This is a genomic window from Tenacibaculum agarivorans (assembly GCF_001936575.1).
Lineage (GTDB): Bacteria > Bacteroidota > Bacteroidia > Flavobacteriales > Flavobacteriaceae > Polaribacter > Polaribacter agarivorans.
Map to the genome: position 1 here is coordinate 57672 of NZ_MSMP01000003.1, position 57671 is coordinate 115342.

A 57671-nucleotide genomic window follows, 5' to 3' on the forward strand; every position below is an offset into this window, starting at 1 on the left:
CCCATATTCAAGAAGGAGTAATGTTGAAAGGGAGACGTGTAATGTTAGGAGAAAAAATAACTACAAAAATTACGACTCAAAAAACATTAAAGCCTTTACAAACATTGTCGATTTTATTATCAGATTCAGATAAAAAGAAAGAAGGTATTTATCTGAAAAATAAAAGTTTAGTAATGACAATGAAAGATAAAGGACTTCTTGGGTGTAATTGGGGTATTCAAAAGAAACATCTGATTGAAATTAATGGCTTTGATGAAGATTATGTTCGTGCTGCTGTGGGTGAAGATACTGATATAGAATGGCGATTGAAACGGATGGGTATTGGCAGTAAATCCATGAAAAATAAGGCAATTGTATATCATCTACACCATGAACGTGGTTATTCTACAGAAGGTGTTGATATGAATAGAGCCTTGTTAAAAGAAAAAATGGATAAAGATCTATATAAGTGTTTAAATGGATTAGAAAAACGATCGTAAATGAAGTTAGGTTTTGATGCTAAAAGAGCTTTTCACAATGGCACAGGTTTAGGGAATTATAGTAGAGATTTAATTCGAATCTTAGCAACATACTATCCAGATAATCAATATAATTTATATAATCCGAAGACAAAAAAGTTAGATAGATTACAACTTACAGATAACTTAATTGAAAAATTACCTAATTCATGGTTTTGGAAAAAGTTCTCTTCATTTTGGCGACAAGGACCGATTGTCAATCAACTTAAAAATGACGATATACATTTATATCATGGATTATCAGGAGAGATTCCAAGAGGTGTAGAAAAGTCAAAAATAAAAACAGTAGTCACGATCCATGATTTAATTTTTGTTCATTACCCTCATTTATATTCATTTTTTGATCGTAAAATTCATTTCAATAAGTTTAAATATGCTGCTCAGAAAGCGGATAAAGTTATTGCTATAAGTGAGCAAACTAAAAATGATATTATTGAAATTTTTAATATAGATGCATCAAAAATTGAGGTTGTATACCAAGGGTGTAACAACGTTTTTAAAGAAGTAGCTACTATATCAGAAAAAGAAAATTTAAAAGAAAAATATAACCTTCCTCAAAAATTTATTTTAAACGTTGGAACTATAGAAAAGAGAAAAAATCTATTAACTATAGTTAAATCGATTAAAGATATAGATGTTAATCTTGTTGCTGTAGGAAGAAAAACAGAGTATTATAAAGAGATTCAACATTATATAGGAAAACATAAACTAGAAAATAAGGTGTTTTTTTTAGAAAAATTGACACTAAAAGAATTATCGATACTATATCAATTAGCAGAGATTTTTGTTTATCCTAGTATTTACGAAGGTTTTGGAATCCCAATAATAGAAGCATTATATTCTAAAACGCCAGTTATAACAACTAAAGGTGGAGTTTTTCCTGAAGCAGGAGGACCAGATTCTATCTATGCACCAATACATGATAGTGAAGAATTAAGCAGAGAAATTACTACATTGCTTAATAATCCAGATTTAACAAGAGAAAAAGTTGAAAAAGGATATAAATTTGTACAAAAGTTTAACGATCAAGAAATAGCAGATCAGATTATGCGAGTTTATAAATCAATCTTACATGAACATTAAAAAAACAATTTGCTTTTTTAATTCTACTAAAACATGGGGTGGTGGTGAAAAATGGCATTATGAAATGTCTACTTATTTGTATTCTAAAGGATGTGATGTTTTAGTTATTGTGTCTCCTAATAGTGAACTAAGTAAAAAGTTAGAAAAGATTGGTATTCCACAAGAAAAAATTAAAGTTTCTAATTTTAGTTATATAAACTTTTCTAAAGTTAAACATGTTGCTGAGATTTATATAAAATATAATGTTTCAACCGTAGTGATGAATTCTTCTGAAGATATGAAGTTGGGAGGTTTAGCTGCTAAAAAGGCAAAATTGGATAGGGTTATTTACCGAAGAGGAAGTGCTATTCCAATAAAAAACTCTTTCATCAATCGTTATTTTTTTAAAAATATTCTTACTGAAGTATTAGCAAATTCTGAAGCTACAAAGAAAACGATTAATGAAAAGAATGAAAGTCTGTTTCCAAAAACTAAAATTACAGTCATTCCTAATGCTATAGATATCCAAAAATTTGATAATCTAAAGTATGAGAGTTTATATGAGCGACAAGATAAAGAGATTATTTTAGGAAATCTTGGAAGAATGGTGTACCAAAAAAATCAAGAGTTTTTGATAGGCGTTTCTAAAGAATTAACGAAAAGACAACTCAATTTTACGTTGTTGATTGGTGGAGATGGTAAACTCAAAGAAAAATTACAAAGTAGTATTGAAAAAAATGGTTTAAAACATAAGATTAAACTTTTAGGCTTTATTAATAACCCAAAAAGTTTTATGAATAGTATAGATATTTTTCTATTACCGTCTCGGTGGGAAGGTTTTGGTTATGTTCTTGCAGAAGCTATGCTATGTAATAAACCAACCATTGCTTTTGATATTAGTAGTAATTCTCAACTTATAAATGACAGTGAAAACGGATTCTTAATCCCTTTTGGAGATGTAAAACAATTTTGTGATCAAATAGAATTTTTCACTAAAAATTTAGAAAAACTTACAGAAATGGGAGGTAAAGGGAGAGAAAAGATAGAAAATGAATTTAGAAGTGAGTTAATTCAAGCTAAAGTGATGAATTATTTATTACGCTGATTTTTTCTTTTTCGTATTAATTTCAAATATTTTAATACACTGTATTCAGCAATATACTTACTCCAAATTAAACCTTCATAACCATTAAATATATTCCTTCTAATAATATATTCTTTGAAAAAAGCTAAAGGATATTTTAAAGAAAGTAACACGGCATTAATACGTTTATTCTCTTTTAAATATTCATCAGAAACCAAAGAAGCATATCTGTTTTTTTTCAGGTTAATTTGTGCTATTGAGTTGGCAGTGTAGTGATAAAAGAAATTTTTAAATCGTCCTTTCTTTCCGTCATATTCAACAGTTTCATGTACTTTTTTATTTGAAAATTGAGCAAAATTTCTATTAAAAAGTCTCAAAATAGGAGTGTTTTTTAAATATCCATACTTGAAAACTTTTCCTAAATACACATGTTTTCTATTTAAAAAATAGGCTTTAAAAGGTAGCTCTGGTTTAGAAAATTCAATTTTAATTTCATGAATAAGTTCATCAGTTAATACTTCATCAGCATCAATAGACAAAATCCAATCATGAGTACATTGAGAAACTAAATAATTTTTTTGTTCACCATATCCATTAAACTTTTTTGAATATACTTTAGCTCCAAAAGTTTTGCAAATCTCTACAGTTTTATCGTCACTAATAGAATCTACTATAACAATTTCATCACACCAGTCTAATTTTTTCAATGTTCTAGCAATGTTATCCTCTTCATTAAAAGTAATAAGTGCAGCGCTAATTTTATGTTTAAGCATTTATTATAGTTTTGCAATCACAAACATAACGTAAATTAGCGATTTTAAAGTATTATAATTTCCGGATAGTTAATTATAATTTATAAAAAGGAAACATTTAACAATAAGTGCTATTTAAATTTTATTTTAAATGACTTTATTAGAAGAAACTACAGATAAATTAAAAGAAGGTAAAACAATCTTATACCCTACAGATACCGTATGGGGATTAGGTTGTGATGCTAGTAATTCTTTAGCGGTTAAAGAAATTTATAAGATTAAGCATAGAGAAGAAAGTAAAAGCTTGATTGTTTTAGTAAGTTCTTTACATATGTTAAAAAAATATGTTTCAGTACCTCCTAAAGCTTTAGAATTAATTAAAAAAACAACAAAACCAACAACTATTATTTACAATAATCCTAAAGGAATAGCGTCTAATATTATAAATAAAGACGACAATACGCTTGCAATTCGTATTGTTCAAGACGATTTTTGTAGAAAGTTGATTAAACGTTTTGGTAAACCTATTGTATCTACTTCTGCCAATGTAAGTGGTAACCCAACACCAAAATCTTTTTTTCAGATAGAAAAAGCTGTTTTGGATAGCGTAGATTATATAGTAAATTTGCACCAAGAAAAAGTTGCTGAAAAATCATCAACAATAGTTAAAATAGAAGGAAAAGAAGTTAAAGTAATTAGAGAATAGCATTACATGCAAGAGAAGTATTATAAAGAAGCCATTTCAAATAAGATATTCAATTATATAACTCAAGCAACTGAAGAACTTGAATTGGAAAGTTATGTTATTGGTGGGTTTGTTCGTGATTATATTTTACAAAGAGGGTCTGTAAAAGATATAGATATTGTAACAGTGGGTAGTGGAATTGAACTAGCACAAAAAGTAGCAAGTTTATTACCAAATACTCCAAAAGTTCAAGTATTTAAAACTTACGGCACGGCTATGCTACGTTATCATGATATTGAAGTTGAGTTTGTTGGAGCTAGGAGAGAGTCTTACACAGAAAATAGTAGAAATCCTGAAGTGTCTGAAGGAAGCTTACAAGATGATCAAAATAGAAGAGATTTTACGATCAATGCTTTGGCTTTAAGTTTAAATAAAGCTTCTTATGGTAAATTACTAGATCCTTTTAATGGTGTCGCTGATTTAGAAAATAAAATTATAAAAACACCATTAGATCCAGGTATTACATATTCTGATGATCCGTTAAGAATGATGAGAGCCATCCGTTTTGCTACCCAACTTAATTTTTCAATAGAACAAAATTCGTTAGATGCAATTACTGAAAATGTTGAAAGAATAGCAATTATAACTAAGGAAAGAATAGTAGATGAATTGCATAAAATTATAGCTTCACCTAAACCCTCTTTAGGATTCTTGTTACTCGAAAAAACAGGGTTACTAAAAAAAATATTACCTGAATTAATTGCTTTAAAAGGAGTAGAGGAAGTAGAAGGTCAGTCGCATAAAGATAATTTCTATCATACTTTAGAAGTAGTAGATAATATTGCTAAGCATACAGATGATGTTTGGTTGCGTTGGGCTGCTTTATTACACGATATTGGTAAAGCACCAACTAAAAAGTTTGATAAAAAAGTAGGATGGACTTTTCATTCGCATGAATTTGTGGGCTCAAAAATGGTTTTTAAGCTTTTTAAACGTTTAAAAATGCCATTGAATAACAAAATGAAGTTTGTCCAAAAAATGGTATTATTAAGTTCACGTCCTATTGTTTTAGCTTCAGGAGTAACAGATTCTGCTGTTCGTAGATTAATTTTTGATACTGGAGATGATATTGATAGTTTAATGACCCTGTGTGAGGCAGATATTACTACTAAAAACCCTAAAAAATTCAAACGTTATCATAAGAACTTTGAATTAGTTCGTCAAAAAATCAAAGAAGTAGAAGAGCGTGATAGGGTTCGAAATTTTCAACCTCCAATTACTGGAGAAGAGATTATGGAAACTTTTAATTTAAAACCTTGTAGAGAAATAGGTCAAATCAAAGAAGCAATTAAAGAAGCTATACTTGAAGGAATTATTCCCAATGAATATGAAGCTTCTTATAATTTTATGCTTGAAAAAGCTACATCTTTAGGATTAAAAGCAAATATTAAAAGTTAAAGATGAAAATTGTTCATGTAATTGACCAACTAGGTTTAGGAGGAGCAGAAAGGGTATGTGTGAATCTTGTAAATCTTCTTCATAGAAATGGTAACAAGGTTAAACTAATTGTGTTAAATAATGCAGGTTCTCTTTTTGATTTAATTGATGATGGTGTTGAAGTGATTCGACTAGATAAAAAGGCTGGAAAATTCAGAGCTTATAAACAATTCAAGAAATTCGTACAAAACGATGATATAATTCATATTCATATGAGAGCGAATTATAGATTTGTAAGAAAAGCTTTTCTTTTTTTTGGAGGTAAAAAACCATTGATTTTACATGATCATTTTGGGAAAATAGAAGTAGATACTAGTATTAAAAAGTTCTATACTATTTTTAAACCAAATCTATATATAGGAGTTTCTAACCTTTTAACAAATTGGGCTACTACTAAAATGAAAATGAACAAAAACAAAGTTTTTTTAATGCATAATTTTGTTCATAAATATCTTCATAAAGAAGATGTAGTTATACCTGAAGAAAAAGAAGGGATTGTTTTAGTTGCAAGTTTAAAAGCGGTAAAAAACCACATTTTCGCTGTTCAATTGGCTAAAAGATTGAACTTACCATTAACAATTTACTGTCAAGAAAATAGATCAAGTGAATATTTTAAAAATTTAGAAAAAGATATAAAGAAAGAATATGATACAAATAAAGTAAGATTTATTTATAATCATAATAACGTACAGAGTGAGCTGTATAAGTATAATTTTGCTGTTTGTACTTCTAAATCAGAATCAGGTCCATTAGTACTATTAGAATTTTTAGCACAAGGAATTCCTTTTTTAACTTTTGAAACAGGTGAAGTTACAAGTTTTGTAAAATCGAAATTTCCTGATTTTGTTATCGATAATTTTGATTTGGAGAAATGGGAGCAAAGGAGTAAAACTCTTAATCAATATAACTCGAAAGAACTTTCAGAAGCTTTTAATAGTTATTTAGAAGATCAAAATTTTGTTGAAAAGTATTTAGAATTATACCAACTTATTATTAAGTAAAAACCTTTTCTAATCTTTTACTGAGAAACTTCTAAGAAAAGTTGATCAATTTTTTTAGAACAACTTTCCCATGAATATTCTATTGCTGTAGCTCTTATATCAGTATCTAACTCATCTGCATGTTGTATAAGTGCTATAACTTCATGATGATTAGCATTTGTTTCAAATAGGAAACCATTTTTGCCATGTTGAATAATATCTGGACAAAAACCTGTTTTAGACGTAATAGGTACACAATTTGATAGCATGGCTTCTAAAACAGGAACAGGACCACCTTCTAAGATAGAAGGAGAAATAAACGTGTCTATTTTTGAGTAAAGAGATGGATATTCATCATATTCCCGATTATTATGATAGGTAAAATTTGATAGCTTAGATAATTCTTCAAACTTTTCAAAGTTTTCCCAGTTTTTTCCAATCATATGAAAATGCTTTTCAGGCATGTTTTTGATAATTTGATACGTAAGTTCAGGGTTTTTTCTAGGTCCAAAGTTTGAACAAAAACCTACATCTCCAGAATTTCTAGTATGAGCATAAAAAAAGTTAGGATCGGAAGCAATATGAATCACCTCTAATTTTTCATGTTTAACCCCAATTGCAATTAAATCTTTTTTAACTTCAGAATTTAAACAGATGACTTTGTCAGCTAAATTTAAACACCATACAATATGAGTTTTAGAATATGACGTAGTGTAATGTGCATGAGTAAACATCACAATATTCCTTTTATTTAGTATTTTAGGATTGTGACGCATTGCTCTACAGAAATAATGAGGATAAATAAAGAAATATCCATCAGCATCTGGTAAGTTTCTAAGTTTAGCATGAAAATAAGGAGAAGCTTTTAAAGAAGAATACTTTGAAAGTCTTCTTACCTTTGCTCCAAAAATCCATTTTTTATCAGCTTCTCTGGCTACATAAATCAAATTTTCAATGCCATTATGACTAGCTTTTTTTAGAAACTTTGACTTCAGTATAGCCAACAAATATTTCCATTTGTATACAATATTGAATATCAAGTATTCTTTCATGTATCCATATTTTGCATTGAAACTAATTTATAGTAATCTCCTTTTTTGCTTAGTAATTCTTCGTGCTTTCCTTGTTCTACTATTTTACCTTTATTTAATACTACAATGTTATCTGCATTTTGAATTGTAGATAATCGATGAGCAATAACCATTGATGTTCTATTTTGCATCATATTCTCTAAGGCAGATTGAACTAGTTTTTCTGATTCAGTGTCTAAGGCAGATGTTGCCTCATCTAAAATCATAATTGGAGGATTTTTTAAGACAGCTCTAGCTATAGACAAACGTTGCTTTTGACCTCCAGAAAGCTTATTACCACTATCACCAATATTAGTGTCAAAATTCTGAGGGAGATCTTTTATAAACTCATAAGCATTTGCAATAGTAGATGCTTCTAATATTTGTTCATCACTAGCATTAGGATCTCCGATTTTAATATTTTCTTTTACTGTATCATTAAACAAAATCGAATCTTGAGTAACAATTCCCATGAGTTGTAATAATGACTTTTTTGTAAACTCTTTAATGTTTACTCCATCAATAAGAATTTCTCCTTTAGTGACATCGTAAAATCGTGTGATAAGATTAGCTAATGTAGATTTACCACTACCAGATTGACCAACTAAAGCTACTGATTTTCCTTTAGGAATTACGAGTGAAAAATCTTCTAAAACATAATCCTCTTGATACTTAAACCAAATATTTTTAAACTCTATTTGATGGTCAAAAGAAAGTTTATCCATCGCATTTGGTACGTCTTCCAATTCATCTTCTGTTTCTAAAATTTGTAGGATTCTTTCAGCTGCCGCATTTCCTTTTTTAATGGTATAACTAGCTTTAGAAATAGACTTTGCAGGGGTAATAATATTATATGCAAAACCTAAAAAAGTAAGTAAACCATCTCCACCTATAGTTTTATCAATTAATACAATTTTTCCACCATACCATATTAAAACACAAAAAACAGTTACACCAAGAATTTCACTTACAGGTCCTGCTAATTGCGTTCTAATCATTAATTTATTTAATAATTTTTCAAATCGATTTGTAGATGTTTGAAATTTAGAGTTGAAAATCTTTTCAGCAGTAAATCCTTTAATTACTCTTAATCCACTTAATGTTTCATCTAAAATAGATAGAAAAATGCCCTGTTCTCCTTGAACTTTATCAGAAGTCTTTTTTAAGTTTTTACCTATAACATTAATTATAAAGCCTGCTACAGGAATAAATATAAAAATGAAAATAGTGAGTTTTACACTAAATAATAACATCATTATTACAGAAATAATGATCATAATAGGGTCTCTAAAAATCAGTTCTAGAATGGATAAAAAAGAATAATGAACTTCTAAAACATCATTTCCAATTCTAGCCATGACATCTCCTTTCCTTTTTTCAGAAAAATAGGAGATAGGTAACGAAACAGTTTTTGCATAGAGATCATTACGTAGATCTTTTAAGACCCCATTTTTTAAGAAAGTAATATTATAAAAAGCTAAATAACTAAATATATTTTTAAAGATAAATGTAACAATTATTAGTCCAACTACTAGAAGTAATGCTGTTGATATATCTTCCTTTAAAAGCTGATCTGTATAGTAGCTTAAACTTTGATTAACATATGCATTAATAGAGTCAAATCCTTCGTATACTGGTTTGCTAATTTGTTTTGTTTTATTTTCTTCAAATAATACTTTTAATAAAGGCATTAATACAATGAAAGATAATGCTGAAAAGACAGCATATAAAATATTGAAAAACACATTTAAAAAGGCATACTTTTTATAAGGGTATGCATACTTAATTATTTTTTTGAAGTATTCCATTAAACTCCTAATTGTTTTATAATTCGTTGGATTTTATTATCCAATGACTGTTCTACATTAGTTATATCTTCTATTGAAGTGACAGTATCTTTTACACCAATATAAAATTTGATTTTAGGCTCAGTACCACTAGGACGACAAGCTACTCTGGTTCCTTTTTCAGTTTCATAAATTAAAACATTTGAAGTAGGAAGATCAATTGTAGATTCTTCTCCAGAAATTAGATTTTTTCTGATAGAAGTTTTGTAGTCGCTTACAAAAGCTACTTTTTCTCCATCAATTTCATGTAAAGGATTATTTCTTAAATCAATTAGCATTTGCTTGATTTCTTCAGCTCCTTCCATTCCTTTTTTAACTAGAGAAACTAAGTTCTCCTTATAAAATCCGTGTTTTATATAAATATGTAATAGCTCATTATAAAATGAACTTCCCTTAGCTTTTGCATTTGCCGCAATTTCACAAGCAAGTAGGGTAGAAGTAACAGCATCTTTATCACGAACAAAATCTCCAACCATAAAACCAAAACTTTCTTCTCCACCTCCAATAAAATCTAATTCAGGGTGGTCTTTGATCATTTTAGCAATCCATTTGAAACCAGTTAATACAACTTTTGTTTCAACTCCGTAACTGCTAGCTATTTCATTTACTAAATTTGTAGATACAATAGTAGATCCGATAAATTCTTTTCCATTTAAAAGACCTTTATTTTTCCATTGTTGTATTAAGAAATCTGTCATGACACTCATGGTTTGATTTCCGTTTAAAAGTTTCATTTTTCCTTCAGAATCTCTAACAGCAATACCCAATCGATCACAATCAGGATCAGTACCAATAACAATATCAGCATTTGTTTTATTAGCAATATCTATAGCCATTTGTAGTGCTTCAGGCTCTTCAGGATTTGGTGATTTTACTGTTGGGAAATCACCATTAGGTTCTGCTTGTTCTTCTACTACATGAACTTGTGTATATCCAGCTCTTTTTAATACTTCAGGAATTGACTTAATTGAAGTACCATGAAGTGACGTGAAAACTATTTTTAATTCTTCTCTTCCTTTAATATCAAAAGTTCCATTTTTAATTGATGCATTCCAAAAAGCTTCATCTACTTCGCTACCGATGTAAGAAATTAACTCTTCATTAGCGTTGAAATTAATGTCCTCAAAGTTTAAAGAATTCACACCTGATATAATTTCAGCATCTTGTGGGGGTACTATTTGTCCGCTATCTGTCCAGTATACTTTATAACCATTGTACTCAGGTGGATTGTGAGAAGCTGTTAATACAATACCAGCATGACAATTTAAATGATTCACTGCAAAAGATAATTCAGGTGTTGGGCGTAAGTCTTCAAAAACATAAGCATGTATATTATTAGCTGAAAGTATTTCTGCAACTAGCTTGGCAAATTTTTGACTATTGTGTCTACAATCATAAGCTATAACTACTTTAATACTTTCGTTTGCATATACTTTATTCAAATAGTTACTTAAACCTTGAGTAGCTTTTCCAAGTGTGTATTTATTGATTCTGTTTGTACCTGCACCCATTACACCACGCATACCTCCAGTACCAAATTCAGTATCTTTGTAAAACCTATCAGTTAAGTCTGAAGAGTTATTTTGTATAAGCCCAGAGATTTCATTTCTTGTTTCAATATCAAAAGTTTCTGATAACCAAAGTTTTGCTTTGTTAAGAATATCTTCCATAGTTTAGATTATATTTTAGTAGGTTTTATAGATTAATTTCTTCTTTTACTTTATAATGTTTTTGTTGCGGATTATTCTTGATAATTAATTCACCTAAAAATCCTGCTAAGAAAAGTAATGTACCTAATATCATTGAGGTGAGTGCTATATAAAACCAAGGGTTTTGTGTCACCAAAATTGTTTGAATTTTATGGTAAACTCGGTATAATTTACTAGCACCTATGTAAAATGCAGAGAAAAAACCGAATAAAAACATTAGCGTTCCTAATAACCCAAAGAAATGCATGGGTCTTTTTCCAAATTTAGATAAAAAAGAGATAGTAATTAAATCTAAAAGCCCATTAATAAACCTATCAATTCCAAATTTAGTTACTCCGTATTTTCTTGCTTGATGTTTCACAACTTTTTCACCGATACTAGAAAAGCCTTCATTTAAGGCTAATATTGGAATATATCTATGCATTTCGCCGCTAACTTTTATGGTTTTAATTACTTCATTTTTATATGCTTTTAAACCACAATTGAAATCATGAAGATGAAGACCTGAAGTTTTTCTTGCGGCCCAATTAAATAACTTAGAAGGTATATTTTTGGTTACAACATTATCGTAACGTTTTTTCTTCCATCCAGAAACTAAATCATAACCTTCTTGGGTTATCATATTATAAAGTTCTGGAATTTCGTCAGGATTGTCTTGTAAATCGGCGTCCATAGTTATCACTACTTCTCCTTGAGCTTTTGCAAAACCGGCATCTAATGCTTGGGATTTTCCGTAGTTACGTTGGAAGCGTATAGCTTTAACTTCTTGATGTTGTATTGATAACTTTTGAATTACTTTCCAAGAGTCATCTGTGCTTCCATCATCAACAAAGATAACTTCATATAAAAATTGATTGGATTGCATAACTTTTGCAATCCAATCAAATAACTCTGTAATAGATTCTTGTTCGTTTAACAGTGGTATTACTACCGATATATTCATAATGTATTTGATACCAATTTTAAAATGGTAAAGTTACAATAATATTGGTTTAAAACACATCTTCTTTTTTTTGCATTACCGCCCCAGCAATTGCTGATATTATAAACCCTATAAAGGCAGACATAACTATACCTACAGGAATAGTTATAGCTGGGCCATTAAATTTTTCTACCATCTCAGCGGAAGTTTCTATTTGATCATCGCTCATTCCAGACTCTAACCACTCTTGCTTTTGTAATTCCATTACTTGTTGTTGAAAATCTGGTTCAATCATATTAGTAAAAATCAAAGTGTAAATCACAGAAATGACTGCGCTAACTACAGCTATACCAACACCAACTTTTAATGCTTGACCAAATGATAAGAAACTATTATTAGATGTTTTGAATTTTTTTATACCTATTACTATAATGATTACTGTAGCAATTAGTCCTATAACACCTGTTAGCCAGCTATACTCGAGTAAGTTACCTGTAGCATAAAAAACAAGATGAATAAAAATACCTATTACACCTAATATTAGTCCATAATTAAGAATAATACCTTTACTGTCCGTTTGATTTTCCATTGATAATTAAATTTGATTAGTTAATGACTTATAAAAATACTTAAAACATCTGATTAGTATTCAATGTTTTAAAAATGTTACAAAAAAAGATGTATTTTTTTTGCTAATGATTAAAAAAATGGTTGTAAATTTGCAGCCGGCAAGTCCTACACAACTAGCTCCCTTTGAATCCCCCAGGGCGGGAACGCAGCAAGGGTATTAGGTCGTAGCAGTGTGATGTAGATAGCTTGCCTTTTTTTATTCTTCCTCTTCAGCAGTATCTTTTAAATTTCTAGGGTGAAAATTTTCAATTACTTTTTGTAAATGCGTTTTATCTAAATGCACATAAATCTCTGTTGTAGTAATACTTTCATGACCTAATAATTGTTGTATTGCTCTTAAGTCTGCACCGTTGGTTAACAATTCAGTCGCAAATGAGTGACGTAATGTATGAGGCCCTATCTTTTTATTCAACTTACTTTTTGCTGCCAATTCCTTTAAAATTATAAAAATCATTTGTCGAGTTAATCGTTTTCCTCTTCTATTAAGAAATAACGTATCTACATCTGCATTTTGAGGGGTCATATGATTTCTATAATGAAAAATATAATAATTTATGAATCTTATGGTAGTTGCATGTATAGGTACAAATCGGTACTTATTTCCTTTTCCTAAAACTCGAATATATCCTTCATTAAAAAACAAATCAGAAAGTTGTAAATTAATTAATTCACTTACGCGTAAACCACAACCATATATTGTTTCTATAATAGCTCTATTTCTCTCTCCTTGTGGGTGGCTTAAATCAATATGTGAAATTAATTTTTCAATTTCTTTATCATCTAAAACATCAGGAAGATTTCTAGATGTTTTTGGAGATTCTATTAAGTCTAATGGATTATCTTCTCTGTAATCCTCGAAGATCAGATAATCAAAAAAACTTCGTAAACCAGAAATAATTCTAGCTTGTGTTTTTGGGTTTACAACTTTTGCAATCTCATATATAAAGAGTTGTATCTCTTCTTTATCTATAGTAATAGGGGATTTTGCTATGTTAAATTCAAGAATGAAATAGTATAATTTTTTTACATCTCTAGTGTAGCTCTCTATTGAGTTAGCGGAAAGTCCTCTTTCAATTTTCAAAAAAATACAGTAATCCTCAATTTTTTGTTGCCAGTCCACTAAATGATGTTGTTTTGATTAAAGTTTAATTTTTTTTCTAAGGAAAAAATACATTTGCTGAACAAACATATAAATAATAATTATGAAAAAAATTTTTTTAGTCGTTGCTGTGTTTTTTTTAGGATTAACTGTAAAGGGACAAGAAGGTAGTTTTTCTGCAGGAGCTAATTTAGGTTTACCAATTGGAGATGCTAGTAATGTATATTCTTTTGTTCTTGGAGCTGAAATTAACTACTTATTTGAAATATCAGATGGGTTTAAAGTAGGACCTTCTGTAAGTTTTATTAATTTTTTTAGTAAAAGTGTTGAAGGTATCGAAATACCAAATGCAAATTTCTTACCTATAGCAGCTGCAGGGAGATTTAGTATTTCAGAAGAATTCACTTTAGGAGCTGATTTAGGCTATGGAATCGGCTTAAATACAGGAAATAATGGAGGCTTTTATTACAGACCTTTGATTGGATATAATATTGCAGAAAAAATGATGCTACAAGCTAGTTATTCTGGATTTAGTGCAAACGGAGGATCTATTTCTAATATCGGTTTAGGAGTAATGTTTGCATTATAAAGGAGATTTAATTTTTTAAATAAAACAAAGGAGCGTGTAAGCTCCTTTTTTATTTAATAGCTTTTGAAGATAAGATATTTACCTACTAAAAATAGCTTTGAAACTGGTGTTTTCATAAACTTAGGTATAAGCAATAGTTCAATATTTTCTTTTTTTATTGAGAAATAAGTTTACTTTTGTCAAACAAACATTTAATTTATATTAAAAATTTAAAAATTATGAAAAAATTACTTTTAACTATTGCTGTGATTGCTTTAGGATTTACTGCAAACGCACAGAAAGCTGGTTTTAACGTTGGAGCTAACTTAGGATTACCTATTGGAGATGCTAGTGATTTATCGTCTTTTGTTTTAGGTGTAGAAGCTAATTATTTATTTGAAGCTTCTGAGGAATTTTTAGTAGGACCTTCTTTAAGTTTTGTAAACTACTTTGGTAAAGATGTTGAAATATTAGGAGTATCAGTTAGTTCAGATGCTAATTTCTTACCTATTGCCGCAGCTGCACGTTACATGCTTTCAGAAGAGTTTTCATTAGGTGCTGACTTAGGTTATGCAATTGGTTTAAACACTGGTAATGAAGGAGGTTTTTATTACAGACCAATGGTAGGATATAACATCTCTGAAAAAGTTATGTTACAAGCTACTTACTCTGGTGTTAGTGCTGATGGAGGATCTCTTTCTAACATTGGTTTAGGAGTTATGTTTGGATTATAATTCAAAAAAACATATTTAATTTAAAGGGGAGCATATGCTCCCTTTTTTTATATTCGCATAAAATCAATCAAATGAAAAAAATTATATCTATAATCACATTATTACTCTGTCTTCATAGTTTTTCTCAAGAAAATGAGCTAAATGTTGGCGTAAATGGAGGTGTAACAGTAGGTAACTTGGAAGCTGTGTCTTCAATAGCTTTTGGGGTAGAAGGTAATTATTTATTTGATATTTTTGATGGTATAAGTGTTGGTCCATCTTTAAACTTTTTGTACTTTGTAAGTAAAGAAAATACAGTTGACTCTAATATATATATACCTATTGGAGGAGCTGTTCGTTTTAATTCTTTTGAAGAGCAATTTTATGTAGGATTAGATCTAGGTTATGCAATTGGTATTTCCCCAGAAGGTGATGATGGAGGCGTGTTTTTTAAACCATTGTTAGGATATGAAGTTACAGATGCTTTTAAAATCAATTTATTTTATTCCGCTGTTAAAAAAAATTCACCTACATATAGTTATGTTGGACTAGGTGTTACTTATGATGTATTTAGTAATAGATATAATAATTTTTAATAATGAAGTTAATTATAATCAACGGACCTAATTTAAATCTTTTAGGTAAAAGAGAACCAGAAATTTACGGAAGTGCTTCTTTTGAAGATTTTTATATGTCCTTAAAAAAAGAATATTCTCAAATTGAATTGCTGTATTTTCAATCTAATATAGAAGGAGAAATTATTAATAAGTTACATGAAGTTGGTTTTGACTTTGATGGAATTGTATTAAATGCAGCTGCATATACACATACATCAGTAGGTATTGGAGATGCTGTAAAAGCAATTTCAACACCTGTAGTTGAAGTTCATATTTCAAATGTACATGCTAGAGAAGAGTTTAGACATAAAAGTTATATTGCAAAAAATGCTAAAGGAGTAATTTCGGGGTTTGGTTTAGGTAGCTATAAACTAGCGTTAGAAAGTTTTCTTACTTAACTATATAAAATGAAATTCATGAGAAAATTACAATTAAGTTTTTTGCTGTTAATTGTTGCTGCATTTACTTTAAATGCTCAACGAAAAGGGAATCTTTATTTAGGTTTTAATATTGCTACTACTCTTGAGGATTCTTTTGCTGATTCATCCTATTTATTAGCTGCAGAAGTCAATTATTTATTTAATGTATCTGAAGAGTTTAAAATTGGACCAGGAGTATCTTTAGTTAATTATTTTAGAAGCCCTACTGATTTTGCTCAATTATTTATAGTTCCCAAATTAGATGTGTTTGAAAAAATTGCGGTTGGTTTAGATGTTGGTTACGCCATTGGAATTAGAGAAAATAATAGAAATGGATTTTTTTTAAGACCATCTATTGGTTATAATGTAGATGACAAAACACTATTAAAACTTTACTATTCGAATATTTCTAACGGTGGTTCATCTATTTCCAATATAGGAGTAGCAGGGATTTTTCAACTATGGTAAGTTATATGCACCTATTTAATATACCATTTAATTAAATACAGATATCTTATACTTATTAGTAATAAAATTGGATAGAAAGGATACGTGAATTTTTGTATTCCAATTAAAGAAATTACAGGTATTACTATGAGAAATAGTAACAATACAATCAGGTAATATTTTACCCAATTGTTAAAGCTACTTTTTAGCATAACGAAAGCAATAACTAAATTTGGAGCCAACGCCCATAAAAAATTGAAATTATTTGGAGCTGTGGAATGATTTGTAAAAAACCATAAAAATACAATTAATACACCTAATAGTCCGGAAATAAAAAAGATTGAAAAATCTAAAGCTTTAGTTCTTTTGTTTCGCTTAATATCGAAAAAAGTTATTAAACAAGTTAATACGAGTAATAAAGAGAATATCAAAAACGGACTGAGAACATCACTTTTAGGTAGTTTGGGTTCAAATTTTAATAATTCATTGGTTTTTGAAATCAATGGTAGTTCTTTACCTTCTTTATTTATTTTCGATGAAGAAAAAATGGTGTATAAATACTCTGGTAAATACATATATTCTTCAATACTAGAAATTTTATCCAATCTACTTCCTAAAGCAAGATTAATTCCAAAACTCCCCCAAGTGTTAGGATGTATTTTTTCATTCATTAATGTTCTTAACGATTTAGGAGTTTTTAATATGCTATCATTGAAAATTATTTTATTTTTTAATACTTCTTTTTTGATAATATCTTTTGGTCTTGTAGCACAGTTATCAAAAAAGGGATCGTAGAAATAGCTTGCATTTTTAGGTTGTGCATTAATCTCTAGAAACATGAAAAACGCATTTCTTTCATCTACGGTTAAATTTAAAACTTGTTCCTTAACCCAACGCTCGTCTTGATTTGCGCTCTTTAAAGAATAATGAAAAGGATATCTAGCTAATTTATATTTCATGAATCCTTTTACAAAATTCACATAAAAATTAGGATCATTAAAATCAAAGATTCCATAATTATAGAGTAAGTCTAAGTTTAAAACGGGATCTTTTATTCGTATGGCTGTGTGCCCAAATTTTTCATATAAATTGTCTCCTGGGCCTGAAGTAATAATACTAATTTGAGAAAAATTAGATAGTTTTACATTTTGAGAAAAACCAAAAAATAGAGATGTTATGAAAACTATAAAAGATAACTTTTTAATCATGATTTATCGGTAAAAACTATAATCAAATTTTATTGAAAAAATATTAGAAAATAAGGCATTTCCAACACTTCCTATATTAGTTAATGCATAATCTATTTGAATTCCTTTAAATGTAAACCCTAGTCCGAAGTTTGGTTGTACTGAAAGAGAATTATCTCCATTAAATTCTATTGTATTTTGAAAATTTCCTGCACCTAGTCGTAGAAAAACAAATTGTTTGTAATCTAACTGAAACCCAAAAGCAGGATCTATACTTACAAAAGAAGAGGATATAATATCATTAGTTTCAGCAAATCTCATGTTTAAATCAATTTCAGAGAGTAAGTTAAAGTTACTACCTAATTTAAAGCTTCTAGCGACACCTAATTGCAATTTAGGTTTAGTAATTTCAGTTGTTTCAGGCAATTCTTGATTTTGGCCTGGAACAGCTTTTCTTATTTTCTCAAATTCAGTTTCGTTTATAGCCCAAGTATTAAAAGTAGTAGTAATATCTCTTGCCATGGCACCAAATCTCCAACCATTTTTTTGGTATTGAATACCTAGGTCAAAACCAAAGCCCCAAGAGGTTGCGAAATCACCAATAATCCTACGAATAATTTTAGCATTTCCGCCAATTGAAAGCCCTTCAGCAGGAAGCTTTCTGGCATAACTTACTGTAAAGGCATAATCAGCAGCTGAGAATAAGTTAATTCTATTAAAATCAATATTTCCATCCCCATCAATAAGTTCTGTAGTATTTAATATATCATCTACTCCAAATCTAATAATGGATAAACCTACAGCACTGTCATCATCTATAGGCATGGCAAAACCTCCATAGTTATAGGTAGCTATACCAGCAAAATAAGAAGCATGCATTAAAGTACCTTGATAATCTTTAACAGCTACCAAACCAGCAGGGTTCCAGTATGAAGCATTTACATCATTAGAAGTTGCTACTACAGATTTACTCATTCCAAGAGCAGCAGCATCTACACCAATATTTAAAAATTCATTGGAAAAATTTCTAAACTGAGCTTGTACAAAGACCGTAAAGAAAAGAAACAGGTAAAAGAATTTAGTTTTCAAATTTTTACTTTAATATGAACAAATATCCTAATTCCTTAGTAAATAACACTAGTTTTTTATAGTTATTGTTTGTTAAGAATAGATATTGAGTTTATTTTGAATAAAATCAACTAATTGTTTTTCCATCCAGTACGATTGATCATTAAATGAAGCTACAAAACCTACATGACCTCCATATTTTGGGGTAGCGAGATAAAAATTATCTGAGTTTTCAGCAATTTCGTATGGATAACAAGCTATCGATAAAAAGGAATCATCTTTAGCATTTATGAGTAATGTTTTATGCTTTATTTTAGATAAATAGGGCTTACTACTCGCTTTATTCCAATAATCTTCAGGGCTATCAAAGCCAAATACAGGAGCTGTATAGAGTTCTTCAAAATCTTTAAAACTCGATGCTTTTGCTATTAATTTTTTATCAGGATTATATTCAGGAAACTTTTCAGATTTGGCAATGACTTTAGTTTTTAATGTCCTAAGAAATTCTTGCATATAAATTTTATTCTTCAATTTGTTTAGTTCTTCTTGAGCACTTACCAAATCTATTGGAACGGAAACAGCAATACCTCCTTTGATAACTTCTGGAATTTTATTTTCATATTCTCCTAAATATTTAAGGATCATATTTCCTCCTAAACTAAAACCAGCTAAAATGATATTTTTATAATTATAATTTTCAATTAAATATTTAATTATAAAATCTACATCATCAGTTTTACCTGCATGATAGGTCTGTAAAATATTATTGTCTTCACCACTACAACCTCTTAAGTTTACACAAACAACATCATATCCTAATTTCTGTAAATATTGAGAAGTGGAGCGCATATAACTAGAGTGAGAATTTCCTTCTAAACCATGAATCAACATTACCAAAGAGAATGAATCAGAAGTAAGGAAGTCCAAATCAATAAAATCATGATCCCAAGTATCTATTCTTACCCGATGATAAGAGGGGGTATATTTTGAGCTAAAGAATTTATAGATTGTGTTAATGTGAGGGTTTTTAAACGGAAAAGAAGTTTCAAGTTGGCTTTTAAGTAATGGCATTCTAAAACAATTTATTAAAAATAATTAAAAAATCTATCAATTTCATATTTTCGTAAAAATGTTGAAAAAATTATGAATATCAAAAAACACATCCCAAATATTATCACTTTAGGAAACTTATTGTGCGGTACAATTGCAATTATTCTGGCTGTTAGAGGCCTTTTTTATGCTACAGCCATTTTTGTAGGTATTGGTATTATACTTGATTTTTTAGATGGTTTTGTAGCCAGATTATTAAATGTACAAGGAGAACTAGGAAAACAATTAGATAGTTTAGCAGATTTAGTGACCAGTGGTGTAGTACCTGGAATTGTAATGCTACAATTTATGGTACACAGTTCATACTATAGAGAATTTGGTTTTTCTTCTTGGGATGCCGCTTTAGATATAGGTTTAAGTCTTGATAATTTATTTTCTATTGAATTGATTGGCTTATTACTCACTCTTTTTGCAGGATACAGATTAGCAAAATTTAATATAGACACAAGACAAACGGATAGCTTTATTGGTTTACCAACACCAGCGATGAATCTATTTGTAGTCTCATTGCCTATGATAGCAGGTTATAGTAAAAATCAAGTAGTTTTAAATTGTATTCACAATGAAATATTTTTGGTTACTGTTACTATTGTATTATCAATTTTGATGGTTTCTGAGCTTCCTTTATTTTCATTAAAATTTAAAAACTATTCATTGAAAGATAATGCACTAAAATATTTATTTTTAATAGCATCTATAGTTTTACTTATCCTTCTAAAATTCTTGGCTATACCAATTATAATTATCATTTATATTCTATTTTCAATACTGAATAACATATTTATGAAAAAAGCTTCCTAGTGGAGCTTTTTTTATTATGTTCAACTTAAAAGGTATTAACAATAATGCTAAAATAATTATCAAAGTGTTGGATAGCAAAAGTTAGAGTAAGTGTGAATACACAGGAAATTAAGGTTAGTTGAATAATTTTGGTTTATGAATCAATACTGTAATTATACTAAAGGCAGGGGTAATAATTAGTGTAGCAACTAAAAATGCTAAAGGAATATCAACGGCACTGATAAGATTTATTAAAGCTTTTTCATTTTTAAAAAAAGGACGCGTTAAAAATCCGTTTGCATCATATTTTGTTAACAGAATAAAAAAAGTGACAACAATAAAGAGAAGAGTGACAGAGAATACTTTGAACTTTAGTGCTTTTTTATATAGTTTCCATTCTAAAAGATCTATAGATTGATAAAGTGTTCCATTAAAAACAAGTATAATTGAAAGAAAGCCATAAATATCCGAATATCTAGCTAGTACATGTCTAAAAAGAATTTTTCTATCAATAGTATTTTGTTCGGTAATACCTTGTTCAAAAATATTTCCAGTGGCATTATGAAAAAAGGCTAAACAAGATGATAATATAGCGAGTATAAAGAAAATATGATAAATTTTAAAACGGCTACGTTTGCGTATACGCATTTAGAACTTTTTCTTTTTCAACTCAAAATCTTTTCCTAAATATACTTTTCTAACAGTTTCATCGGCTGCTAATTCCTCGGGAGTTCCTTCTTTTAAAATACTTCCATTATACATTAAGTATGTTCTGTCAGTAATAGCTAAAGTTTCCTGTACGTTATGATCGGTAATTAAGATACCTATATTTTTATTTTTTAAGTGAGCTACAATACTTTGAATATCTTCAACAGCAATAGGATCTACTCCTGCAAAAGGTTCATCTAGTAAAATAAATTTAGGATCTGAAGCTAGACATCTAGCTATTTCTGTTCTTCTTCGTTCTCCACCAGAAAGTAAATCACCTCTATTTTTTCGAACGTGTCCTAAACTGAATTCTTCTATTAGTTCTTCTAACCTGTCTTTTCTTTCTTGCTTTGTTCTATCTGTAAATTCCAAAACAGATAAAATGTTATCTTCTACAGAAAGTTTTCTAAATACAGAGGCTTCCTGAGCTAAATATCCGATACCTTTTTGAGCTCTCTTATACATAGCATCTTCGGTAATTTCTTCAGTATCTAAAAAGATTTGTCCGAGATTAGGTTTAACCATTCCAACAATCATGTAGAATGACGTGGTTTTACCAGCCCCATTAGGACCAAGCAAACCAATAATTTCACCTTGTTCTACTTGTAAAGAAATACCTTTCACCACTTTACGGCTACCATATATCTTTTGTATGTTATCAGCTTTTAATATCATAAATTAGTTACTATTTGTATTGTAAATAGTTTTAAATTAATTGTTAAGATATATATTATTCAGAAGACTCTAATGCTTCCCAAAACTCAACAGCACGACGTAAATGAGGTATCACTATTGTTCCACCTACTAAAGTAGCTATAGACATTGTTTCCATCATTTCTTCTTTAGTAACCCCGTTTTTATATGCTGTTTCTAAATGGTAAGCAATACAATCATCACATCTTAAAACAGCAGAAGCAACTAAACCTAGTAATTCTTTTGTTTTTACAGATAAGTGCCCCTCAGCATATGCATTGGTATCTAAATTAAAAATTCTTTTGATAACCTTATTATCTGCACTTAAAATTTTTTCGTTCATTTTAGAACGATATTCATTAAACTCTTGGACTTTTTTCGACATTTTTTTGTTCTTTTTTAATTACAAATTTTGAAATATGGATACCAATCTCATATAAAAACATAATGGGAACAGCTACAATAACTTGACTAGCTATATCCGGTGGTGTAATAATGGCTGATAGTATTAAAACTAACACTAAGGCATGCTTTCGATATTTCTTTAAAAATTCAGGAGATAGTAAACCAATTTTAGATAAAAAGTAAATTAAAATTGGGAGTTCAAAGAAAAGAGCAACACCAATTAAAGTATTTGTAACAAGACTTATATACGCTTCTAATTTAAAATTATTTTGAATAGTTTCTGCTATAGAAAAGTTATAGAAAAAATAAACAGACATAGGAATGATAACATAATAACTAAATAAAATTCCTAAAAAGAAAAGGAGCGAGGCGATAAAAATAAAACCTCTTGACTTTTTTCGCTCATTTTCTAATAATCCAGGAGCAATAAATCTCCAAATTTCCCATAAAACGTATGGAAAAGCAACAACAAATCCTAAAATTAATGACGACCAAATTGCGGTCATAAGTTGTTGTGTTGGATTTAAAGCTTGTAAGGTTTGTTTAAATTCTACTGTACAGAAATCTGTGTCTATTCCTATAGAAGAAAAGGCTTTACAGAAAAAGCGATATGTTAAAAAGTCAGGTTTTAGATGGGCTAATAACACCTCATTAAAAACCACATTTATGAATATGAAAATAAGTATAGCAACAAAAAAAATTGCTAAAAAACTTCGTATTAGATGCCATCTTAATTCTTCAAGATGCTCTAAAAAAGACATTTCTTTCTCAGCCATTAAAAAATTCCTTCTTTTATTAAATCATGTAAATGTACAACACCTAAATAATCCTTGTTTTCGTTTGAAACTAAAATTTGTGTAATACTGTTTTTCTCTAATTTTTCTAAAGCTTCAATAGCCATAGCGTCAACGTTAATTGTTTTAGGAGAAGGGCTCATTATATCTGTGGCCACTAACTCATCAATCTTCGTTGTTTTACTTAACATCCTTCTTACATCACCATCTGTTATAATCCCTTTAATTGTATTGTCTGAATCAACTACAGCAGTAACTCCAAGTCTTTTTTCAGAAATTTCAACAATTACTTTAGAAACGTTATCTGTAGGTAAAACTTTTGGAAGTTCGTTATTTTTAATTAAGTCAGAGACTCTTAAATATAATCGTTTACCTAATGCTCCACCAGGATGGTATTTTGCAAAATCACGATCTGTAAAACCTCTTAAATCTAATAAGCACACAGCTAAAGCATCACCTAACACTAATTGTGCAGTTGTACTTGTTGTTGGTGCTAAATTATTAGGATCAGCCTCTTTTTCTACGTAAGAATTTAATACAAAATCTGCATTTTTTCCTAAAAAAGAATCAGCATTACCAGTTATAGCTATGATTTTATTTTTAGAGTTTCTAATTAAGGGGACTAAAACCTTAATCTCAGGAGTATTACCACTTTTAGAAATACAAATCACAACATCATTAACTTGAATATTCCCTAAATCACCATGAATAGCATCAGCAGCATGCATAAAAACCGCAGGAGTTCCCGTGGAGTTAAGTGTAGCTACTATTTTTGTAGCTATATTGGCACTTTTACCAATCCCCGTAACAATTACTCGTCCTGTCGAATTTAATATGAAGTTAACGGCCTCAGCGAAAGAATTATCCAAAAAATTGGTTAAATTAGCTATACTATTACTTTGAAGTTCAATAGTTTCTTTTGCTTTTGTCAGTATTGAGTTTAAATTTTTCAAAAAAATAAAATTTAATCTAAGCTACAAAAATAGGAATATTTTGCCGACTTAATCTTCCTTTAAAAGAAAGTTAACTTAACTTTTTAGTATTTATTTTTGTGTATTAGTTTGAATTTTTAAATTTGGCTCACGGGAACATTATGAAAATGAATTTATACGATGCATTAAAAAAGTTTTTTGGATTCAATCAATTCAAAGGACTTCAAGAGGACGTAGTTCAAAGTATTTTAAACGATGAAAATACTTTTGTGATTATGCCTACAGGAGGAGGGAAATCTTTGTGCTACCAATTACCTGCATTGATGAAAGAAGGTACAGCTATAGTTGTATCTCCTTTAATCGCATTAATGAAAAATCAGGTGGATGCCATACGAGGAATTTCTGAAACTCATGGAATAGCTCATGTATTGAATTCTTCACTTAACAAATCTGAGATTAACCAAGTTAAGCAAGATATTGTTAATGGAGTTACTAAACTTTTGTATGTAGCTCCAGAATCACTTATAAAAGAAGAATATGTAGACTTTTTAAAAGCTCAAAAAATATCTTTTGTAGCCATTGATGAAGCACATTGTATTTCTGAATGGGGGCATGATTTTAGACCCGAATATAGAAACTTGAGGGCTATAATTAAACAAATTGACAACGTTCCTGTCATTGGTTTAACGGCAACAGCTACAGAAAAAGTACAAGAAGATATTCTTAAAACTTTAGGAATGACAGATGCTAATATCTTTAAAGCATCTTTTAATAGGCCTAATTTATTTTATGAAGTACGACCAAAAACGAAAGATATAGAAAAAGATATCATTCGTTTTATAAAACAAAAAGAAGGTCAATCAGGTATTATTTATTGTTTAAGTAGGAAAAAAGTAGAAGAAATAGCACAAGTTTTACAAGTTAATGGTATCAATGCTTTGCCATATCATGCTGGTTTTGATGCTAAAACAAGAGCAAAACATCAAGACATGTTCCTAATGGAAGATTGTGATGTTGTTGTAGCTACTATAGCCTTTGGTATGGGAATTGACAAGCCAGATGTACGTTTTGTAATCCACCATGATATTCCTAAGAGTTTGGAAAGCTATTATCAAGAAACAGGTAGAGCAGGAAGAGATGGAGGAGAAGGTCATTGTTTAACGTTCTATGCATACAAAGATATTGAGAAGTTAGAGAAATTCATGGCTAATAAGCCTGTAGCCGAGCAAGAAGTTGGTCATGCACTGTTACAAGAAGTTGTAGGTTATGCTGAAACGTCCATGAATAGACGTAAATATTTATTACATTATTTCGGAGAAGAATTCGATGAAGTACATGGAGAAGGTGCTGATATGGATGACAATATGCGTAATCCTAAAAAGAAACACGAAGCAAAAGAAGAAGTAGTTACCGTTTTAAATGTTATAAAAAACACCAATGAAATGTATAAAGCTAAAGAGCTTGTAAACACGTTAGTTGGTAAAGAAAATGCACTGTTAAAATCACACAAGACTACTGAACAAGCTTTCTTTGGAGTAGGAAAAGATAAACCTTCAGCGTATTGGATGGCTTTAATTCGTCAAATGTTGGTTGCTGATTTCATACGAAAAGAAATAGAACAATATGGTATTGTTAAAAATACGAAACACGGACAAGAGTATTTAGCATCTCCTGAATCTTTTATGATGACTGAAGATCATGAGTATTCTGTTGAAGACGATGGATCAATAATTACAAACACAAAGTCTGCAGCTGTTGGAGTTGATGATAAGTTAGTTTCAATGCTAAAAGATTTAAGAAAAAAAGTTGGTAAAAAATTAGGAGTACCTCCATTTGCTGTTTTTCAAGATCCTTCTGTAAACGATATGGCACTTAAGTATCCAATTACTTTGGATGAATTGTCTAAAGTACACGGAGTAGGTGAAGGAAAAGCAAAAAAATATGGTAAAGATTTTATCAAACTTGTAGCACAGTATGTTGAAGATAATGATATAGTGAGACCAGATGATCTAGTAGTTAAAAGTACTGGTGTTAATTCGGGATTAAAACTATATATTATTCAAAATACAGATCGTAAACTTCCACTAGAAGATATTGCTGGTTCAAAAGGATTGGCAATGAATGAATTAATTAAAGAAATGGAAGCTATAGTGTATTCTGGTACTAAGTTAAATATAGATTATGCTATTGAAGATTTGTTAGATGAAGATCAACAAGAAGAAATTTATGATTACTTCATGGAAGCAGATAATGATAAAATTCAAGAAGCGATGGATGAATTTGATGGAGATTATGATGATGAAGAATTACGTTTAATGCGTATAAAATTCACAAGTGATGTAGCTAATTAAAATAATATCATTTATGAATGATAGAGTTACTGAATATATTTTAAATTTAGAAAAATGGACGCAAGAGTTACAACTTTTGCGTTCATTTTTATTAGAATTAGATGTACAAGAAGATATAAAATGGGGATTACCAGCATATATTTACAAAAAGAAAAATATAATGGGAATGTCAGCTTTTAAAAATTATTTTGGCTTATGGTTTCATCAAGGTGTTTTTTTAAAAGATGAATTTAAAGTTCTTATCAATGCTCAAGAAGGGAAAACTAAGGCGATGCGTCAATGGAGATTTAATTCAATACAAGATTTAGATAAAAATATGATTCAGCAATATGTATTAGAAGCAATGCATAATATAGAACTAGGAAAAGAACTAAAACCAAACAGAGCTCAAAAAAAAATAGAAATTCCTGATGTATTACTTTCTCAATTTGAAAAAAATAGAGAGCTCAATGAAAAATTTAATTCATTATCCCTAACTAAAAAAAGAGAATTTATAGAATATATATCTGAAGCTAAAAGAGAGACCACTAAACAAAATAGACTTGTGAAAATTATTCCAATGATACTTAATGGTATTGGTTTGAATGATAAATACAGAAAATAAAATTATTTATTTTTTATAAAAACTTTATCTATAGTTGCTGTACTATCGCATCTAATTACATATAAATCTAGTTTTTCACCTTCTACATAATACTCAGCACAAGGTCTTAAACGAGGTTTACTCTTTTTAAAAGCAACATCACCAGATTTTAAAATCAAGGAAATTTGGGCAGTATCAACATTATATTGATCAATTACTTGCTGAGCTGATTCAGAAAAAAGTCTTTTTTTAGTTCGAATACTTTTTAATGTTCTTGCATCCATACCATAATCAAAAGTTACTTTTTTATTTTTCCAGAAAAATGATACAGCTAAAGTACCAAAAGTTACTCCTATTAAATAATAACCAAATCTTTTAAGTAATCGCATTATGAAATTTTAGACCTCAAAAATATTAATATCTTAAATAAAAGAAGAATTTTTTTGGCTTAAAAAACATTAAATATTTTTTAGGTTAATTATATGACTTCTAATTTAATATGCTTCACATGGAAGAAAAAAGAGCTTATTTTTATTTTTTTTTAAAATTATTTTGGTAGGGAATTTGTTTCGAGAGTTGTTATTATAATAAAACTAAAAGACAATGAAATTAAAATCAATCAGTTTAAAAGCCCTTAGTTTATTATTGGGAGTTACAGTTATTTTTTCATCTTGTAATGATGACGCATCGGATGTAATTGATAACGGAAATCAAGATCAAGCAGTGTTTAATGAACTAATAGGAACATGGTTAATTCAAGAAAGTAAAATTAATGGAACACAAGTTAGCGCTGAATCATTTGATTGTTTAAAAACATCAGTAGCTAAATTTACAGAGTCAGAATATGATTTAAACTATAGAAAAAAAGGAACAGGAACATTTGCTGCAGGTTGTGCTGTTACACAACAATTTTCTGGAACTTATGAATTCAATAAAGATGGGGTAGTAGGTTTAAATTCCGCCAGAGGTTTAACAGCAGAGTTAAAAGATGGAAAGTTAATAATTACTAGTGTAGATGGAAGTGACAAGCAAGAAGATGTTTTTATAAACGAAAAAGATATAGTAACAGGAGTATTAGATTCTGATGATACTACAACCGGAGGAGGAAATCCAACAACACCAGTTGCTGAAACTGAAGAATTCAAAAAATTAAAAGCGAAATTACAGGGGAAATGGAATTTAAATTCTTTCGAAATTAATGAGAAACCAATCACCTTGAGTTCTTGTAGAGCTGGTTCTTACTTAGAATTCAAAGAGAATGACAATAAAATCTTTATTCTTCAGAAAAAAGCAACCTTTACCAAAGGAGATTTAAATAAGTATGGTTTAGGTGTTGGAGGAACTGGTATTCAATCAGTAAGTGCAACTAAATCTTTTTCAAGTGGAGATAATACAGATAAAGTAACTTTTGACACCAATGCAACTTGTAAATTTGTATTAGAAAGCACTCGTGTTTTTGAGCATGAAACGGGGAATGAATTAAAAGTTAAAAATACTAGAGATGTTATCAAGTTTAAATTGATTGATGACAATACTATTGAGCTTACATTTAAAAATAAAGCTACTAAAACTGAAGGTAAGCAGATCTATAAAAAGATGTAATCTTACAAAAAAAGAAGAAACCTTAATTTTTAAGGTTTCTTCTAAAAACTACTAAAACCTATGTTCTAGTAAGTCCCCCAAAATTTAAATCTTATATTGGAATAAAAGCTTGAATCTTATAGAATTCATCGGCGTTTAAATTATCATTAGATATATTTGGTCCAAAAGCAAATCTAAACCAAACACCATTATTCAATGTGGCTTTAACATAGCCTCCTAAAAATTGATATAATGTTTTTGTATCTCCGGTATCTACTCTTGTTTGTCCTAAATGCTCGTAAAATCCACCTAAAGAAAAAGAGTCACTGACCTTAATACCAGGAATTACCCAGTTTAACATTAAATCTTGTGAGCTTCCTTCACCACGTAAACTCATATAATATGCATGATAGGTTTCAAACTCAAACCTTCCTGAATGATATAAAGCTAAAACACTAGGAATAAAACTTTCTGCTATTTTAGTTCCTGCAGTTTGAGATAATAGTTTTCCGTGTCCAAAACCAAGGCTAGGGTTCACAAAAAGTTTTCCATCTTTAGAAGCAAAACCTAAACCTATACCAGTTTCTAAGAATAAATCTTTTCCTTGATTACCAAATGATGGATTTACCCAAAATACACTATAAAAGGTCAGTTTTTTTCTTGGTTTTAATTCATAAGAACCTAAAAAGACATTATTGAAACCAGCTCCACTATTGTGTATTGGCATAATTGCAAATGTAGTTTTCGATTTTTTTTCCTCATTATTTTGAGCTCTTGATGATACTATTGATATAATTAAAAAAGTGATTAATAAAATTGATTTTTTCATGATTTGTTTCTTATGTGTTAATTAAATTTTGCAGTTCTTTTTTCAATGAAAGCACTCATACCTTCAATTTGATTTTGCGTATGGAATAGAGAATGAAATAATCTTCGTTCGAAAAAAATCCCATCTTTTAAACTACTTTCTAAAGCATAATTAGTAGCTTCTTTGGCTGCTTTTAAAGCGATTTTAGAATAGGAAGCTATTGTTTGAGCTATATGTATTACTTGAGATAGAAAGTCTGTTTTACGTAATATTTGCGTAACTAAACCGATTCTTTCTGCTTCAATTGCATCGATAGTTCTGCCAGTTAAAATCATTTCCATGGCTTTAGGTTTACCGATTAATTTGGTTAATCGTTGTGAGCCACCTATACCGGGAATAACTCCTAATTTTATTTCTGGCTGACCAAATTGTGCATTTTCTGAAGCATAAATGATATCGCACATCATGGCAAGCTCGCAACCGCCTCCAAATGCATATCCATTAACAGCGGCGACTATAGGAGTTTTAATACGTGAGAAGAGCTCCCAATAGCCGAAATAATCTTCATTAAACATTTCAGAAAAATCCTTTTGGATCATTTCTTTAATATCAGCTCCTGCACAAAATGCTCTTTCATTTCCTGTAATAATAAAACAGCCTACTTCAGGGTAATTATCATATTTCTGTAGTCCAGAAATTAATTCAATCATAATCTCTGAATTCAATGCATTTAAAGCTTTAGGACGATTCAATTTGGCAATAACAATCCTACCTATTTGTTCAAATAGTACATTCATAATTAATAAGTTTTTGGTTTTTTAAGAGTCCCAAATAGCTCCATAGGCTGGAATACCAATATATTCCATGCTGTGGACTACTTTTTGGGTTAGACTTTTATTAGATATGCAGATAATAGCTTCAGCATTAAAATCTTTATAAGCTTTGTAAGCCAACTTAACTAAGTCAGGTTTTCCATGTTCATCAGTATTCCAAATAATAGCATTTGGTTGTACATTTTTTATTTCGTTTACAAGTGCTTCACCATAGGTTTTCTCAGGAGAACGCGTAGACCAAATTAATACAGAAGGTGTTTCATTAAGTAATAAATGTGGTAAACAAGGACCAATTCCGCTACCTGTAGCTACCCAAATTACTTTATTGAATAATTTATCTACATTTCCAACCCCAGCCGTTGGAATGCCTTTTACCCATATTTTATTAGGTTTTTCTGAGATAAATTTACCTGTCCAATCACCAGCCCTAGAAATTGTTAAACGAAATCCTGATTTATTAGGTGCTGGAACATTAGCAAAAGAATGCCATTCTAGTAAAGGGTTTCTACTCAAAGCTGTTGAAGAGCCTGCGAATGGAGTAGTACCATAATCAAAAGAAGTTAAAGCAACATGATTAGAAGGACTAACTATATTAATATCTACTTTCTTAAGTCGTAACCAGGGAATAATTACACTTATTGTTAAGGTCATTAAAATCCAAAAATCTAATTTTTCCCATAAAGGAATTGAAGGGGATTCTAACTTTACAAATAGAAACATTTGTATCCAAAATAAAAGTAATACTGACCATCCTCCAATTCTATGTGTAATTTCAAATTGGTTATGATACTTAGCTCTAATTTGAGGTAATGCCATAATGACTATGATTACGAGTAACACTAGAATAAAAGTGGTAATCATCACAATAGGATTACTAATTTGATATACATCATTAGATATGCTATTATAAATTCCCCATACAAAAACAAAGTACCATAGCGTGCCCATTGTAGCACTAGAGCTATGTAAGCCACCAAAATGATATATTTTGGCACATACTCTTCTAATAAATAAAGGCCAGTGTTTAGGTACGCTTGTAGCTACCTTAAATAATAGATTAATTACGTATTGTTGCCTGATTAGAATTGCTAATGAAAAATTGAATAAAATAACACGAGAAATGTTATAGATAGCTACATGTTCAGGATTAAACCAATGCCATGAATATAACCCTTTATAAAATATGTAACAGTTCACTAACGTAATTAATATAAATAATCTTCGATATGGTATAAAGAAAGGATGTTTACCAATTCTATATAACATATTTTTCTTTGGAGGTAAAACAATGTTATTCATAATCTAGGATTGAGTATATAGTTCTCGGATTTTTCTTTTGTCTATTTTACCTCTAGAAGTTTTAGGTAACTCTTCTAAAATCTTAAATTCACTTGGTAAGTAGTAATATGGAAGCTGTTCTTCTATAACCTTTTTAATATCATCAATAATCGTATTTATAGTACTTAAATCCGTTAAACTTATAAATGATATCAGATAGTTTTTGTGTTTTAGCGTTACAGCTCTTTTAACTTCTTTAAAATTTTCAATGATTTTAGTAATTGCATCTAATTCTACCCTAAATCCTTTAATTTTTACCTGATCATCTATTCTACCATAATGGATCAATTCTCCTTGATTATTCCATTTGCCTAAATCTCCAGTATTAAACATTTTACCTCCATTTTTAAGGAAAATATCATCCGAATATCTAGTGTTGTTTAGATCTTCGTTATTAATATACCCTTTGGTAACACAATCGCCACCGGCCCACATTATACCAACTTCACCAATTTTTACAGGCTTTTTTTTGTCATCTAACACATATACTGTATTGTTTGGTGTAGGTTTGCCAATAGAAAGTTCAAAACTATTAGGTTCACACTTTTTCATTGTATTTACTATTGTTGTTTCTGTAGGACCACAACAATTATAAAAGTCACACATATTTGACCATGTGTTAGCTAATATTACTGGGCATGGTTCACCCGCTACAGCAACTGTCTTTATTTCATTACATTTAGTAGCATCAATGGTCGTTAATATGGTAGGTGTAGAAATAATGACATTAGCTCGTTTTGCAGTTTCTTCTATGTTTTTATTTCGAATCAGTAGAGTACCACCATTTCCAAGACAACCCAAAATTTCCCAAGCAGCCATGTCAAAAGAAACGTTTAATATTTGCGCTACTTTTGTACCTGTTGTAATACCTAAATTTCCAGGTGAATTATATAATATATTACAAAGGTTTTTGTGAGTGACTTCTACACCATTAGGGGTTCCTGTAGTTCCAGAAGTAAATAATACAAAACAAGGTGAATTTTCTTGATCGTTCACATGATTAATTAAACGAATATTGCCATACAGATTTTTGTAGCTCTGTTTCTGTGGTTCAATATCTATTTGAACTGTATTTTTTTTATTGAAAAAATTAAGCTTATCACTGTAATTAGATTGTGTTAGTATTGCTTTTATATTGCTTAAATCAGAAATTTCTTTAAGCATAGATTTTGGTACTATTCTAGGGTCTTGAGGTATATACACAGCCCTTAATTTTAATACAGCTATAATTCCTATTAGCATGTCTAAAGATCTGTGCACATACAATCCTACTTTATCTCCTCTAATGATTCCTTTTTGCTTTAGAATTAATGCTAGAATTGTAGCTTCATCATCAAGTTGCTTATATGTTATGCTTTTATTATTAAATTCTGCAGCAATACTTTCTGGAGTTTTTGTCACCCAATTTTCAAATGCATGTATTACATTTTTATAAGGAGTATCATATACTGAGGCAATTCCATATTCAATAAAAAGATTTTGATCTTCTGAAGATAAACTTTGAATTTGATTTAGATATACAAGTTTTTTGAGGGAATGAAGATCGTCTTTTACATACTCGATATACTCAGTATCATCGTTAATAATTGATTTTTTCATGACTTATTTAGTTAAGGTTAATACTAAAATTGAAGAACTGCAGTTACAATTTTATAGAGGCAAATAAATTTTTAAAGTATCACAGAAGTATCACAGAAGTATAAAATTTGTGTAACATTTTATTTTTATAAATTAGCGCTACCCCGAATAAATCTACTCTTGAATGAAAAGAATTTTAATTATAGATGATGATCAATCGTTATCTAATCTTTTAAAAATTAATGTTTTAAACCATGGTTATGAGTCGGAAATAGCTTTGGATGGAGCTAAAGGATTAGAATTGGCTTTGCTACACGATTATTCTTTAATTTTATTAGATATCACCTTGCCTAGACTGGATGGAATAGAAGTTTGTAAAAGGATACGTTTAAAAAAACAAGTTCCAATTATAATGCTCACCGGAAAGACAGATGAATTAAATAAAGTTCTCAGTTTAGAGTTAGGAGCTGATGATTATGTAACTAAACCTTTTGGAGTTAGGGAATTAATGGCAAGAATTAAAGCAGTGCTTAGAAGGTATGAATATGATACAACTATGAAAAAGAATAAAACCTTAATTTTTGAAGATTTATATATTAATATTGCGAAAAGAATTGTTTCAATAAATAATTCTAAAATTAATCTATCTCCTAAAGAATTTGAATTGTTAACATTATTTGCTAATAATCCAGGAAAAATATACAGTAGAACTAATTTGTTGCAAATAATTTGGGGTTATAATTTTAAAGGTTATAGTCATACTGTAAATTCTCATATAAATCGCTTAAGGAGAAAAGTTGAGTTCGATATGGCTAATCCAAAGTATATTCTAACAGAATGGGGGATTGGCTATAAGTTTAATGAAGCTTTAATACCTCGTTTAAATGAACAGGTTTCAGTCATTATCTAATAAGTTTGTAGTAAAATTAAGTTTTTCATTTCTTGTCATAATCCTAATCATAGGAATAGTATATATTTCAGTTACTTTCTTCTTGTTAGATAAATTCTATAGTCAAACTACACAACGTTTAAATGCGAACATAGCGAATCATTTAATTGATGAAAAGTTTAAGGATAAAGAACCATTTTTAGAAGATGGTTCTGTAAATGTTGAGCTATTCGATGATATTATGCATGATATGATGGCAGTGAATAGAGTTATTGAAATTTATTTATTGAATGATAGAGGAGAGGTACTACATTCTTTGGTGCTAGATCATTCTAAGAAACCAGAAATTGTTAGTAAAGTAAATTTAAAACCGATACACCAATTCATTGAGAATAATCAAGAATTTATTCTAGGAGATGACCCTAAAAATATAAATGAAGAAAAAATTTTTTCAGCAGCTTCGTTTAAAAGTAATGGTAGAGTAGGATATATATATATTCTATTAGCGAGTCACGATTTTGAAAAAATATGCGAGAATCTATTCCGAGGTTATTTTTCTAAACTAACTCTTACCACTTTACTCATAACATCATTGTTGTCATTAAGTATTGGTTTTATCAGTATTATATTAATATCTAAAAGTTTATTGATAATTATACATTATGTAAATAAGTTTAAAGAAGGAGATTTAAAGAGTAGAATTCCTTCAGCTTCAACAACTAATTTATCAATTTTAGCCACAACTTTTAATGAAATGGCAGATACAATTTCTCAAAATATAGAAGAAATTAAATCAATAAACGCATTTAAAAAAGAGTTGATAGCAAATATTTCTCATGACCTTAGAACACCATTAACTTTAATTAGAGGTTATGCAGAAACTCTTAATGAAAAGGAAATTTTAATAACTGAAGAAAATAGATATGAATTTCTTACGATAATAGAGCAAAGTACTTTAACCTTATCTAACTTGGTAAATCAACTTTACGAATATTCAAATTTAGATGCCAAACAGCTAAAACCAAATAAAATAACATTTAATATATGTGAATTGTTGAATGATGTTGTTAATAGATATTACATACTATCTAACAAGAAAAAAATAAAAATTAAATTAGACTGTAAATTAGATATACAACATTTTGTTTATGCTGACAAAGTGTTGATAGATAGGGTGATTCAAAATATATTGGATAACGCTATAAAATTCACACCTAATGGAGGTAATATCACGATTGTTTTAGAAGATAAAAATGATAGAACTATTGTTAAAATTAAAGATTCTGGGCAAGGAATAGATGATTTAGAACGCGATCTTATTTTTGATAGATGGTTTACATCAAAAAAAATGAAAGAAAATAAAGGCCTAGGCCTAGGTTTAGCCATCGTAAAAAAAATAATAGAGCTTCATGGTACTAGTATCATGATACATTCTGAGGGAAAAAATAAAGGTTGTGAGTTTATTTTTTCATTGTATAAATTTGAAAAACTAGAGAATCAACAAGTTAATGTCTCTTGAAGGTAAATCAAACCAATCGGCAACAGTTTTATTGGTTAATATTCCATGATAGAAATACATTCCATTACGTAAGCTTTTATCAAATCTAGCAGCATTTTCAAAACCACCCTCCTCAGCTATATTTAAGAGGTAAGGGGTAAGGATATTACTGATTGATACTGATGCAGTTCTAGAGTATCTTGAAGGGATATTAGGCACACAATAATGAATTACATCATGTTTTCTAAAGGTTGGTTTACTATGGGTAGTAATTTTAGAAGTTTCAAAACATCCACCTCTATCAATACAAACATCCACTATAATAGCGCCAATTTTCATTTGCTCTATCATTGTTTCAGTTACAATAACAGGAGATCTATCAACTCCTCTAATAGCACCTATGGCAACATCGCAGCGCATTAAAGCCTTTAAAAGTGATTTAGGTTGTACTGTAGATGTATAAATAGGCCCTGGAATAGACTCTTGTAAACGTCGAAGTTTTGTAATTGAATTATCAAAGACTTTTATTCGTGCTCCTAAACCTATAGCAGCTTTAGCAGCTGATTTACCAACTGTTCCAGCACCTAAGATAACTACATCTGTAGGAGGTACACCACTTATGTTTCCTAATAATAAACCATTTCCGCCGTTGGCAGAAGACATAAGTTCTGCAGCAATTTGCATAGATGAAATACCAGCAATTTCACTTAATGATTTTAACACTGGATAAACCCCATCTTCATCTTTAATATAGTCATAAGCAATAGCAGTAATTCTTTTCTTCGCTAGTGCTACAAAATACTTTTTATTTTGAGTTTTTAATTGTAGAGCTGAAATTAAAAAAGATTGAGGTTTCATTAATTCAATTTCGTCTAAAGAAGGCGGTTCAACTTTTACTACCAAGTTACATTCAAAAACTTCTTTAGAATCATACACTATTTTTGCTCCTGCTTCAGAGTATTCAATATCCGTATATTTAGCACCTTCACCTGCATTTGTTTCTACAATAACTCTATGGCCATGAGCAACTAAAGCGGCTACAGCATCCGGAGTTAAACTAATTCGTTTTTCCTCTAGGTGTGTTTCTCTTGGTAAACCAATAAATAATTCGCCCTTTTGCTTTTTAATTTCAAGCATTTCAGGTTGCGGTAAAAGTTGCTCTTTGGTAAACGGGGTAATAGAACTCATTAATTTTACTTAAGTTGAATGTTTCTAAAATTATTATCAGTAAGGTTAATTATAACTTCACTAGCATTTAAAGGTAGTAAATTTTTAATATTCTCAGGCCATTCGATTAAACACCAATGACCAGAGCTAAAATATTCTTCAATACCTATATCTAATGCTTCTTCATCATTTTCTATTCTGTAAAAGTCGAAATGATAGATTATTTCACTAGTATTTGTATGATATTCATTTACTAATGAGAATGTAGGTGAGCTTATAATATCATCACTACCTATAGTTTTACAAATCTCTTTTATGAGTGTAGTTTTACCCACTCCCATATCACCATAAAATAAAAGTACCTTATGTTTTGTGTTAGAAATAAGTTCCTTAGCTATAAAAGTAATATCTTCTAATGAATAATTTTTATTCATAAAACTATTTAGAATTATATATAGCGCAAGGTATAATAATTTCTTCTAATGAAATACCTCCATGCTGATATGTATTTCTATAATATTTTACAAAATGATTAAAATTGTTAGGATACGCAAAAAATAAATCTTCTTTAGCAAAAATAAAAGGACTATTAATAGCTATACTTGGTAAAAAGATGTCTTGCGGATTTTTTACTTCATATACATCTTTTTGTTCGTAACTTAAGCTACGACCTGTTTTATACCTTAGATTGGCACTTATATTTTTATCTCCAATAACTTTTGTTGGGTTTTTACAATTTATAGTACCATGATCAGTAGTAATAATTAGTTTCTGTCCTAATTCTTTTGCCTTTTGTATAATGGATAAAAGAGGGGAATTTTTAAACCAACTAGCTGTTAATGATCTATACGCTTTATCATCTCCAACAAGTTCTTTTATTACCTCCATCTCAGTTTTAGCATGAGAAAGCATATCAACAAAATTATAAACAACAACAGTTAAATCGTTATTCTTAGTGCTTTTATAATTATCGGCTAAGTCTTTACCGTTTTTGAGTGAAGTTATTTTAAAATATTCGTGTTTAAGATTTAGGTTTAATCTTTTTATTTGAGCGGTTAAAAATTCATTTTCAAAAAGGTTTTTACCACCTTCGTCAATATCATTTTTCCAATATTCTCTGTGTCTTTTTTCCATCTCAGAAGGCATTAATCCTGAGAAAATAGCATTTCTAGCATATTGTGTTGCAGTAGGTAAAATGCTAAAATAAGAATGCTCTTCTTCCTTTTTATAGAAGTTTTCTATATAAGGCTCTAAAATTCTAAACTGATCATATCTTAAATTATCAATGATAACAACTAATGTACCTTGTTCATTACTTAGATTAGGAACTATTAAATCTTTAAAAAGTGTATGAGATAGAACAGGTTTATCATCAGAAGTAAGCCAATCTTCGTAGTTCTTTTTTATAAACTTAAAAAAATGCGTATTTGCTTCAGATTTCTGACTTTCTAATATTTCTAACAAACTAGAATCATCAATATTTTCTAGTTCTAATTCCCAGTGAACTAGTCTTTTGTAAAATTCAATCCATTCTTCATATGAATTTACCATAGATAAATCCATAGAAATTTTTCTAAATTCTTGTTGGTAATTTAGGGTTGTTTTTTCTGTAACAAGTCTAGAGTGATCTAAATTCTTTTTTAAACTTAGTAAAATTTGATTTGGATTTACTGGTTTAATAAGATAATCAGCTATTTTAGAACCAATAGCTTCTTCCATTATATATTCTTCTTCACTTTTAGTTATCATAACTACAGGAAGATTAGTTTTCTTTTGTTTGATCTGTGTTAACGCTTCCAAACCCGAAATTCCAGGCATGTTTTCATCTAAAAAGATTATATCAAAACTCTCCTTATCAACTAAATCAACTGCATCAGCTCCATTAGTACATGTAGTCACATTATAATTTTTCTTTTCTAAGAAAATAATATGAGGTTTCAATAAATCTATCTCATCATCTACCCAAAGTATATCCATTTTTTTCATAATTGGTTGGTTACAGAATTCAACGCACAAAACAGGTGTTTAGTGTTGAAAAAATTAAATACCCAAGTTATATATTTTTTTTCTTAAAAAAATAACAAAGTTGATTATTGATATTTAACTACATTTGTTTCGTTATCTGAAATTTAATTATATTGAGTAAATCTAAAACTAACAAACTGAAAATTTTTAACGATCCTATTTATGGATTAATTTCAATTCCAAATTCTTTAATTTTTGATATTATTGAACATAAATATTTTCAGAGATTACGTAGGATAACACAAATGGGATTAACTAATTTAGTGTATCCAGGAGCCCATCATACACGTTTTCATCATGCTATAGGTTGTATGCATTTAATGCAAAAAGCAATTCAAGTATTACAATCAAAGAATATTAAAATTTCAGAAGAAGAAGCTACAGCACTTTGTATTGCCATTTTATTGCATGATATAGGTCATGGAGCATTTTCACATGCTTTAGAACATAGTATAGTAGATGAAATTGTTCATGAAGAAATATCGCTATTGTTTATGAAGAAGTTGAATGGAGAATTTAATGGACAATTGGACTTAGCTATAGATATTTTTGAAGGAAAATATGAAAGAGGTTTCTTCAATCAGCTAATATCAAGTCAACTAGATATTGATCGATTAGATTATCTTAAAAGAGATAGTTTTTATACAGGAGTGGCCGAGGGAAATATCTCATCAGATCGACTAATCGCAATGATGAATGTAAAAGATGATCAATTAGTTATAGAAGAAAAAGGAATTTATTCAGTAGAAAATTTTTTAATAGCAAGAAGGTTAATGTATTGGCAAGTCTACTTGCATAAAACATCTCTTGCTTCTGAAATATTATTAGTTAAAATATTACAAAGAGCAAAGGTTTTGGCTAAATCTGGTGTAAAATTGCCAGCGAGTGCTCCGTTACAATATTTTTTATCAAATACTATTTATAGGAATAATTTTACAGACGAAACTTTAGAAATGTTTTCTAGACTGGATGATTATGATGTTTTATCAGCGATTAAAGAATGGTGTTATAACGAAGATTTGGTACTATCAAAGCTTTCAAAGATGTTAATTCAAAGAAAATTATTGAAAATTGAATTACAAAATCAACCTTTTACAGATTCCTACAAAACAAAAATCCACAAAAAAATAAAAAAGAAATTTAACATAGATGATAGTGTATTACCGTGTTTTATTTTTGAAGATTCAGTAGCAAATCAAGCATATAATAAAAAGAAACCTATAAAAATTTTAACAAAAAAAGGTAAATTAAAAGATATAGCTAAAGCTTCTGATCACTTAAACTTACAAACTTTATCTAAGCCTGTAATAAAGTATTATTATTGTTATCCTAAGAATTTTTCTAAGGTTTAATCGTTCGAGATTCATACTAAACAAAAAATAATTACTTTTGCAATTAATGGAGTTTACAGCAAAACAAATCGCAGATATTTTACAAGGAGATGTCGAAGGAAATTTAGATGAACTAGTAAGTAAATTAGCAAAGATAGAAGAAGCTGAAAAAGGGTCTTTAACTTTTTTAGCTAATCCGAAATACAATCAATATATATATACTACTTCGGCATCAATTACTATTGTTAGTAAAGAGTTTGTTCCAGAAAGAGAAATCTCTACTACTTTAATTAAAGTCGACGATCCTTATAAATCATTTTCTACATTATTAGAGTATTATAATCAAGTTAAGCATAATAAATCAGGAAGAGAGAATCCTATATATGTATCTACTACAGCTTCAATAGGAGAAAATGAATACATTGGGGCATTCACTTATATTGGAGAAAATGTTATCATTGGAAATAATGTAAAGATTTACCCCAATAGTTATATAGGAGATAATGTTACCATAGGAAATGACTGTGTTATATTCTCAGGAGTAAAGATTTATTCTGAAACTGTAATTGGAAACGATTGTAAAGTTCATTCAGGTAGTGTTATCGGTTCTGATGGTTTTGGATTTACGCCAGACGAAAACGGTATTTATAAAGCAGTACCGCAAACAGGAAATGTAATTATTGAAGATCATGTAGATATAGGAGCCAATTCTACCATAGATAGAGCTACTTTAGGCTCTACAATTATTAGAAAAGGTGTAAAATTAGATAATCAAATTCAAATAGCGCATAATGTAGAAATAGGACAAAATACCGTAATAGCTTCACAAACAGGCATAGCAGGTTCTACCAAAATAGGTGAGAACTGTATGATTGGTGGTCAAGTTGGTATTGTTGGACATATTTCTATAGGAGATAATGTTAAAATTCAGGCACAGTCTGGAATAGGTAAGAACCTTAAAGATAATGAAGTTGTTCAAGGTTCACCTGCTATAGGTTATTCTGACTTTAATAAATCTTATGTTTATTTTAGAAATTTACCTAAAATCGTATCAACTATTCATAAACTAGAGAAAGAGTACAATACTCAAAACAATAAAAATGAGTAAACAACAACAAACAACTATAGAAAATGAAATTACTTTATCTGGTGTAGGATTACACACCGGAAATCAAGTAACAATGACGTTTAAACCAGCACCTATTAATCATGGATTCGCTTTTAAGAGAGTAGATTTAGAAGGTCAGCCTGTGATTGAAGCTAAAGCTGACTATGTTATCGATACTCAAAGAGGAACTAACATGGAAAAAAATGGTGTACAAATTAATACCTCAGAACATGTATTAGCTGCAGCTGTAGGATTAGATATTGATAATTTATTAATAGAAATTAATGCTTCTGAGCCTCCAATAATGGACGGTTCTTCAAAATTCTTTATAGAAGCATTAGAAAAAGCAGGGGTTGTAGAACAAGATGCACCTGTAGATGAGTACGTAGTTAAAGAGGTTATATCATATAAAGATGAAAATACTGGAAGTGAAATTATTTTAATGCCTTCTGATAAGTATGAAGTAACTGCTATGGTAGACTTTGGAACTAAAGTACTAGGAACTCAGAATGCTACATTAAGTAAAATTTCAGATTTTAAAGAAGAAATTTCATCAGCAAGAACATTTAGTTTTTTACATGAAATTGAAATGCTTCTAGAAAATGATTTAATCAAAGGAGGAGATCTTAATAATGCTATAGTTTATGTAGATAAAGAACTTTCAGAAAGCACAACTGAAAAACTTAAAAAAGCATTCAAAAAAGATGATATAAAAATTAAACCTAATGGAATTTTAGATAATTTAGAGTTACGTTGGGCTAATGAAGCAGCAAGACATAAATTATTAGATGTTATTGGAGATTTAGCTTTAGTAGGTACCAAAATAAAAGGTAAAGTTATAGCTAACAAACCAGGGCATCAGGTAAATACTGCGTTTGCTAAAAAATTATCTAAAATCATAAAAAAGGAAAAGAGAAATAATGTACCTACTTTTGATTTAAATCAACCACCGTTGATGGATATTCATAAAATCATGGATATTCTTCCTCATAGACCACCATTTTTATTAGTAGATCGAATATTAGAACTTACTGATACACATGTTGTTGGAATGAAGAATGTAACAATGAATGAAGGGTTCTTTGTAGGTCATTTTCCAGGAGCACCAGTTATGCCAGGAGTATTGCAAGTAGAAGCAATGGCTCAAGCAGGAGGAGTTCTTGTACTAAGTACAGTACCCGATCCAGAAAATTATTTGACTTATTTTATGAAAATAGATAAAGTTAAGTTTAAACAAAAGGTTTTACCTGGAGATACGTTAATATTTAAAAGTGAATTAATAACGCCGATACGAAGAGGAATTGCACACATGCAAGCCTATGCTTATGCCAACGGAAAATTAGTTGCAGAGGCGGAGTTAATGGCACAAATTTCTAAAGTAAAGTAATATGAATCAACCATTAGCCTACGTTCACCCCCAAGCAAAAATAGCTAGAAACGTAGTAATAGAACCATTTAGCACTATACATGCTAATGTAGAGATTGGTTCAGGTACATGGATTGGATCCAATGTAACCATAATGGAAGGAGCTAGAATTGGAAAAAATTGTAGAATTTTTCCAGGCGCAGTTGTATCTGCAATTCCCCAAGACTTAAAGTTTAATGACGAAGAAACAACAGTAGAAATAGGAGACAATGTTACTATTCGTGAATGTGTTACGATCAATAGAGGTACAGCTGATCGATTAAAAACCGTTATAGGAAATAATTGTTTAATCATGGCGTATTGTCATGTGGCTCATGACTGTGTTGTTGGAGATAATTGTATTTTTTCAAATAATTCAACACTAGCAGGGCATGTGACTATTGGAGACAATGTAGTACTAGCAGGTATGGTAGCTGTACATCAGTTTGCGTCGGTTGGAAATCATGCATTTGTAACAGGTGGTTCACTTGTGCGTAAAGATGTTCCTCCATATGTTAAAGCAGCTAGAGAACCTTTGTCTTATGTTGGAATTAATTCGATTGGGTTAAGAAGGAGAGGTTTTACTACAGAGAAAATCAGAGAAATTCAAGATATTTACAGAATATTATTTCAAAAAAATTATAATAATTCTCAAGCTATAGCAATTATAGAGGCTGAGATGGAAGCTACTTCTGAGAGAGATGAGATTGTACAGTTTATTAAAGATTCTCACAGAGGTATAATGAAAGGATATTACAAAACAAATTAATTAATTATATAATGGCATCAACTTCAGATATTAAAAAAGGATTGTGTATTAAATACAATAGCGATATATTCAAAATCATAGAATTTTTACATGTAAAACCAGGTAAAGGACCTGCTTTTGTAAGAACTAAATTAAAAAGTGTTACCACAGGAAAAGTAATTGATAATACATTTTCAGCGGGACATAAAATTGAAGATGTTCGTGTAGAAACTCACAAGTTTCAGTATTTGTATGCTGAAGGAGATGATTTACACTTCATGAATACTGATGATTATAACCAAATTACTTTACAAAGAAAAGTTGTTGATGGTTCAGAATTCATGAAAGAAGGAGAAGTAGTAACTATTTTAATAAATACTGAAGACAGCTTGCCACTTTCAGTAGAAATGCCTTCTCATGTAATTTTAGAAGTAACACATACAGAGCCAGGAGTAAAAGGAAATACAGCGACAAATGCAACAAAACCTGCTACTGTAGAAACTGGAGCTAGAGTAAATGTTCCTCTTTTTATAAACGAAGGAGATAAAATCAAAATTGATACAGAAAAAGGCTCGTATTCGGAAAGAATTAAAGAATAAAAATAATTTCATCCCGCTTAATTGCGGGATTTTTTTCATATGAAATTCAATACTACCCAAACTTTACAACAGATAGCTAATCTGTTAGAAATACAATTTGTAGGAGATCCTAATTTTAAAATTACAGGCTTAAATGAAATTCATGTTGTCCAAGAAGGAGAAATTGTATTTGTAGATCATCCTAAATATTATGATAAAGCTTTAAATTCTAAGGCTACTACAATACTAATCAATAAAGATGTAGCATGTCCTGAAGGAAAAACGTTATTAATATCTGACGATCCTTTTAGAGATTTTAATAAATTAACAAAACATTTCAATCCTTTTATAGCCTCTAAACAAAGTATAGCTGATTCTGCTGAGATAGGAGAAGGTACAATAGTACAACCAAATGTATTTATAGGTGAAGGTGTTAAAATCGGTAAAAACTGCTTAATTCATGCCAATGTTACCATAAATAACAATTGTATTATAGGTGATAATGTTACAATTTATTCAAATACTGTACTAGGTAGCAATGCGTTTTATTACAAAAAGAGACCTGAAGGTTTTGACCCTTTAGTTTCTGGAGGTAGAGTAGTTATTGAAGATGATGTAGACCTAGGGGCAAGTTGTACTATTGACAGAGGAGTAACTGGAGATACAACCATTGGAGAAGGTACTAAGATTGATAATCAGGTACATGTGGGACATGATACTGTAATTGGTAAAAAGTGTCTGATAGCAGCCCAAACAGGTATAGCAGGTTGTACAGTTATTGAAGATGAAGTTACAATTTGGGGACAAGTAGGAGTTGTTAGTGGTTTACATATTGAAAAAGGAACTGTTTTAATGGCGCAAACAGGAGTAATGAAGTCCTTAAAAAAAGGAGTATATTTTGGTACTCCACAAGAGGAATACAGACAAAAAATGCGTGAAATTATTCATTTAAAAAACGAAGTAAATAAAAACAAAAAGTAACGATAATTTTAATTGGTAATACTCAATTAAAAAACTATTTTTGCTTGACTTAAATAAAAATAAACCAGATGAGCGTTTTAGTAAATAAAGATTCAAAAATTATTGTTCAGGGTTTCACAGGAAGTGAAGGTACTTTTCACGCTGGACAAATGATAGAATATGGAACAAATATTGTTGGTGGTGTTACTCCAGGTAAAGGAGGTCAAGAACACTTAGGTAAGCCTGTTTTTAATACTGTAGATGAAGCAGTAGCTAAGGCTGGAGCTGATACTTCAATTATTTTTGTACCACCAGCTTTTGCAGCTGACGCAATCATGGAATCTGCTGAAGCAGGAATTAAAGTAATTATTTGTATTACTGAAGGTATTCCTACTGCAGACATGGTAAAAGTTAAATCTTATATTGATGCAAAAGAAGATTGTACTTTAGTAGGACCTAACTGTCCAGGTGTAATTACACCAGAAGAAGCTAAAGTTGGTATCATGCCAGGGTTTATTTTCAAAAAAGGAAAAGTAGGTATTGTTTCTAAATCAGGAACATTAACTTATGAAGCAGCTGATCAAGTTGTTAAACAAGGTTATGGTATCACAACTGCTATTGGTATTGGTGGAGATCCAATTATTGGAACTACAACAAAAGAAGCAGTTGAGTTATTAATGAATGATGATGAAACTGAAGCAATTGTAATGATTGGTGAAATAGGTGGGCAATTAGAAGCAGAAGCTGCACGTTGGATTAAAGCTGATGGAAATAGAAAGCCTGTAGTAGGTTTTATTGCAGGACAAACTGCACCTGCTGGTAGAACTATGGGACATGCTGGAGCTATTGTAGGTGGTGCTGATGATACAGCTCAAGCAAAAATGAAAATTTTAGCAGAAAATGGAGTACACGTAGTTGAGTCTCCTGCTAAAATTGGAGAAATAGTAGCAAAAGTTTTAGCATAATTAGTTAAAATTTACTAAAAAACAAATAGATTTGATCCGATCACTATACTTTAGTGGTCGGATTTTTTAATTAATAACAAAAAACAAAAAAATACAATGAAAAAAATCAATCAAATACTAACTATGATTGCTTTTTCTGTAATTTTTATAAGTTGTAAAAAAACTTCAGAAAGTACAGAAGTAGTAGCAGAAAACCATACAGATGATAATGGTTTTAACTATGTTACTTATACTAATGATCCTACAGGTTTACGTTTATATACTTTAAAAAATGGTTTAAAAGTCTATTTAGCGCAAAACTTTGAAGAACCAAAAATTCAAACATTTATACCTGTGAGAGCCGGTTCTGTTTATGATCCAAAAGATAATACTGGATTAGCCCATTATCTAGAACATATGGTTTTTAAAGGTACAGATGAAATTGGAGCAATCGATTTTGAAAAGGAAAAAGTTGAATTGCAAAAAATATCTGATTTATATGAAAAGCATAAGGCTGAAAAGGATTCTCTTAAGAAAATAGAAATCTATAAAGAGATTGATAAAGTTTCTCATGAAGCTTCGAAATTAGCTATCGCTAATGAATATGATAATATGATCAGTAGTTTAGGAGCTGAAGGAACTAATGCTTGGACATGGCATGAAGAAACAGTTTATGTAAATAAAATACCTACCAATGAATTAGATAAATGGTTAACAGTAGAAGGTGAACGCTTTAGTCAATTGGTATTACGATTATTCCATACAGAATTAGAAGCCGTTTACGAAGAATTTAATGGGGGACAAGACAGTGATAGAAGAAGAGAATCATATGCAATGATGGATGCACTTTTTCCGAAACACCCTTACGGACAACAAACTACTATTGGTAAATCTGAGCATTTGAAAAATCCTTCAATGGAAGCTATACATGCTTATTTCAATAGATATTATGTGCCTAACAATATGGCAGTAGTTTTAGTTGGAGATTTAGATTTTGATGCTACAATTAAAAAAGTTGATGCTGCTTTTGGAAAACTTAAATCTAAGGAAGTTAATCACCCAACAAGACCAACAGAAGATCCTTTAACGGAAATCACAGTAAAAGAAGTGGTTGGACCTGAGGCTGCTAGAGCTAGTGTAGCCTATAGAAGTAAGGGGATAGGTACTAAAGAAGAAAAGTACTTAACATTAATTGATATGATTTTAAGTAATAGTGAAGCGGGTTTAATTGATTTAAATTTAAATCAAAAACAATTAGTACAAGGAGCTGGTAGTTACACAACTTTTTTAAATGATTATGGAATGCACCAGTTATATGTAACTCCTAAAAATGGTCAAACCTTAAAAGAAGCTACAGATTTGGTTTTAGGACAAATTGAAAAAGTTAAAAAAGGAGAGTTTGATGATTGGCTTATTGATGCTGTAATCAATGATTTAAAATTAAGCACTATCAAAAAATATCAAAATGCATCTTCAATAGCTTATGATTATGTAAATGCGTTTGTTCATTTTCAAGATTGGGGAAATAGAGTACAGTTATTAAATGAGTTAAGAAAGATTTCAAAAGAAGAATTAGTCGCTTTTGCTAATGAATTTTATAAAGATAATTATGTAATCGTTAATAAAAATCAAGGAAAAACTGAAGGTTTAGTAAAAGTGCCAAAGCCAGAAATTACTCCTAATGAATTAAATAGAGGTAAAGTTTCTGATTTTACAACAGCATTTAACAAAATGACATCTCCAGATCTTAAACCAAAATTTAACGATTATAAGTCTGCAATAAAGAAAACAACTCTGGATAATGGTTTAACAGTAGAATACATTACTAATACTAAGAATGATTTAGCTGAACTTGACATCATTTTTGATATGGGTAAAGATCACAACAAGAAGTTACCAATAGCGGTGAATTACTTGCAATATTTAGGTACTGATACTAAAACTCCTGAAGAAGTAAAAAAAGATTTTTATAAGTTAGGTATTAATTATGGTGTAAGTTCTGGTGCTGATAGATCTTATGTTTATTTATCAGGATTAAGAGAAAATCTTGATAAGGGATTAGCTTTACTGGAAAATTTGTGGGCAAATGCAAAAGCAGATCAAGATATTTATAATAAATATGTTGATAAAATTGCAAAAAGACGTATTGATACCAAAGCAAATAAAGGAAGTATTATGTGGAGAGGTTTAATGAGTTATGGTCAGTATGGAGAAGGATCTAGATTGAGAGATATTTATACAATTCAAGAGTTAAAAGATCAAAATCCAGAAGAATTAGTAGCTTTAGTTAAGGATTTGAAAAACTATAAACACCGAATTTTCTACTATGGTAAAGACATTAATCAAGCTAAATCAGCTTTAAATAAAAATCATATTATAGCAGCTGATTTGAAAGATTATCCACAGAAAAAAGTATATGAGTATGCTAAGACAGGAGATAATGTTTACTTTGTTAATTACGATATGGTACAAGCAGAAATGTTATTTTTAGCAAAGGGAGATGAATTTGATCCTAAAAAACTAGCAATTTCTACATTATTCAATAATTATTTTGGTAGTGGGTTATCTTCAATTGTCTTTCAAGAAATTAGAGAATCTAAATCATTGGCATATTCAGCTTTTTCTGCATATAGTAATGCTTCAGAAAAAGGAAAACCCAATTACACATACGCGTATATAGGAACACAAGCAAATAAAATTCCTGATGCTGTAGATGCAATGTTAGACTTAATGAATAATATGCCTGAAGCTGAAAAACAATTTAATGCCTCAAAAGAGTCTGCTCTTAAAAAAATAGCTGCTGAAAGAATAAATGACACAGGAATGTTTTGGGCATATGAAAGTTTAAAGAAAAGAGGAATTGATAACGATAATCGTGAAGAAATTTATAACGCTATTAAAAACATGACAATGAAAGATATGAAAGAGTTCTTTGATACTAATATCAAAGGTCAAGATTATAATATCATGGTTGTTGCTAATAAGAAAGATATCGATTTAAAAGCACTTTCAAAATTAGGAACATTAAAAGAAATGGATGTAGATTATTTATTCAATTACGAAAAACCTAAGGTTGTAAAACCCTAAATAATAAACTCATAAAAAAATAGAAGCGTTCTTTTTAGAACGCTTTTTTTTGTAGCATTAAATCATTTATATTTGACACTTTAAATCATACAACTAAATGAAACTTTTAGAAAATAAAACCGCTATAATTACAGGAGCTACCAGAGGTATAGGTAGAGGAATCGCTTTAGAGTTCGCAAAGCAAGGAGCTAATGTAGCATTTACATATAACTCATCTGTTGAAGCAGCTAATTCATTAGAAAAAGAGTTACAAGAATTAGGAGTAAAAGCAAAAGGATATCAATCTAATGCAGCAGAGTTTGATGCGGCTCAAGAATTAGCTAAAAATGTTTTAGAAGAGTTTGGAGCGATTGATGTTTTAATTAACAATGCTGGAATTACAAAAGATAACTTATTACTACGTATTTCTGAAGACGACTTTGACAAGGTAATCCAAGTAAATCTTAAATCTGTTTTTAATTTAACTAAGGCAGTGATTAAGCCGATGATGAAGCAAAGAGCTGGTTCTATAATTAACATGAGCTCAGTTGTAGGGTTAAAAGGTAACGCAGGTCAAGCTAATTACGCAGCTTCAAAAGCAGGAATTTTAGGTTTTTCTAAGTCTGTTGCATTAGAATTAGGATCAAGAAATATTCGTAGTAACGTGATTGCACCAGGATTTATTGAAACAGAAATGACTGCACAATTAGATGAAAAGGTAGTAGAAGGATGGAGAAATGAAATTCCTTTAAAAAGAGGAGGAACTGCTGAAGATGTAGCTAATGCATGTGTTTTCTTAGCTTCTGATATGAGTTCTTACATCACAGGTCAGACTTTATCTGTTGACGGAGGAATGTTAACATAATAAATGTATTATAATTATAAAAAAGGCGCCATTTGGCGCCTTTTTTATTTAGTTTATAATAATCTGTTTAGAAAAAGTATCTTCTCCATTTGTATTTAATTTAAGTAGATATATACCTGAACTTAAATTTAATCCTTTTAAAGAAACTCTTGTAGTTTTAGAGTTAATGTTTCTAGTTATAATCTCTTCACCATTTATGGTAAATAGCGTTACAGTGATAGGTGAAGTTCCTAATGTTTCTAAGTTAATGTTAAAGAAATCTTTACTAGGATTTGGCGTAATTGTTAATTTAGAGAATATGCTTTCACTTTCATTACCAATAGTAACTTTATCAATACTTGTATCTGTTTTATTGACAAGATTATTTCCACAAGTACCTTCGTAAATCTTTACATTGGTAAATAAAGAAGTGTTTCCAGATCCACTATCATTATCATTTATAAAGACCAATCTATCCATATTTCCTGTATAAAAATTCCCTACAGGAATTATATATTTTGTAGTTCCATTAGTGTAATTATCGTAATTAGTGACTCCGTAATTTTGAGTTCCATGCAATTTGAAATAATTTGTTGAAGTTAAATTATTATCATTTTCAAAACCAATTCCATGAATTTCTCCCTGAGAAGTACTAGAAAAATCAAATTCTAAAACTGTTTGAGAGGTTACAGTATATGCATAGTTAATAGATTTCCAAGTATTATTCGTTAATGATAATGATTCGCCAGAATTTAATACGGAAAAAGTACCATCAGAATCTTGATTAGAAAAGGAAGAAATAGTAAAGTCATTAAAATTCAAAGATGTACATGTTGGAGGAGTAGTGGTATTCCCATTATCAAGTAGAATATTATCAATAGCAATATCACTCTGCCAGCCTTCATTTCCAGAGCCTGTAGTAACTATAAACCTAATTTGAATATTAGACTTATTTGCATAATTATTCATTGAAATATCTACGGTATTCCAGCTACTTCCTTGACTTCCATTTTTTGAAAAGATTGTAGTCCAAATATTATCTTCTTTTGTCTTAGCTTCAACTTCTAATGTAGCTATCGAATTGCCTAACATATGGTAATCAAAGTTTAATTGAGGAGTATCTAATGTGGTAAAGTCAAAACAAGGAGATTCTAAAATTGCCTTTTTACTTGGAAAACCAGTGCCATTTCCTGATGCTTCTACGTATATATAATAATTTCCAGCTGAAGCATTACTAGGGCCTGTATTATTTGACGGAGTAGTACCAGTATTTCTAGTAAAATTTAAATCATCATCTACAGACTCAATCCATAAATTTGAAGTAGTTTCAAAACTCTCTTGATATGGAAAACTATTTATTGTTTGTGTACATTCTTCACTGGAAGTAGTTTCACCGTTAGAAATTTCAATTAAATATTCTAAAGCTAGTTTTGCAAACTTTGCAGCATGAGTAGCATTTGGAGTAGGAGACTTATCAAAAGTATCACCTGTAGTATGAATATTTGGATTACTTTGATTGAATGAAGCTTCAAAAGGAAAAGCTACATCATAACCTTGTTGAGCCCAACTGTAGTGGTCTGAGCATCCATAGTTACATTGTGAAGTACCGTATGTCAATTGATGTTGACCTGAACCATTATAAAAATTTAGAAGTTCTATTAAAAAGTTATTCAAGGTGTCATCATTATAAGAATCTGTAGAAATGTAAATATCTCTTGGAGATCCTTTATAATTTGTCATGTCTAACTGCATGAAACTTAATACATCTACATTTCTTGTTCTATAATCTTCTGCAATTTCTCTCGATCCTCTTAAACCTACTTCTTCAGCAGCAAAAGCCATAAATTCAATAGTTCTTTTAGGTTTAAAGTTCAGTTCAAAAAGTACTCTAGCTGCTTCTGTAAATGTAGCTATACCAGAAGCATTATCATCAGCACCTGGAGCATTATTATTATTTCCAAATGCAGTGGAATCAATATGGCCTCCAATAATAACATATTCGTCAGGAGCATCTGTTCCGGTTATAGTCATCACCACAGAAGGCATATTTGTACTGGTATGATTTACTATTCTAACTGTAACATCGTTTCTGCCCGAAGCCATATTTTCCCAACGTGTTTTTAAGTCTAAAACAGCTTGTCTGGCAGTATTAGTTGTATGATAACGTGTACCATATGCTTCCAATTCTTGAATATGAGTAGCAATGTTCATATTATCTACTAAATCAAGACTTTGCCTTACTAATTGTTCTTGAGTAATAGAAAATTTATTAAACTTTGTTCCAATATTTTTAGAAACTAAACTTTTTGTTCTTCTAATAGTAGCTAAAGCACTTGCTTTTGAAGGTTCGTACACAAAACCAGGTCCATGCACTAAAACTTTGTGATGTAATTCTTCTGCAGCATTATGAGTTAACATTACAGCACTAAAACCATTAATTGATTCAATAATAGTAATATCATCAGGATGATTTTTTTTAAGTTGATTGGCATCATTTGTTTGAATTGTAGCATAGAAAAATTCAGGGGTTACTTGCGCATTAATGGAATAACTAATGAGTAAATTAAATAAAAGGGATAGGGTAATAAATTGAATTGATTTCATTTTATTAGGGTTTTTGGTTAATATTCGGAGGTTTAACAGCTATAAAGACTCTAAGAAAAAGAGGTTTATAATTGATATTTAAATTAACTAAAAAAACAGTTGATGGTATAATTAATGTTAAAATTTTACAATAAAAATATTAAAGTTGTTATTTAGTTAAAAAAAGAGAAAAATAAACAAGTAAAGATAGGTAGCATTAAAACTTTACTCTAAGACTTAAATTTGGAGTTAGACCAAGCGAAGTATTTTCAGTTTTAACAAAATCAAAGTTTAAAAACTCTCTTGAGTAATAAGTATTTAATATATTTCTTCTATTTAGAATATTCCACACTGAAATTCCGCTAATTAAATTAACATTACCAATTTTAAAATTATAATTTACGGAAGCATCTAATCTATAGTAATCTTTTTGCCTACTATTATTAACGTCTAGAAAACGAAAAACGGGGTCATTATTTTCTGTAAATTCTTTAATTTCTGTATAAGGCTTACCAGAGTACCAATTAAAACCAATAGCAAAATCGAAGTTATTATAAATATATGTACTAGAAACATTAAGTACATTTCTTATATCGAAATTACTAGGAAAAGGATTTCCATTATTTAAATCTTCAAATATATAGTCATTCTTTGTATAGCTATACCCTAACCCTATTCTTAAATTATTTATCTTTTTTTGAATTAGTAGATCTACTCCTTTTACACGGTAACTTCCAACAAAACTAGATTCATTAAGATTATAAACTAGATTTAGTATTCTATTTTGAAAACCTTGGCTTTTACTGTTTATGTTATTTACTAATTTATGATATGCTTCTACATTAATTAGCCAGCCATCTTTTTTATAGTAGCCTCCAACTCCTATTTGTTGATTTGTAATTATAGGAAAATTATCACCAGTCACAGGATTTTGCCCTGCCAATACCCAACGTTCTCTTTCAATACCTAAAAAGTCAGCATCTAAATCAATAATTTGTGAAGTAGCTTGGCTTCGTAAACTACTATTTATTTCAAAACTGATAGTATTACTCAACTTGTAATTGAACGCAAATCTGGGTTCAAGAAACAATCGCCCAAATTTTTCATAGTAATTAGCTCTTAATCCAGCTTTTAAATAGAAATCCTCTTCATTATAATTTAATTGACTATATAGGCTATGTGTATTTAAAACTTGTTTCAAGTTACTTGCAAATAAAATTTCAAAACCATCTGTATTACTTATACCTATTTGAGAAAAATGATATCCAGTAGAAACATTAGTTTTTTTCGAAATTTCAAAATTAGTATCTAATTTAAAGCCATTATCAATAACTTCATTTGCTTGTGCACGCAAATTTATATTAGTTTCATCATAATTATAATATGTAGAAATTAGATTATAACGTGAGGTATATATTTTAGCTTCAGTAGTAAGCCAACTATTCCATGATCCTTCATAAGTAATGCCGAGGCTAAAGTTCTTCTGTTCAATCACACTATTACCTATTATAGTATCATCATTAGTTATATCATCATCTATCTTAAGATTTTCCTCATAATTCAAGTTATTTTCAATATTTAATAAAACTAGTTTAAACAGATTTTTATCGTTTATACGATAAAGAAATTTGGTAAATACATCATAAAAACTAAATTTTTCATTTTTAGCTGACAAAAAACCTCGATCAAATGCTGAATTAATATCTGCTTCCTGAAAGGCTCTATTAAAATATTCATTAAATGTAAAAGTCTTTAAAAAATCAGTGTTTGATCGTCTAGTAGCTATTTGTAGTTCTATTTTTTTAGATAAAGGAAGAATTCCTAGAAAATCAAAACTCAATAAATTTCCTCCTATATTAATTTGAGTTTTATCTGAAATTTTATTTGGAAGTTTCATATCGATCACACTAGAAATATTTTCCCCATATTTACTGGAAATCCCGTTCTTAGAAAGCTTAGTTTTATAGTTTAAATGTGGGTTAAAAGCGGTAATTAGACCAAAAAAATGCCCTGATTGATACATTCTAATTCCATCGAATAGAATTAAATTTTGATCATGTGTACCCCCTCTAATATTTAAATCAGAAATAGATTCACTTGCGCTAACTACACCAGGTAGTGCTTGAATAGCTTGTAAAACATCAGGTTCAATTAAACCAGGTAGGATACCTAGATTTTTTGTTTTTAATTCTAATGATCCATCTTTATTTTTAGAAATACCTGAAGTTAAAAATCCTGTTACAGATACTTCATTTAAATCTTCAAAGAATTCTGAAACAATAACTTCTTCTTGTTTTTTAATACTAATAAACCGGTTACTTAAAATATCAAAGGATAGATTTGTATTTGAATTTAAGAAATCTAGTGCTTCATCTAGAGTAAGATCTTTTTTGGGAAGTCGGGTACTAATATTTTCCACTGTTTTATCTCCAAAAGAAAAACTAACATTGTACCTATCTTCTAATAGTTTTAAAATTTTTTTTACAGGCAATATACTATCTCTCTTTTCTTGAGAGAAAATGAAAGTATTTGAATAAAAAAAAAGAATTAAAATAAGTTTACAGATGGTTTTCAATATTCAAAATTATTTTACTTCCACTTTTAGTGTATTTAATATGTAAAGGTAGAGTTATAGCTTTTAAAGCTAAATCTAAATTATTATGTACAAACTTACCCGTAAATAATTGTTTAGTATTGATAGCATTTGTAATTATTTCAATACTATACTGTCTTTCAAGCTCTTTAAGTACATTAATCAAAGGTTCGCTTATAAAATTACTTTCGTTAGATATCCATGAAGGTTCCGTTTTTTCGGTGTTATTTTTTATAAAATTTCCAGCTATAAAAGAATCTCCAGGAGAAAGTTTAACATTCTTATTTTTATGAAAAACACTAACGAGGCCTTCATAACAAACTACTTCAAAAATTTCACCTCTAACTTTCACATTAAATTCGGTACCTAAAACTTTTACATTTCCTTGATCAGTAATTACATCAAATGTAGCTCCTTTAGCAACTTTAAAAAATGCTTCACCTTTTAAAGTTACTTCTCGTTTAGTTTTCCAAGTTTTTTTATTAAAACTAATTGAACTCACAGCATTTAAATTTACAGTAGAGTTATCAGGTAATTGGGCTAATGTTTTATCAGCATAATTTGTTTGAATTCTAGTAATATCATTTTTAATGAATACCTTATAAATACCTAAACTCACTAATAAAATAGCTGCAACCTTAGCACTAAAATTAATAATTTTTCTAATTGGTTTATCTTTTTGCTTCTTCTGTGAAATAATTGAATCCAGAATTTTTTCTCGATCTATAATTGGTTTAACCTTAAATTTTTTAAGGCTATCATTTATTTTCATTAGTTCGTCATGGTCATTAAGGTTTTTGAACGCTTCATGTTCTTGAGCATTCAGATCATGATTCAACCATTTTTTTATTAAATCTGATTTTTCCATGTTATTTATTTCAATGCTATAACAACTTAGTTTACTTATTTCCTACTTTAAATAATATAATCTTCTCTTAACTTTTTGAGAGCTCTATATATTGTTCTTTTTAGGAATGGAAGCATATTTTAGTTTTACTTTTTCATGTTTAACCTGATACATTAAATTATTAGCTTAAGTATTATTTAGCTTAAAAAGAGAAAAATAAAGAAGTAAAGGTGTTGAGTATTAAAATTTTACTCTAAAACTTAAATTTGGAGTTAGACCAAGCGAAGTATTTTCATTTCTAACCAACTCAAAATTGTTATTTAATGTATAATATGCTCCTAAAACATTTTTCCTATCTAAAATATTCCAAATAGAAATACCACTAGTAGCATCTAAATTACCTATTTTAAAATTGTAATTTACGGAAGTATCTAATCTCAAGTAATCTTTTAAACGACCACTGTTAATAGGCTCATAATTAATCCTATTGTTATTATTTACACCAATAGCAGGCGTGAATGGTTTCCCTGAATGCCAGTTAAAACCTAAGGCAAAGTCAAAATTATTGTAGGTATAAGTTCCGGCTAGATTAATAACATTTCTTATATCTATATTATTAGGAAAACGTTCTCCTTTATTCAAATTATCAAAGAAATAATCATTTGTGGTATAACTATAACTTAACCAGGTTTTTATATTTTTTATTTTCTTATGGATTAAAATATCTATTCCTTTGGCTCTATAGCTACCAATATCACTAAGTTTTTCAAAGTTTAAGAGATTATTACTTGTATCTTGAAGTAAATTTGTTTGAAATGCCTGACTTTTACTATTAATACCATTAACTACTTTATAATAGGCTTCAGCACTTATTAACCAGTTGTTTTTCTTAAAATAAGAGCCAATACCTATTTGTTGACTTGTTATAATAGGAAAATCATCTTTAGTTATAGGATTATTTCCAGCTAAAACCCAACGTTCTTTTTCAATACCTAAAAAATCATCATCAAGATCAACAATTTGTGAAGTAGCTTGACTTTTTAAGCTACTATTGATTTCAAAACTAAAACTATCATTAAATTTATAATTTAATGATAGTCTGGGTTCTATATATAATCTGCTTAGTTTTTCATAGTAATTAGCTCTGACACCTGCCTTAAAGTAAAAATCACTATGGGAATAATTTACTTGGCTATATAGCGTATGAGTGTTAAGTACTTGTTTTACCAACCCTAAAAATAAAAGATCGGAGTTAACTAAATTAGTTTGATCAGAATTACTTATACCTGTTTGAGAATACTGATAACCAGTGGATAAATTAGTTTTAGGAGAAATTTTTACACTGGTATCCAATTTGAATCCAATATCAATAACTTCGTTTTCTTGAGTAAGGTTTTCAGAGTTCACAAAATTCTCATTCACAGAAAATAAATCGTACCGTGTAAAATATACTTGAGTATTAATTTTAAACTCATCACTCCAATTTCCCTCATAAGTAATACCACTTGTAATATTACTTTGATTGAGTTTATCCATTTGTTGTAAACTAATTTCTGTGGTTGATACAGAAGTTTCTTCGTAATTTAAATTATTCTCGATATTTAAAAATACAAAGCGTAATTGATTTTGATCATTAATATTCCAGATCAGTTTACTGTAAATGTCGTAAAAACTAAATTTTTCATCTTTTATCAAAATTTTACCTTGATTAGACGTA

The 57671-nt window shown here is 29.5% G+C and carries 53 protein-coding genes and 1 other RNA gene (2 of these 54 cut by a window edge); 27 read left to right on the plus strand and 27 right to left on the minus strand.

Features of this window, described 5'->3' with window-relative positions:
* The 3 genes in view from BVC87_RS03005 to BVC87_RS03015 are tightly spaced (each overlapping or abutting the next) and all read left to right on the plus strand, a layout consistent with a single transcriptional unit that may run on beyond the window.
* Positions 1–479, plus strand: the 3' portion of a protein-coding gene (locus BVC87_RS03005; RefSeq protein WP_075340871.1) for a glycosyltransferase. The gene continues 322 nt to the left of window position 1, outside the view; only the last 479 of its 801 coding nucleotides appear in the window; its start codon lies beyond the left edge, outside the window; its stop codon occupies positions 477–479.
* Positions 480–1601, plus strand: a complete 1122-nt coding sequence (locus BVC87_RS03010) for a glycosyltransferase family 4 protein (protein ID WP_075340872.1) — start codon at positions 480–482, stop codon at positions 1599–1601. It begins immediately after the preceding gene.
* Positions 1591–2685, plus strand: coding sequence for a glycosyltransferase (locus BVC87_RS03015; protein ID WP_075340873.1), 1095 nt, complete (start codon positions 1591–1593; stop codon positions 2683–2685). Before BVC87_RS03010 ends, BVC87_RS03015 begins: the two co-directional genes overlap by 11 nt.
* Here BVC87_RS03015 and BVC87_RS03020 read toward each other — a convergent pair.
* Complete coding sequence (locus tag BVC87_RS03020) at positions 2670–3437, minus strand: glycosyltransferase family 2 protein (RefSeq protein ID WP_075340874.1); 768 nt, start codon at positions 3435–3437, stop codon at positions 2670–2672. The genes BVC87_RS03015 and BVC87_RS03020 overlap by 16 nt on opposite strands.
* Before the next feature lie 130 nt (positions 3438–3567).
* On the opposite strand from BVC87_RS03020, the gene BVC87_RS03025 reads away from it, so the two are divergent.
* From BVC87_RS03025 to BVC87_RS03035, 3 genes are read left to right on the plus strand one after another with little or no spacing between them, the layout of a single operon-like run.
* Positions 3568–4122, plus strand: coding sequence for an L-threonylcarbamoyladenylate synthase (locus BVC87_RS03025; protein WP_075340875.1), 555 nt, complete (start codon positions 3568–3570; stop codon positions 4120–4122).
* A 6-nt stretch (positions 4123–4128) separates the two neighbouring features.
* Positions 4129–5559 (plus strand): CCA tRNA nucleotidyltransferase, encoded by a 1431-nt coding sequence (locus BVC87_RS03030; protein ID WP_075340876.1) that lies wholly within the window; start codon positions 4129–4131, stop codon positions 5557–5559.
* Between the two features lie 2 nt (positions 5560–5561).
* On the plus strand, positions 5562–6599 hold the full coding sequence (locus BVC87_RS03035) for a glycosyltransferase (RefSeq protein WP_075340877.1): 1038 nt from the start codon (positions 5562–5564) through the stop codon (positions 6597–6599).
* Positions 6600–6616: 17 nt separating this feature from the next.
* Here the strand turns inward: BVC87_RS03035 and BVC87_RS03040 are convergent, their stop codons facing one another.
* The 5 genes from BVC87_RS03040 to BVC87_RS03060 are packed head-to-tail and all read right to left on the minus strand — an operon-like array spanning position 6617 to position 12715.
* A complete protein-coding gene (locus BVC87_RS03040; protein ID WP_075340878.1) occupies positions 6617–7630 on the minus strand; it encodes a glycosyltransferase family 4 protein in 1014 nt (337 codons plus the stop codon).
* Positions 7627–9456, minus strand: coding sequence for an ABC transporter ATP-binding protein (locus BVC87_RS03045; RefSeq protein WP_075340879.1), 1830 nt, complete (start codon positions 9454–9456; stop codon positions 7627–7629). Before BVC87_RS03045 ends, BVC87_RS03040 begins: the two co-directional genes overlap by 4 nt.
* On the minus strand, positions 9456–11165 hold the full coding sequence (locus BVC87_RS03050) for a phospho-sugar mutase (protein WP_075340880.1): 1710 nt from the start codon (positions 11163–11165) through the stop codon (positions 9456–9458). The genes BVC87_RS03045 and BVC87_RS03050 overlap by 1 nt, the downstream gene beginning before the upstream one ends.
* 25 nt (positions 11166–11190) lie before the next feature.
* Positions 11191–12147, minus strand: a complete 957-nt coding sequence (locus BVC87_RS03055; protein ID WP_075340881.1) for a glycosyltransferase family 2 protein — start codon at positions 12145–12147, stop codon at positions 11191–11193.
* 49 nt (positions 12148–12196) lie between these two features.
* Positions 12197–12715: a DUF4199 domain-containing protein gene (locus BVC87_RS03060; protein ID WP_075340882.1), complete on the minus strand. Its 519-nt coding sequence runs from the start codon at positions 12713–12715 to the stop codon at positions 12197–12199.
* A 137-nt stretch (positions 12716–12852) separates the two neighbouring features.
* Between BVC87_RS03060 and ffs the strand changes: the two genes are divergently transcribed.
* Positions 12853–12951: signal recognition particle sRNA small type (gene ffs / locus BVC87_RS03065), an RNA gene on the plus strand.
* A 1-nt stretch (position 12952) separates the two neighbouring features.
* Here ffs and xerA read toward each other — a convergent pair.
* On the minus strand, positions 12953–13876 hold the full coding sequence (gene xerA, locus BVC87_RS03070; RefSeq protein ID WP_075340883.1) for a site-specific tyrosine recombinase/integron integrase: 924 nt from the start codon (positions 13874–13876) through the stop codon (positions 12953–12955).
* A gap of 82 nt (positions 13877–13958) precedes the next feature.
* Between xerA and BVC87_RS03075 the strand changes: the two genes are divergently transcribed.
* The 5 genes from BVC87_RS03075 to BVC87_RS03095 all read left to right on the plus strand — a co-directional run bounded on the left by BVC87_RS03075 (position 13959) and on the right by BVC87_RS03095 (position 16640).
* The gene (locus tag BVC87_RS03075; protein ID WP_075340884.1) at positions 13959–14444 is read left to right on the plus strand and encodes an outer membrane beta-barrel protein; all 486 of its coding nucleotides are present in this window, start codon (positions 13959–13961) and stop codon (positions 14442–14444) included.
* Between the two features lie 218 nt (positions 14445–14662).
* Positions 14663–15157 (plus strand): outer membrane beta-barrel protein, encoded by a 495-nt coding sequence (locus BVC87_RS03080; protein ID WP_075340885.1) that lies wholly within the window; start codon positions 14663–14665, stop codon positions 15155–15157.
* 71 nt (positions 15158–15228) lie between these two features.
* On the plus strand, positions 15229–15732 hold the full coding sequence (locus BVC87_RS03085) for a hypothetical protein (protein WP_075340886.1): 504 nt from the start codon (positions 15229–15231) through the stop codon (positions 15730–15732).
* Between the two features lie 2 nt (positions 15733–15734).
* Entirely contained in the window at positions 15735–16151 is a 417-nt protein-coding gene (aroQ, locus tag BVC87_RS03090) for a type II 3-dehydroquinate dehydratase (RefSeq protein ID WP_075340887.1), read from the plus strand.
* 18 nt (positions 16152–16169) lie between these two features.
* Positions 16170–16640, plus strand: a complete 471-nt coding sequence (locus BVC87_RS03095; protein ID WP_075340888.1) for a hypothetical protein — start codon at positions 16170–16172, stop codon at positions 16638–16640.
* A gap of 11 nt (positions 16641–16651) precedes the next feature.
* On the opposite strand, the gene BVC87_RS03100 is transcribed toward BVC87_RS03095, so the two are convergent.
* The 3 genes from BVC87_RS03100 to BVC87_RS03110 form a co-directional block, all read right to left on the minus strand.
* Positions 16652–17827 (minus strand): lipoprotein N-acyltransferase Lnb domain-containing protein, encoded by a 1176-nt coding sequence (locus BVC87_RS03100; RefSeq protein ID WP_075340889.1) that lies wholly within the window; start codon positions 17825–17827, stop codon positions 16652–16654.
* Positions 17828–17830: 3 nt separating this feature from the next.
* Complete coding sequence (locus BVC87_RS03105; protein WP_075340890.1) at positions 17831–18895, minus strand: putative type IX sorting system protein PorV2; 1065 nt, start codon at positions 18893–18895, stop codon at positions 17831–17833.
* A gap of 72 nt (positions 18896–18967) precedes the next feature.
* Complete coding sequence (locus BVC87_RS03110; RefSeq protein WP_075340891.1) at positions 18968–19945, minus strand: YheT family hydrolase; 978 nt, start codon at positions 19943–19945, stop codon at positions 18968–18970.
* A 72-nt stretch (positions 19946–20017) separates the two neighbouring features.
* Here BVC87_RS03110 and BVC87_RS03115 point away from each other — a divergent pair, with 72 nt between their 5' ends.
* Positions 20018–20785 carry a CDP-alcohol phosphatidyltransferase family protein gene (locus BVC87_RS03115; RefSeq protein ID WP_200799158.1) on the plus strand — a complete coding sequence of 256 codons (768 nt, stop codon included), beginning with the start codon at positions 20018–20020 and terminating at the stop codon, positions 20783–20785.
* 114 nt (positions 20786–20899) lie between these two features.
* On the opposite strand, the gene BVC87_RS03120 is transcribed toward BVC87_RS03115, so the two are convergent.
* The 5 genes from BVC87_RS03120 to BVC87_RS03140 are packed head-to-tail and all read right to left on the minus strand — an operon-like array spanning position 20900 to position 24317.
* A complete protein-coding gene (locus BVC87_RS03120; RefSeq protein ID WP_075340892.1) occupies positions 20900–21412 on the minus strand; it encodes a hypothetical protein in 513 nt (170 codons plus the stop codon).
* The gene (gene lptB, locus BVC87_RS03125) at positions 21413–22147 is read right to left on the minus strand and encodes an LPS export ABC transporter ATP-binding protein (protein ID WP_075340893.1); all 735 of its coding nucleotides are present in this window, start codon (positions 22145–22147) and stop codon (positions 21413–21415) included.
* Positions 22148–22202: 55 nt separating this feature from the next.
* Positions 22203–22550 carry a carboxymuconolactone decarboxylase family protein gene (locus BVC87_RS03130; RefSeq protein WP_075340894.1) on the minus strand — a complete coding sequence of 116 codons (348 nt, stop codon included), beginning with the start codon at positions 22548–22550 and terminating at the stop codon, positions 22203–22205.
* Positions 22525–23346 carry a twin-arginine translocase subunit TatC gene (gene tatC, locus BVC87_RS03135; RefSeq protein ID WP_075340895.1) on the minus strand — a complete coding sequence of 274 codons (822 nt, stop codon included), beginning with the start codon at positions 23344–23346 and terminating at the stop codon, positions 22525–22527. The genes BVC87_RS03130 and tatC overlap by 26 nt, the downstream gene beginning before the upstream one ends.
* On the minus strand, positions 23346–24317 hold the full coding sequence (locus tag BVC87_RS03140) for a KpsF/GutQ family sugar-phosphate isomerase (RefSeq protein WP_075340896.1): 972 nt from the start codon (positions 24315–24317) through the stop codon (positions 23346–23348). Before BVC87_RS03140 ends, tatC begins: the two co-directional genes overlap by 1 nt.
* A 146-nt stretch (positions 24318–24463) precedes the next feature.
* On the opposite strand from BVC87_RS03140, the gene BVC87_RS03145 reads away from it, so the two are divergent.
* Together BVC87_RS03145 and BVC87_RS03150 are read left to right on the plus strand one after the other, a co-directional pair.
* Positions 24464–26647, plus strand: a complete 2184-nt coding sequence (locus BVC87_RS03145) for an ATP-dependent DNA helicase RecQ (protein ID WP_075341021.1) — start codon at positions 24464–24466, stop codon at positions 26645–26647.
* A 13-nt stretch (positions 26648–26660) separates the two neighbouring features.
* A complete protein-coding gene (locus tag BVC87_RS03150; RefSeq protein WP_075340897.1) occupies positions 26661–27251 on the plus strand; it encodes a YdeI/OmpD-associated family protein in 591 nt (196 codons plus the stop codon).
* Between the two features lie 2 nt (positions 27252–27253).
* Here BVC87_RS03150 and BVC87_RS03155 read toward each other — a convergent pair whose 3' ends face one another.
* Positions 27254–27619: a DUF4258 domain-containing protein gene (locus BVC87_RS03155; protein WP_075340898.1), complete on the minus strand. Its 366-nt coding sequence runs from the start codon at positions 27617–27619 to the stop codon at positions 27254–27256.
* Positions 27620–27833: 214 nt separating this feature from the next.
* Here BVC87_RS03155 and BVC87_RS03160 point away from each other — a divergent pair, with 214 nt between their 5' ends.
* Positions 27834–28832: a lipocalin family protein gene (locus BVC87_RS03160; RefSeq protein ID WP_075340899.1), complete on the plus strand. Its 999-nt coding sequence runs from the start codon at positions 27834–27836 to the stop codon at positions 28830–28832.
* Positions 28833–28923: 91 nt separating this feature from the next.
* Here BVC87_RS03160 and BVC87_RS03165 read toward each other — a convergent pair whose 3' ends face one another.
* The 4 genes from BVC87_RS03165 to BVC87_RS03180 are packed head-to-tail and all read right to left on the minus strand — an operon-like array spanning position 28924 to position 33389.
* Entirely contained in the window at positions 28924–29640 is a 717-nt protein-coding gene (locus tag BVC87_RS03165) for a DUF6733 family protein (RefSeq protein ID WP_075340900.1), read from the minus strand.
* Between the two features lie 17 nt (positions 29641–29657).
* Positions 29658–30416 carry an enoyl-CoA hydratase-related protein gene (locus BVC87_RS03170; RefSeq protein WP_075340901.1) on the minus strand — a complete coding sequence of 253 codons (759 nt, stop codon included), beginning with the start codon at positions 30414–30416 and terminating at the stop codon, positions 29658–29660.
* Between the two features lie 21 nt (positions 30417–30437).
* Positions 30438–31751 (minus strand): ferredoxin reductase domain-containing protein, encoded by a 1314-nt coding sequence (locus tag BVC87_RS03175; protein ID WP_075340902.1) that lies wholly within the window; start codon positions 31749–31751, stop codon positions 30438–30440.
* A gap of 3 nt (positions 31752–31754) precedes the next feature.
* On the minus strand, positions 31755–33389 hold the full coding sequence (locus tag BVC87_RS03180) for an AMP-binding protein (protein WP_075340903.1): 1635 nt from the start codon (positions 33387–33389) through the stop codon (positions 31755–31757).
* Between the two features lie 163 nt (positions 33390–33552).
* Here BVC87_RS03180 and BVC87_RS03185 point away from each other — a divergent pair, with 163 nt between their 5' ends.
* Together BVC87_RS03185 and BVC87_RS03190 are read left to right on the plus strand one after the other, a co-directional pair.
* A complete protein-coding gene (locus BVC87_RS03185) occupies positions 33553–34278 on the plus strand; it encodes a response regulator transcription factor (protein ID WP_075340904.1) in 726 nt (241 codons plus the stop codon).
* Positions 34253–35776 carry a sensor histidine kinase gene (locus BVC87_RS03190; protein ID WP_075340905.1) on the plus strand — a complete coding sequence of 508 codons (1524 nt, stop codon included), beginning with the start codon at positions 34253–34255 and terminating at the stop codon, positions 35774–35776. The genes BVC87_RS03185 and BVC87_RS03190 overlap by 26 nt, the downstream gene beginning before the upstream one ends.
* On the opposite strand, the gene BVC87_RS03195 is transcribed toward BVC87_RS03190, so the two are convergent.
* The 3 genes from BVC87_RS03195 to porX are packed head-to-tail and all read right to left on the minus strand — an operon-like array spanning position 35747 to position 38908.
* Entirely contained in the window at positions 35747–36943 is a 1197-nt protein-coding gene (locus BVC87_RS03195; protein ID WP_075340906.1) for an alanine dehydrogenase, read from the minus strand. The two genes, BVC87_RS03190 and BVC87_RS03195, sit on opposite strands and share 30 nt — an antisense overlap.
* Positions 36944–36948: 5 nt before the next feature.
* The gene (gene tsaE, locus BVC87_RS03200) at positions 36949–37356 is read right to left on the minus strand and encodes a tRNA (adenosine(37)-N6)-threonylcarbamoyltransferase complex ATPase subunit type 1 TsaE (protein ID WP_075340907.1); all 408 of its coding nucleotides are present in this window, start codon (positions 37354–37356) and stop codon (positions 36949–36951) included.
* A gap of 4 nt (positions 37357–37360) precedes the next feature.
* A complete protein-coding gene (gene porX / locus BVC87_RS03205) occupies positions 37361–38908 on the minus strand; it encodes a T9SS response regulator signal transducer PorX (RefSeq protein WP_075340908.1) in 1548 nt (515 codons plus the stop codon).
* Positions 38909–39060: 152 nt separating this feature from the next.
* Between porX and BVC87_RS03210 the strand changes: the two genes are divergently transcribed.
* The 9 genes from BVC87_RS03210 to fabG all read left to right on the plus strand — a co-directional run bounded on the left by BVC87_RS03210 (position 39061) and on the right by fabG (position 49952).
* Positions 39061–40299: an HD domain-containing protein gene (locus tag BVC87_RS03210; RefSeq protein ID WP_083629229.1), complete on the plus strand. Its 1239-nt coding sequence runs from the start codon at positions 39061–39063 to the stop codon at positions 40297–40299.
* A 46-nt stretch (positions 40300–40345) separates the two neighbouring features.
* Complete coding sequence (lpxD, locus tag BVC87_RS03215; RefSeq protein WP_075340910.1) at positions 40346–41386, plus strand: UDP-3-O-(3-hydroxymyristoyl)glucosamine N-acyltransferase; 1041 nt, start codon at positions 40346–40348, stop codon at positions 41384–41386.
* The gene (locus BVC87_RS03220; RefSeq protein WP_075340911.1) at positions 41379–42773 is read left to right on the plus strand and encodes a bifunctional UDP-3-O-[3-hydroxymyristoyl] N-acetylglucosamine deacetylase/3-hydroxyacyl-ACP dehydratase; all 1395 of its coding nucleotides are present in this window, start codon (positions 41379–41381) and stop codon (positions 42771–42773) included. Before lpxD ends, BVC87_RS03220 begins: the two co-directional genes overlap by 8 nt.
* A 1-nt stretch (position 42774) precedes the next feature.
* Complete coding sequence (lpxA, locus tag BVC87_RS03225) at positions 42775–43560, plus strand: acyl-ACP--UDP-N-acetylglucosamine O-acyltransferase (protein WP_075340912.1); 786 nt, start codon at positions 42775–42777, stop codon at positions 43558–43560.
* Between the two features lie 11 nt (positions 43561–43571).
* Entirely contained in the window at positions 43572–44138 is a 567-nt protein-coding gene (gene efp / locus BVC87_RS03230) for an elongation factor P (protein WP_075340913.1), read from the plus strand.
* Positions 44139–44177: 39 nt separating this feature from the next.
* The gene (locus BVC87_RS03235; RefSeq protein ID WP_075340914.1) at positions 44178–45098 is read left to right on the plus strand and encodes a UDP-3-O-(3-hydroxymyristoyl)glucosamine N-acyltransferase; all 921 of its coding nucleotides are present in this window, start codon (positions 44178–44180) and stop codon (positions 45096–45098) included.
* Between the two features lie 68 nt (positions 45099–45166).
* Positions 45167–46042 carry a succinate--CoA ligase subunit alpha gene (sucD, locus tag BVC87_RS03240; protein WP_075340915.1) on the plus strand — a complete coding sequence of 292 codons (876 nt, stop codon included), beginning with the start codon at positions 45167–45169 and terminating at the stop codon, positions 46040–46042.
* A gap of 96 nt (positions 46043–46138) precedes the next feature.
* A complete protein-coding gene (locus BVC87_RS03245; RefSeq protein ID WP_075340916.1) occupies positions 46139–49108 on the plus strand; it encodes a M16 family metallopeptidase in 2970 nt (989 codons plus the stop codon).
* A 97-nt stretch (positions 49109–49205) separates the two neighbouring features.
* The gene (gene fabG, locus BVC87_RS03250; RefSeq protein ID WP_075340917.1) at positions 49206–49952 is read left to right on the plus strand and encodes a 3-oxoacyl-[acyl-carrier-protein] reductase; all 747 of its coding nucleotides are present in this window, start codon (positions 49206–49208) and stop codon (positions 49950–49952) included.
* Between the two features lie 48 nt (positions 49953–50000).
* Here the strand turns inward: fabG and BVC87_RS03255 are convergent, their stop codons facing one another.
* From BVC87_RS03255 to BVC87_RS03270, 4 genes are all read right to left on the minus strand, one after another.
* Entirely contained in the window at positions 50001–52535 is a 2535-nt protein-coding gene (locus BVC87_RS03255; RefSeq protein ID WP_075340918.1) for a M20/M25/M40 family metallo-hydrolase, read from the minus strand.
* A 196-nt stretch (positions 52536–52731) separates the two neighbouring features.
* Positions 52732–55005, minus strand: coding sequence for a FecR domain-containing protein (locus BVC87_RS03260; RefSeq protein ID WP_159439310.1), 2274 nt, complete (start codon positions 55003–55005; stop codon positions 52732–52734).
* Between the two features lie 67 nt (positions 55006–55072).
* Entirely contained in the window at positions 55073–55975 is a 903-nt protein-coding gene (locus tag BVC87_RS03265) for a FecR family protein (protein WP_075340919.1), read from the minus strand.
* Positions 55976–56194: 219 nt separating this feature from the next.
* Positions 56195–57671, minus strand: partial view of a TonB-dependent receptor plug domain-containing protein gene (locus BVC87_RS03270; protein ID WP_075340920.1) — the 3' portion only. Its footprint extends 890 nt past the window's final position; the window shows 1477 of its 2367 coding nt (coding positions 891–2367); its start codon lies off the right edge, out of view; it ends in the stop codon at positions 56195–56197.

What these genes read in the sequence shown, in the direction of transcription:
- BVC87_RS03010 (WP_075340872.1), top strand. Translation starts at nt 480, where the DNA reads ATGAAGTTAGGTTTTGATGCTAAAAGAGCTTTTCACAATGGCACAGGT.
- BVC87_RS03015 (WP_075340873.1), top strand. Translation starts at nt 1,591, where the DNA reads ATGAACATTAAAAAAACAATTTGCTTTTTTAATTCTACTAAAACATGG.
- BVC87_RS03020 (WP_075340874.1), bottom strand. Translation starts at nt 3,437, where the DNA reads ATGCTTAAACATAAAATTAGCGCTGCACTTATTACTTTTAATGAAGAG.
- BVC87_RS03025 (WP_075340875.1), top strand. Translation starts at nt 3,568, where the DNA reads ATGACTTTATTAGAAGAAACTACAGATAAATTAAAAGAAGGTAAAACA.
- BVC87_RS03030 (WP_075340876.1), top strand. Translation starts at nt 4,129, where the DNA reads ATGCAAGAGAAGTATTATAAAGAAGCCATTTCAAATAAGATATTCAAT.
- BVC87_RS03035 (WP_075340877.1), top strand. Translation starts at nt 5,562, where the DNA reads ATGAAAATTGTTCATGTAATTGACCAACTAGGTTTAGGAGGAGCAGAA.
- BVC87_RS03040 (WP_075340878.1), bottom strand. Translation starts at nt 7,630, where the DNA reads ATGAAAGAATACTTGATATTCAATATTGTATACAAATGGAAATATTTG.
- BVC87_RS03045 (WP_075340879.1), bottom strand. Translation starts at nt 9,456, where the DNA reads ATGGAATACTTCAAAAAAATAATTAAGTATGCATACCCTTATAAAAAG.
- BVC87_RS03050 (WP_075340880.1), bottom strand. Translation starts at nt 11,165, where the DNA reads ATGGAAGATATTCTTAACAAAGCAAAACTTTGGTTATCAGAAACTTTT.
- BVC87_RS03055 (WP_075340881.1), bottom strand. Translation starts at nt 12,147, where the DNA reads ATGAATATATCGGTAGTAATACCACTGTTAAACGAACAAGAATCTATT.
- BVC87_RS03060 (WP_075340882.1), bottom strand. Translation starts at nt 12,715, where the DNA reads ATGGAAAATCAAACGGACAGTAAAGGTATTATTCTTAATTATGGACTA.
- BVC87_RS03075 (WP_075340884.1), top strand. Translation starts at nt 13,959, where the DNA reads ATGAAAAAAATTTTTTTAGTCGTTGCTGTGTTTTTTTTAGGATTAACT.
- BVC87_RS03080 (WP_075340885.1), top strand. Translation starts at nt 14,663, where the DNA reads ATGAAAAAATTACTTTTAACTATTGCTGTGATTGCTTTAGGATTTACT.
- BVC87_RS03085 (WP_075340886.1), top strand. Translation starts at nt 15,229, where the DNA reads ATGAAAAAAATTATATCTATAATCACATTATTACTCTGTCTTCATAGT.
- aroQ (WP_075340887.1), top strand. Translation starts at nt 15,735, where the DNA reads ATGAAGTTAATTATAATCAACGGACCTAATTTAAATCTTTTAGGTAAA.
- BVC87_RS03095 (WP_075340888.1), top strand. Translation starts at nt 16,170, where the DNA reads ATGAGAAAATTACAATTAAGTTTTTTGCTGTTAATTGTTGCTGCATTT.
- BVC87_RS03100 (WP_075340889.1), bottom strand. Translation starts at nt 17,827, where the DNA reads ATGATTAAAAAGTTATCTTTTATAGTTTTCATAACATCTCTATTTTTT.
- BVC87_RS03110 (WP_075340891.1), bottom strand. Translation starts at nt 19,945, where the DNA reads ATGCCATTACTTAAAAGCCAACTTGAAACTTCTTTTCCGTTTAAAAAC.
- BVC87_RS03115 (WP_200799158.1), top strand. Translation starts at nt 20,018, where the DNA reads ATGAATATCAAAAAACACATCCCAAATATTATCACTTTAGGAAACTTA.
- BVC87_RS03120 (WP_075340892.1), bottom strand. Translation starts at nt 21,412, where the DNA reads ATGCGTATACGCAAACGTAGCCGTTTTAAAATTTATCATATTTTCTTT.
- lptB (WP_075340893.1), bottom strand. Translation starts at nt 22,147, where the DNA reads ATGATATTAAAAGCTGATAACATACAAAAGATATATGGTAGCCGTAAA.
- BVC87_RS03130 (WP_075340894.1), bottom strand. Translation starts at nt 22,550, where the DNA reads ATGTCGAAAAAAGTCCAAGAGTTTAATGAATATCGTTCTAAAATGAAC.
- tatC (WP_075340895.1), bottom strand. Translation starts at nt 23,346, where the DNA reads ATGGCTGAGAAAGAAATGTCTTTTTTAGAGCATCTTGAAGAATTAAGA.
- BVC87_RS03145 (WP_075341021.1), top strand. Translation starts at nt 24,464, where the DNA reads ATGAATTTATACGATGCATTAAAAAAGTTTTTTGGATTCAATCAATTC.
- BVC87_RS03150 (WP_075340897.1), top strand. Translation starts at nt 26,661, where the DNA reads ATGAATGATAGAGTTACTGAATATATTTTAAATTTAGAAAAATGGACG.
- BVC87_RS03155 (WP_075340898.1), bottom strand. Translation starts at nt 27,619, where the DNA reads ATGCGATTACTTAAAAGATTTGGTTATTATTTAATAGGAGTAACTTTT.
- BVC87_RS03160 (WP_075340899.1), top strand. Translation starts at nt 27,834, where the DNA reads ATGAAATTAAAATCAATCAGTTTAAAAGCCCTTAGTTTATTATTGGGA.
- BVC87_RS03165 (WP_075340900.1), bottom strand. Translation starts at nt 29,640, where the DNA reads ATGAAAAAATCAATTTTATTAATCACTTTTTTAATTATATCAATAGTA.
- BVC87_RS03170 (WP_075340901.1), bottom strand. Translation starts at nt 30,416, where the DNA reads ATGAATGTACTATTTGAACAAATAGGTAGGATTGTTATTGCCAAATTG.
- BVC87_RS03175 (WP_075340902.1), bottom strand. Translation starts at nt 31,751, where the DNA reads ATGAATAACATTGTTTTACCTCCAAAGAAAAATATGTTATATAGAATT.
- BVC87_RS03180 (WP_075340903.1), bottom strand. Translation starts at nt 33,389, where the DNA reads ATGAAAAAATCAATTATTAACGATGATACTGAGTATATCGAGTATGTA.
- BVC87_RS03185 (WP_075340904.1), top strand. Translation starts at nt 33,553, where the DNA reads ATGAAAAGAATTTTAATTATAGATGATGATCAATCGTTATCTAATCTT.
- BVC87_RS03190 (WP_075340905.1), top strand. Translation starts at nt 34,253, where the DNA reads ATGAACAGGTTTCAGTCATTATCTAATAAGTTTGTAGTAAAATTAAGT.
- BVC87_RS03195 (WP_075340906.1), bottom strand. Translation starts at nt 36,943, where the DNA reads ATGAGTTCTATTACCCCGTTTACCAAAGAGCAACTTTTACCGCAACCT.
- tsaE (WP_075340907.1), bottom strand. Translation starts at nt 37,356, where the DNA reads ATGAATAAAAATTATTCATTAGAAGATATTACTTTTATAGCTAAGGAA.
- porX (WP_075340908.1), bottom strand. Translation starts at nt 38,908, where the DNA reads ATGAAAAAAATGGATATACTTTGGGTAGATGATGAGATAGATTTATTG.
- lpxD (WP_075340910.1), top strand. Translation starts at nt 40,346, where the DNA reads ATGGAGTTTACAGCAAAACAAATCGCAGATATTTTACAAGGAGATGTC.
- BVC87_RS03220 (WP_075340911.1), top strand. Translation starts at nt 41,379, where the DNA reads ATGAGTAAACAACAACAAACAACTATAGAAAATGAAATTACTTTATCT.
- lpxA (WP_075340912.1), top strand. Translation starts at nt 42,775, where the DNA reads ATGAATCAACCATTAGCCTACGTTCACCCCCAAGCAAAAATAGCTAGA.
- efp (WP_075340913.1), top strand. Translation starts at nt 43,572, where the DNA reads ATGGCATCAACTTCAGATATTAAAAAAGGATTGTGTATTAAATACAAT.
- BVC87_RS03235 (WP_075340914.1), top strand. Translation starts at nt 44,178, where the DNA reads ATGAAATTCAATACTACCCAAACTTTACAACAGATAGCTAATCTGTTA.
- sucD (WP_075340915.1), top strand. Translation starts at nt 45,167, where the DNA reads ATGAGCGTTTTAGTAAATAAAGATTCAAAAATTATTGTTCAGGGTTTC.
- BVC87_RS03245 (WP_075340916.1), top strand. Translation starts at nt 46,139, where the DNA reads ATGAAAAAAATCAATCAAATACTAACTATGATTGCTTTTTCTGTAATT.
- fabG (WP_075340917.1), top strand. Translation starts at nt 49,206, where the DNA reads ATGAAACTTTTAGAAAATAAAACCGCTATAATTACAGGAGCTACCAGA.
- BVC87_RS03255 (WP_075340918.1), bottom strand. Translation starts at nt 52,535, where the DNA reads ATGAAATCAATTCAATTTATTACCCTATCCCTTTTATTTAATTTACTC.
- BVC87_RS03265 (WP_075340919.1), bottom strand. Translation starts at nt 55,975, where the DNA reads ATGGAAAAATCAGATTTAATAAAAAAATGGTTGAATCATGATCTGAAT.